Below are 57028 nucleotides of genomic sequence, written 5' to 3'. Positions count from 1 at the left end.
GCGCGCATAGAACTTCGTGGTGATCGCGCCGACCGCGCCGATGAAGGTGATGAGGCCGGACTGGAACGGGTTGAGGCCGAAGCCGACCTGCAGCATCAGCGGCATCAGGAAGGGAACGGCGCCGACCGAGATGCGAAAAATCGTGCCGCCGATCGAGGCGGCGCGAAAGGCGCTGTCCTTGAAGAGCTTGAGATCGAGGACCGGGGCCGGATGGCGTCGCGCGTGGCGGATGTAGAGCAGCGCCGAAACGAGGCCGATCAATACCGAGGCGATGCCGATGACCGGGGGCAGGGCCGGCAGGCTGATCACCGACAGGCCGAAGACGATGCCGGAGGCAGCGACGCCGCCGAGCAGGAAGCCGAGCACGTCGACCGGCGGCGGACCGAACGGCTCCATCTTCGGCAGGTAGATGCCCGACAGGATGTAGCCGGCGATGCCGACCGGCACGTTGATCAGGAAGATCCAATGCCAGGAGAAATACGTGGTGATGAAGCCGCCGAGCGGCGGCCCCGCAAGCGGACCCACAAGCGCCGGGATCGTCAGCAGCGCCATCGCAGACACCAGTTCGCTGCGCGGCGTGCCGCGCACCAGCACCAGGCGGGCGACCGGCGTCATCATCGCGCCGCCCATGCCCTGCAGGAAGCGGGAGAAGACGAAGGCGAGCAGGCTGTTCGAAATGGCGCAGAAGATCGATCCGGCAATGAAGACCAGGATCGCCGCGCGAAAGATCTTCTTGGCGCCGAAGCGGTCGGCCATCCAGCCGCTCAAGGGGATGAAGATCGCCAGCGCCACCATATAGGCGGTCAGCGCCAGCTTCAGCGTAATCGGCCCGACGCCGATGTCGCGGGCGATTGCCGGCAACGACGTGGAAATCACGGTCGAGTCCATCTGCTCCATGAAAAGAGCGACGGCGAGGATCATCGGGACGATACGGTTCATGAAACGATGCTTCGGACGGTCAGCGATAAGCAGAAGCTAATAATACCGGTCATGGCTTTTGTCGGGGCAAAACCGGTGATTGCGGATCAAAAGCCTGTGATCCCGACTGGCCTTTGCTGTCAAGACGCTAGTTCTGGCCGGGTTGCTGCCGATGGCAGCGGATCCAACAGAAAGCGAAAACGGACCATGAGGGAAATGTCGATGAAGCGCAGGACTTTGATGAGAGCGGGAACGTTTGGCGTGATCGCAGCGCCCTCGCTGATGACGGGCATTGCAGTCGCTCAGGAAAAATCGGAAAACACCGGAATGAAAGCCAGCCCTCCAACAAGAATGCTCAAGCTTGGCGCGTTCAAGATCGTTGTCGTCAACGACGGCACGCGCATCAGCGACAAGCCGCACGAGACCTACGGCACCAACCAGCCGCAAGAGGCCGTGGCCGAACTGCTGCAACAGAACTTCCTGCCGACGGATGCACTGCTCAACAGCTATTCGCCGGTCCTGGTCGATACCGGGTCTGACCTCGTGCTCTTCGATACCGGCATGGGCGAGGGCGGTCGGGACGCCGGGGCGGGCCGTCTGCTCGACGGGATCCGCGCTGCCGGCTATGCGCCCGAACAGGTCTCGGTCGTCGTGGTCACCCATATGCATGGCGACCACATCGGCGGCCTGCTGGAGACCGGAAAACCGGCCTTCGCCAATGCCCGCTATGTGATGGGCGAGGTCGAATACGCCTTCTGGAAGGATCCGGCGCGCGCCGGAACACCGGCAGAAAACGGCCACAAGGCGGTGCTGGAAAAGGTCGTGCCGCTTGCCGAGAAGACGACGTTCATCGGAGACGGCGCCGAAGTCGTTCCGGGTATCTCGGCGATGGCCGCCTTTGGCCATTCGCCGGGTCACATGGTGTTCCGGGTCGATTCCGACGGCAAGGCGATGATGCTGACGGCCGATTCCGCCAACCATTATGTGCTGTCGCTGCAGCGGCCGGATTGGGAAGTGCGCTTCGACATGGACAAGCCGAAGGCGGCAGAAACGCGCCGCCGGGTGTTCGACATGATCGCCAGCGAACGGCTGCCCTTCATCGGTTACCACATGCCGTTTCCGGCGGTCGGTTTCGTCGAGAAACAGGGCGAAGGCTACCGTTTCGTGCCCGCAAGCTATCAGCTCGATATCTGATCGATTTCACGTCTCTTCGCGCGAAATTGCTGCTCTGCAACAAATATCGGCCGAAGGCGGGACATTTCCCGGCTTTGGCTATTTTCATCCTGAGATATCCGTGTTACGAGCCCTCGCCAACTTCCAAGACACGCTTTGAAGTCGCCCGGTGGACAAATCGCAGCCCGTCCCCGGGGATTTTCGCTATTTGAAGGGAATTGGCCATGGCGCGCATCATCGAAACGGCAACTGGTCTGGAGGCTTTGACCTTCGACGACGTCCTGCTCCTGCCGGGACATTCCGAAGTCATGCCCGGTCAGACCAACATCGCGACCACCATTGCCCAGGACATCGACCTGAACCTGCCGATCCTGTCGTCGGCCATGGACACGGTGACCGAAGGTCGTCTCGCCATCGCCATGGCGCAGGCCGGCGGCATCGGTGTCATCCATCGCAACCTGACACCGGTCGAGCAGGCCGAAGAGGTCCGCCAGGTCAAGAAGTTCGAAAGCGGCATGGTCGTCAACCCGGTGACCATCGGCCCCGATGCCAAGCTCGCCGATGCGCTCGGCCTGATGAAGCAGCATGGCATTTCCGGCATTCCGGTCGTCGAAAATGGCGGTGCCGGTGGCCAGAAGCAGGGTCGCCTCGTCGGTATCCTCACCAACCGCGACGTCCGCTTCGCTTCTGATCCGAACCAGAAGATCCACGAACTCATGACCCATGAGAACCTGGTCACGGTCAAGGAAAGCGTCGACCAGCAGGAAGCCAAGCGCCTGCTGCACGCCCATCGCATCGAAAAGCTGCTTGTCGTCGATGGCGACGGCCGTTGCGTCGGTCTCATCACCGTCAAGGACATCGAGAAGGCGCAGCTGAACCCGAACGCCTCCAAGGATGCGCAGGGCCGCCTTCGCGCCGCCGCTGCCATCTCCGTCGGCGATGACGGCTTCGAGCGTGCCGAGCGACTGATCGATGCCGGCGTTGATCTCATCGTCGTCGACACCGCCCATGGTCACTCGCAGCGCGTTCTCGACGCGGTCGCCCGCGTCAAGAAGCTCTCGAACTCGGTTCGCATCATGGCTGGCAACGTCGCGACGGCCTCCGGCACCAAGGCGCTGATCGATGCCGGTGCGGATGCTGTCAAGGTCGGTATCGGCCCGGGCTCGATCTGCACCACGCGCATCGTCGCCGGTGTCGGCGTGCCGCAGCTCGCCGCGATCATGGGCGCCGTCGAAGCCGCTCAGGCGGCCGGCATTCCCGTTATCGCCGATGGCGGCATCAAGTTCTCCGGCGACCTCGCCAAGGCGATCGCTGCCGGTGCTTCGGCCGTCATGATCGGCTCGCTGCTTGCCGGCACCGATGAAAGCCCGGGCGAAGTGTTCCTCTACCAGGGCCGTTCCTTCAAGGCCTACCGCGGCATGGGCTCCGTCGGCGCCATGGCGCGCGGCTCGGCAGACCGCTACTTCCAGGCGGAAGTACGCGACACGCTGAAGCTGGTTCCGGAAGGCATCGAGGGCCAGGTCCCCTACAAGGGTCCGGTCGCAGGCGTCCTGCACCAGCTCGCCGGCGGCCTCAAGGCCTCCATGGGTTATGTCGGCGGCCCGACGATCAAGGAATACCAGGAGCGCGCCCAGTTCGTGCGCATCTCCGGTGCTGGCCTTCGCGAAAGCCACGCCCATGACGTGACGATCACCCGCGAAAGCCCGAACTATCCGGGCGCGCACTGATTGCGATTGCATTCGAAGGGAGCCGCGGCATCGTGCGGCGCCCTTCGCTTTTCCAGAGTAAGCGTGTTTGAGGGAGTAACGTAATGACGGGTTTCGAGATTTTCTGGCCGATCGTGGCGCATGTCTTCCTCGTCTTCTGCCTCTACGCTCTTCTCTCCGTCCGCCGCATGGGTCTGGTGCGTGCCGGCAAGGCGAATGCCGGTCAGTTTCGCGAGAACCGCGACGAGCCGGGCGAAAGCCTGGTGGTCAAGAACAGCATCGCCAACCAGTTCGAGCTGCCGGTTCTCTTCTACGTCTGCTGCGTACTGCTCTACATCACCGAGGCCGACAACATCGTCTCGCTCGCGCTTGCCTGGCTCTTCGTCGCCCTGCGTTATGTGCACGCCTTCGTGCATGTCACCAGCAACCGCCTGCGCTATCGCCGCCCGCTGTTCATGGGCGGCTGCGCAACGCTGTTTGCGATGTGGGTGTGGCTCGCCGTCTGGATGGCGATGAGCTGATCCGGATAGACCAACCGGCATTCTGGCGCAGATCAGTCTGCGCCTTCATCTTCCCGCCTTGATGCGTATCAATTACCCGGCACCGCTTTCGCGCGTAATCTCTCTGCCGTTGGGCAACAACGCATCGGAGGACGAGATGACCGCAACGATGAAAGCCGCCGTGGTGCGCGAATTCGGCAAGCCGCTGGTAATCGAGAATGTGCCGATCCCGGAGCCGGGTCCCGGCCAGGTGCTGATCAAATACGAGGCGACCGGCGTCTGCCACACGGACCTGCACGCCGCCAACGGCGATTGGCCGGTCAAGCCGAAGCCGCCCTTCATTCCCGGACACGAAGGCGTCGGCTACGTCGCCAAGCTCGGCAGCGGCGTCAAGCGCCTGAAGGAAGGCGACCGCGTCGGCGTGCCATGGCTGCATACCGCCTGCGGCGGCTGCACGCCGTGCCGCACCGGTTGGGAAACGCTCTGCGGCAGCCAGCAGAACACCGGCTATTCCGTCAACGGCACGTTTGCGCAATACGGCCTCGCCGATCCTGACTTCGTCGGCCGCCTGCCGGCAAAGCTCGAATTCGGACCGGCGGCCCCCATCCTTTGCGCGGGCGTTACCGTCTACAAGGGCCTGAAGGAAACCGAGGTCCGTCCGGGCGAATGGGCGCTGATCTCCGGCATCGGCGGGCTCGGGCACATGGCGGTGCAATATGCCAAGGCCATGGGCATGCATGTCGCCGCCGTCGATATCTTCCCGGATAAGCTGGAACTTGCGCGAAAGCTCGGTGCCGACCTCGTCGTCGACGCGCGCGACAAGGATGCGGTCGAGCAGGTGCGAGATGCGACCGGCGGCGTGCATGGCGCCCTGGTGACGGCCGTGGCGCCGAAAGCGATGGAGCAGGCTTTCAACATGCTGCGCTCCAAGGGAACGATGGCGCTGGTCGGCCTGCCGCCCGGGCAGATGTGCCTGCCGATCTTCGACACGGTGCTGAAGCGCATCACCATCCGCGGCTCGATCGTCGGCACGCGGCAGGACCTGGAGGAATCGCTCGAGTTTGCCGGCGAAGGCAAGGTCGCGTCGCACTTCACCTGGGACAAGATTGAGAACATCAACGACATCTTCAAGCGCATGGAGGAAGGCAAGATCGACGGCCGCATCGTACTCGACCTCAACGGCTGATCGACCTGCGTGGGGCCTTCGGCCTTTAAGGGCGAGGAAACACGCGGCAGTAACGCAAGTTTGTATGTTCCAGACCGCCCGCCGACCTATTCTGTCGCGGGCGGTTCTGTCTGCCGCCGCGGGAGATATGAACCGGAGGAGGCTGGCATGCAGGAACCGAAGATCACGCAGGCGATGATCGACGCCTATGACGAGTACACGCACCTGACCCTCGATCGCCGTCGTTTCATGGAAAAACTCACCGGCCTTGCCGGTTCCGCGGCCGCGGCGGCGGCGATCGCGCCGCTGCTGGCGGCCAATGGCGCCAAGGCGGAGATCGTGGCTGCAAACGATACCCGGGTGACCGGCGAGGACATCACCTATCCCGGCGCTGGCGGCGACATGAAGGGTTACCTCGTTCGCCCGGCAGAGGTGAGCGGCAAGCTGCCGGCGGTCATCGTCATCCATGAGAACCGCGGCCTGAACCCGCATATCCGCGATGTCGCGCGGCGGATGGCGCTCGAAGGCTTCCTGGCGCTGGCGCCCGACTTCCTGTCGCCTGCGGGCGGCACGCCGACGGACGAGGACAAGGCGCGCGAGATGATCGGCGCACTCGATGCGGCGGCAACGACCGCGAATGCGGCGGCGACCGTGGCGTTTCTGGAAGGACATGCGCAATCGACCGGCAAGGTCGGCGCCATCGGCTTCTGCTGGGGCGGCGGTCTGGTCAACCGGCTTGCGGTCGGCTCCCCGGATCTGAAGGCAGGCGTTGCTTATTACGGCGCGCAGCCCAAGGCCGAGGACGTGCCGAAGATCAAGGCGGCACTGTTGTTGCACTATGCAGGCCTCGACGAGCGCATCAACGCCGGCATCGAGGCCTACCAGAAAGCGCTCAAAGACAACGGCAAGGACGCGACGATCTATGTCTATGACGGCGTCAACCACGCCTTCAACAACGACACTTCTGCCGCGAGGTATGACAAGGCCGCAGCCGATCTCGCCTGGAGCCGGACGGTCGAGTTCCTGAAGACCAAGCTGGCCTGAGCGTCGTTAGGTCAGGCGGCTGCCGCCTGGAGAATGTGGTCGGCGCAGCCGCTGATCGCCGCTGCGAGCGCTTCCATGTCGCGCTCGCGCGGGCTGCTGCGCCGCCAGATAAGCCCGATCTCGCGCGCCGGTTCAGGGGCGGCGAAGGGCACGATGCGGATGGAATTGCGGGCTGCCTCGGTCGCGATCGCGATCTCGGGGATGAGCGTCATGCCCATGCCGTTGGCGACCATCTGCAGGAGCGTCGTCATCGAGGTCGCACCGAACGAGACGAGGCGTCGCTTGCCCGCCGTGCTGCAGACGGCGAGCGCCTGGTCTCGCAGGCAATGGCCCTCTTCGAGCAGCAGCAGCTGTTCGACATCCACCTGGTCTTCGGTCAGCGGTGACATCAGGATGTTTCGCTCGTCGTCCGCCATCGCCATGAAGAAGCGGTCGGAAAAGAGGGGCTTCGTCGAAAGCCCGTCGGTCTCGATCGGCAAGGCGGCGACGACGGCATCGAGCAGGCCCTCTCCGAGATCGGCCACCAGTCTTGATGTCACCGATTCCTTCAGTTCGATCTCGATGGCCGGGTAGACCTGGCGCAGGTGCGGCACCAGCCGCGGCACGAGATAGGGCGCAAGCGTCGGGATGACGCCGATGCGGATCCGCCCTTCGAGCGTGCCGGAACTGGTGCGCGCGCTCAGTTCCAGTTGATCCACTTCGGCGAGGATGGCGCGGGTGCGGGCCAGCACCTCTTCGCCCTTGCGCGTGAGGAAGACGCCGCTGCGGCTGCGTTCCACCAGCTTCACCCCCAGGTGGTTTTCCATTTCCATGATCTGGGCGGAGAGCGCCGGCTGGCTGACATGGACGAGTTCGGCGGCCTTCCCGAAGTGGCGAGCAGAGGCAAGCGCCTCGAAATAGCGCATCTGTCTGAGTGTAAGCATGATAGGAAAATCTTATCGATTTTTAATTTTTATGCAATTGGAGATTATCGAAGCGCTGTGGGAAAACCCTCTTGCCAGAGCGTTCGGGCCTTGATCGTCGCCGCAACCTGCGGCTGGCAGCCGCCGTGACTGCCGTCGGTCCTGTGTGACCGCCCGGACGCGAAACCCTTTGACAGGAGGACGCGATGTCTGATCGACCCATATTGACGACGAGTGCCGGAGCCCCGGTGCCGGACAACCAGAATTCGCTGACGGCCGGCCCGCGCGGCGGCGTCATGATGCAGGACTATCAGCTTATCGAGAAGTTGTCGCATCAAAACCGCGAGCGCATCCCCGAGCGCGCCGTGCATGCCAAGGGCTGGGGCGCCTATGGCACGCTGAAGATCACTGGCAACATCTCGAAATACACCAAGGCCAAGGTTCTGCAGCCGGGCGCCGAGACGCCGATGCTGGCGCGCTTCTCCACCGTTGCCGGTGAGCTTGGCGCCGCCGATGCCGAACGCGACGTGCGCGGCTTTGCGCTGAAATTCTATACGCCCGAGGGCAATTGGGACCTCGTCGGCAACAACACGCCGATCTTCTTCGTCCGCGATGCCTACAAATTCCCGGATTTCATCCACACCCAGAAGCGTCATCCGAAGACCAACCTGCGCTCGGCCACCGCCATGTGGGACTTCTGGTCGTTGTCGCCGGAAAGCCTGCACCAGGTCACGATCCTGATGTCCGACCGCGGATGTCCGGTCTCGCCGCTGCACATGAACGGCTACGGCTCGCACACCTTCTCGCTCTGGAACGATGCCGGCGAGCGCTACTGGGTCAAGTTCCACTTCAAGACCCAGCACGGCCACAAGCACTACACCAATGCCGAGGCGGCTGATGTGATCGGTCGGACGCGCGAAAGCTACCAGGAAGCGCTCTATGGCGCGATCGAGGAGGGCAATTATCCGCGCTGGACGCTTCAGGTTCAGGTCATGCCCGAGCTCGAGGCGGAAAAGACCCCCTACAATCCCTTCGATGTCACCAAGGTCTGGCCGCATGCGGACTATCCGCCGATCGAGGTCGGCGTGCTGGAGCTCAACCGCAATCCGGAGAACTATTTTGCCGAGGTCGAGAACGCCGCCTTCTCGCCGTCCAACATCGTGCCCGGCATCGGCTTCTCGCCGGACAAGATGCTGCAGGCGCGGCTGTTCTCCTATGCCGACGCCCACCGCTATCGGCTCGGCACGCATTACGAGCACATTCCGGTGAACAGGCCGAAATGCCCGGTGCATCATTATCACCGCGATGGCCACATGAACACGTTCGGTGGCATCCAGACCGGAAATTCCAACGCCTACTACGAGCCGAACTCGTTCAACGGCCCGGTCGAGCAGCCCTCTGCGATGGAGCCGCCGCCGCGCATCAGCGGCGACATGGCTCGCTTTGACCACCGCGAAGGCAACGACGACTACAGCCAGCCGCGCGCGCTGTTCAACCTGTTCGATGCCGGCCAGAAAGCGCGCCTGTTCTCCAACATCGCCGCGGCGATGCGCGGCGTGCCGGGGCTGATCGTCGAGCGCCAGCTTGCGCATTTCAAGCGGGTCCATCCAGACTATGAAGCCGGCGTGCGCGCGGCGCTTCACGCGGCTTATGGCTACGAAGCGGAGGCTGTCGGCGCGGCAGCCGAATAGACCGGTGGCGAGGTCGGCCGCGTGCCGATCTCCGGATAAGAAAAAGGCCACGCACCGGCTTGGTGCGTGGCCTTTCTTGTCTCTGCGTTCCGCTCTTACCAGCCCGGCAGCATATGGCTCTGCCGGAGACGCGGATAACGCGGGAAGCCCTTGATATCGGCCTCGAGGTCGTCGTTGGCGCTGATCGGCGTGATGTTGTCCAGGCAGGCGGTGATGTGGTTGCTGATCGCGTTCGAAAGCGAGGGCGACAGGCCCGGCCGCTTCATGATGCCGATCTGGACCGGCGCGAGCGCCGGGAAGCCGTCGGCAAGCGTCAGGACCTTCATGCCCGGCCGCAGCGCCGATTCCGGTAGGACGGAGACGGCCATGCCCGCAAGCACCGCGGCGGCGACGACCGTCGACGACCAGCTGGTGAACAGGATCTGGTACTCCCTCCCCGTTGCGTCGAGTGCGGCGCAGGCCGCCTGGCGCCACAGACAGTCGCGCCGGCCGACAGCTAGCGGGATCGGCGCGTTCTCGGGCAGCGGATGGTTGATCGAGCTCACCCAGCAGAGCGGCTCGGTTCGCACCACGTCCGACGCGCGGGCGCGCGGATTGTGGGTGACGAGCGCGATGTCGAGGTCGCCCTTGGCCATCTTTTCGGCGAGGTCCACGGAGGGCTCGCAGACGATGTACAGCTCGACATTCGGATGCGTCTTGGCAAACCGCATGATGATCTCGGGCATGTAGCGGTCGGCATAGTCGTCGGGCGTGCCGATCCGGAGCGTGCCTTCGAGGCGGTTGTCGTCGAAGGAGGCGATCGCCTCGTTGTTGAGGCGGATCATCCGGCGTGCGAAATTGAGCAGCCGGTCGCCTTCGACCGTCAGCCTGTTGCCGCGGCCGTCCTTCATGAACAGTGCCTTGCCGATGCGCTCTTCCAGGCGGCGCATCTGCATGGAAACGGCGGATTGAGTCTTGAAGACCCGGTCGGCCGCCTTGGTGAAGCTGCCCGTATCGGCGATCGCGACAAAGGTCTGGAGCTGATCGATATCAAGGGGTGCGGACATGGCCGTGATGCATCCATAAGATTGTTTGATGAATATCATTAAAAACATTCGTTGGACTGATCAATAAGGATTTGCGATCTATCGGAAGCAAATTCATCGATCCCCGGCCGGCAATTTCGCCGGCGAATCCCAAACTCTTTGGCCCGCCCCTGCGTTCGACCTCCCCGCAGGGGATGGGCTTCTTCGTGCCTGAAAGGAGAAATTGTCATGCGCACGACACAGCACGCCCTCGATCTCGACCTCGTTGCCGGAAAGCATTCCTATGCCTCCCGCGCCGTCGGCGTGACAGGCATGCTCACGTCCGTATGGCAGCAACTCCGAAACCGCTATGCGATCGGCCGTCTGAATGACCTGGATGACCGTCAGCTCCTCGACATGGGGCTGAAACGCGAAGATGTGCGCGAGGCGACCACCTCGCCCTTCTTCGACAATCCGGCCAGCTACCTGACCCGCGCGTCGCGAAACCGGGCGAGCCTCTTCTACAAAGGGGCCCGCCACGACTGAACGTACCCCAATGGCGCATCCCGCCGCTTGAGATGTGCCAGTCGAGCATGATCCGCGAAAGCCTGCCGCCGCCGCGGGTCATGCTGCGAATTTCAGAGTTTCGGCGCTGCTGACCTCAAGGGTCGCGTGCCCAAACGTTCCCCGCAGGGTAGAGCCAATAGACCCTGCCGCTTGGCCCGGTGCATGACCAAGACATGTACCGGGCCTTTTTCTTTCCGAAGCTATTAGAGACAACGCGCTGACGCCGCGCAGGCGATCGCTGTGTCCGATGGAGGCGCGGGATGTCTTTCGTCGGGGAGGGGTGGCCTCAGCCCTTTGTGCCGGGGCCGGCCTTGTAGAGGTCGAACAGCGCCTCGACGTTCTTCTGGTATTCCTTCTGCATCTCCAGCCCGGTGTCGAACATGCTGTTCATCACCTGGGAGAATTGGGCCAGCGCCGGATTGTCGGGTGCCGGCTTCTGCGCGCCGGCGGCACCCGCCTGCATCATGTCCTGAAATGCCTTGACGAAGGGGTTGTCGGCAAAGACGTCAGCTGTCTTCGGCTTCTCTTCCTTTTTCGGAGCCATGCCGAAGAAACCCTGCATTGCCTGGGTGAAGGGATTGTCGAACGGGTTCGGCTGCGGTTCCGCCTTCTTGGCGAAACCGGCCGCTTCCATCCATTGCCGCATCGCGGTTGCCATCGGATTGTTGGCAAAGGCACCGCTTGCGGCGGCAAACTGGCCGGTCGTCTGCTTGAACAGCCCGCCCATCAGCGTATCGGCCATGACAGGCAGCATCTGCTTGTAGATTTCCTGGCTGATGCCGGTGACCTGGGCCGCCTGCGCGGCGATCGCGCGCGACATTTCCTTCGAGCCGAACAGTTGTCCGAGAACGCCGTTGCCGTCGGCCATGCCCTGCGGCGTAAAGGCCTGGCTCATGTCTTCGAAGTATTTGGCGTAGTTGCCGCTGCCAAGCGCGGTCAGCAGGGCGCCGAAGTCATAGGGGTTGGCGGTGTTGCGCTTGAAGGCGGCGGAGAAGGCCGGCAGCAGTGCCGCCGTCGCCTTCGTCATCTGCTCCTGGGCGATGCCGAACTGTTGCGCCATCAACTCGATGGCCTTGCCGTTCTGTGCCTGCGCGAACATGTCGAAAAGCGGTGCCATCCCAGTTCCCCTTTATGGACGCGCGGCGCTTTAAGCGACGCATATCCTTGCACTATAACGGGAAATCGGGGCCTGGGAACCGCTTTTTGAAGGGGCGCGACAGGCGTCGCGCGCCCGTGTGGGCCTTAGTACTGGTATTCGGCGAAGACCGGATCGACGGAGCCGTTCCAGCGACCATTGTAGAGCGCCAAAAGGTCTTCCGCGAGCGTCGCCTTCTTGGCCAGCACCTCGTCGAGCGGCGCCAGGAACTGGCTTTCGTCGATACCGTCGCCGTTCAGCCGGTTGCGGCGCTTCAGGCCGCCACGCGAAATGGCGATGACCTCGCGCGCGATGTCGTAGAGGCTGCCGCTGCGGAACTTGGCGGCAAGCGCCTGCGCCGGCACGGCGTTGCGCATGGCGCTCACCTCTTCGAGCGTCCAGTCACGCGTCAGTGCCTCGGCGGCGTCGAGTGCTTCGCCGTCGTAGAGCAGGCCGACCCAGAAGGCCGGCAGCGCGCAGATCCGCCGCCACGGGCCGCCATCCGCGCCGCGCATTTCGAGGAAGCGCTTCAGGCGCACGTCGGGGAACAGCGTCGACAGATGGTTGGTCCAGTCGCCCATGTTCGGCTGCCAGTCGGCGACCTCGCCCTTGAGCGCGCCGCCCATGAACTGGCGGAAGGTGATATGGGTGCAATCGTGGTAGTGGCCGTCGCGCACGACGAAGTACATCGGCACGTCCAGCGCCCACTCAACGTAGTCGGCAAAGCCGAAATCCGGGCGGAAAGCAGACGGAAGCAGGCCGGCGCGCTGGTTGTCGGTGTCGCGCCAGATGTCGCCGCGCCAGGAGAGCAGCCCGTTCGGCTTGCCATCGGTAAAGGGCGAGCTGGCAAACAGCGCCGTCGAGAGCGGCTGCAGCTTCAGGGACACCTGCATCTTGCGGCGCATGTCCTCTTCCGAGGAGAAGTCGAGGTTCACTTGGATGGTGCAGGTGCGGTACATCATGTCGAGGCCCTTGGTGCCGACCTTGGGCATGTAGCGGCTCATGATGCCGTAGCGCGATTTCGGCATGCGCGGCGTTTCTTCGAAGGTCCACTTGGGGCTGCCGCCGATGCCGAGGAAACGGATGCCGAGCGGCTCGGCGACTTCGCGCAGGACCGCCAGATGCTGGTTCGATTCCTTGCAGGTTTGGTGCAGGTTTTCGAGCGGCGCGCCGGAAAGCTCGAACTGTCCACCCGGTTCCAGCGAGATCGCGCCGTTGCCCGATTGCTCGGCAAGGCCGATGATGTTGCCTTCGTCGATGATCGGTTCCCAGCCGCTCTTCGCCGCCATGCCGTTCAGAAGCGCCTGGATGCTGGCCTCGCCGAAATAGGGGACAGGGCTGTTATCCGCCTTAAAGAAGGCGAACTTTTCGTGCTCCGTGCCGATCCGGAACCGCTCCTCCGGTTTCGAACCTTCGGCCAGGTAGGCGGTCAGGTCAGCGACAGAGGTTACCGGCGTCTGGTCGGTGGTATCTCGGGCCATGAGCGTCTTCTTTTGTTTGGGCGGCTCCCGCAGGTTAGCGGGAGATGATGGAGGCTGCTTGAACCGTTATCAGGTGCGGTGCAAGTCAATTTCTTTCAAGATCTCATCAAAAAAACTAGGACATTTGCTTGCTCTGGAGCAAGCACCGCGGAAATGGGGTTTGTTGACCCAACTCTGCCTTGTCGCAGTGATCGCCTTCTTCTAGGGGAGCGAGCGGCGTCCGATTTGCTTGGCAGCGACCGGCTATCGCCAGTCGCCGACAGTGGCCTGGATGACCGCCATGGCGGCGACCGCTGCCGTGTCGGCCCTGAGGATGCGGGGCCCAAGCGGAATGGCGGTCACGAAATCGAGGCTGTGCAACAGTGTGCGCTCTGTTTCCGAGAAACCGCCTTCCGGGCCAATCAGAAGTGCGAGCTTCTCTTCCTTGATGCTGGAGAGGATCGGCAGCGGATTCTGGCTGTCGCTGCCTTCGTCGCAGAAGATGATGCGCCGGTCGCCCGGCCAGGTGGCGAGCAGGTCTTCGAGCCGGCGCGGCTCCGCGACATCGGGAATGCCGAGCACGCCGCATTGCTCGGCGGCTTCGATGACATTGGCGCGAACGCGCTCGATGTTGCCGAGCTTGCCCTGCACGTGCTGCGTCATGACCGGCTGCAAGGTGCCGCTGCCCATTTCGACAGCCTTCTGCACGAGATAGTCGAGCCGCCCGACCTTGAGCGGGGCAAAGAGGTAGACGAGGTCGCAAGGCTTAGGCTGCGGGCGCGTCTGCTCGACGGGGGTGAGCACCAGCCGCTTCTTGGCTGCGAAGGAAAGCTCGGCCCGCCATTCGCCATCGCGCCCGTTGAAGACCAGGATCGAGGTGCCCTCTTCGTAGCGCAGCACGTTCACCAGGTAGTTGAACTGCTCCTTGGTCGCCTCGTGCGCCGAGCCGGCGCTCAAGGAGTGTTCGACGAACAGTCGCTGCATGCGAAAATTGGCGCGCATCGAGAGGACCTTCAGGTGAAAATGCCGGAGAGGATGAAATAAAGCACGGCCGACAGGGCCGCCGATGCCGGGACGGTGATGACCCAGGCGCCGATAATGGTGAGGAAATGCGAGCGGCGCACGAGCCGCCGGCGCCGAACTTCGGCGAAGTTCGTTTCGGCCGATTCCATGAAGTCGGCCTGTCCCGTTTTCTGTCGGACATACTCCAGGCGCCGCTTGGAATTGCGGATGTACCATTCGCGGAAGAAGCCGACGCCGAAGACAGCGCCGACGGCCGTGTGGGTCGAGCTGATCGGCAGGCCGAGCGCGGATGCCAGAAGCACGGTGACGGCGGTGGCAAGCGCGACGCAGAAGGCGCGCATCGGGTTGAGCTTGGTGATCTCCTGGCCGACGACGCGGATGAGCTTCGGGCCGTAGAGCAAAAGACCGATCGAAATGCCGAGCGCGCCGATCGCCAGTTCCCATAAGGGGGCAGGCGACTTGTCCGTGGTGACGACGCCGTCGAGCGCCGAGACGATCGCTGACAACGGCCCGATGGCGTTGGAGACGTCGTTGGCGCCGTGGGCGAAGGAGAGCAGCGCGGCGGCCACGATCAATGGCAGGCGGAAGAGCCGGCGCAGCGACTGGTTGCGGTTGTCGAGCCCTTCCGATTGCCTGACGATCCACGGCTTTGCCTGCAGATAGACCGCGAAACCCGCAACGACGCCGGCGGCAAGGCCCACGGGCATGCTTATCGCTGCCACCTGAACCAGGGCGATCACCGCGAGATAGGCCGTGAAGCAGCCGGCGGTCACGCCGAGGATGACCGGCATCCATTGCCTGGCCGCGGCGATCTTGTCCTCGCGGTAGATGATGAATTCCTTGAGGAAGGCGAGGAAGGCGGCGGCGATTGCGCCGCCGAGTAGCGGTGAGACCGACCAGCTGAGCGTAATGCCGGCAAGCGACCACCATTGCACGCTGGAGAAGCCGGCGGCCGCGATGCCGGCGCCGACGATGCCGCCGATGACCGAATGCGTGGTCGAAACCGGCGCTCCGGAATAGGTGGCGATGTTGATCCACGCCGCCGAGGAGGCGAGGGCCGCCATCATGATCCAGACGATCGTCTGCGCGCCGAGCACGTCTTCGCCGTAGACGATGCCGGCCTCGATCGTCAGCGAGACCTGCCGCCCGGCAAGCAGAGCCCCGGCGATTTCGAAAATGGCGGCGATGGTGAGTGCCGTTGCCATCGACATCGCCTTGGCGCCGACGGCCGCACCGACGTTGTTGGTCACGTCGTTGGCGCCGATGTTCATGGCCATGTAGCCGGCGATGGCGGCAGCCGCGATGATGATCGGCGCGGTTGCTGAACTCGTCACGAAGCTCGCGGCAAAGGCCATGCTCAACAGCAGGAATAGCCCGGCGAGCGCGGGCGCCGCCAGGCTGCGCTTGACATGCTGCGAGGCTTCTTCGGCAAGGCTGAACTTGTCGAGGTCTTTATCGATCGTCTGTTTTGCGAGGTGCGTGCGCGGCTTGGCCACTGCCGGAAACTCCATTGTCACAACGGCCACTAAGGCCACTGCGACACGCATTCAAGTGGATTTGATGGACATCCGTGTGGCGCAGGCCGGGAACCCGTGTCGGGAGGCTTTGAATGTCCTCGGGGGACGGACGGAGAGATTAGCCGTTCACGGCCTTCGGGATCGGCGTTGACGCGCTCTCCATGCGCTCGCCGAAGGCGAGGATGAGATCTTTCAACGACGGTTCGGCAACCCGTGAGGCTGCTTCCCTGTAGTCGACCCATTCGAGCTGCCGGCGCCCTTCCTCGGGGAAGTGCTTGCAGAGGTCGTCGACTTCCAGCGCGTGGACCTGCACCTTGACCGAAATCTTCAGGCCGTGGTCCATGCGTTTCTGATAGAGATAGTACCCGGCGGTCGCCTTCTGCACATGCCCCTTGACGCCGGCCTCCTCGTAGGCTTCGCGCTCGGCCACTTCGTGGGCGCGCTTGCCCTGCATCGGCCATCCCTTGGGGATGACCCAGCGGCCCGTATCGCGGCTGGTGATCAGGAGGATTTCGAGAGCCTTGGTCTTCTTGCGGATCCGATAGCAGAGCGCGGCGTACTGCATGCGCGCCGGTCGACGCAGCATCAATTGGACATCGGATGCGAGCCTGTTCAAGAAGTTCAAGGTCGTCTGTGCTCCTCTCGGCGAATCAGTGATCTCAGTTGCTTTGCCGGCCAGTATGGCAGCGTCCTGTAGCGTGTAAATGTCGCGGTCATTCGGCAGCCGGATATGCCGCTTGCTTTCCGCAGAACTGTGGTCCGGATACGACAGGATATGGTGTTTTCGCGGCAAGTTTACAAACCGACCGACAGCCATACGTTGTCTTCCGATCACGATTGGTTGCGGGCTGGAACGGTCCGAGATCACAAGGGCGATCGGTTCCGCCCCGGGGAGGCAGCTGCGGAGGCGGAGCCGAGGGTGGCGTAGGCCGATCCATCAGTTCGCGCGGTCGCGCTGCTGCATGCGCAGCCGGGCGATGCGGTTCCATTCTCCGGTGCGTTCCGCCTCGCGGGTGGCGGCGGCGACGAAGTCGATATGGTTCTGCGAGGCGGCTTTCGCCTTCGCCGGATCCCTTGCCATGATCGCCTCGTAGATCGCTTCGTGCTGGACGAGAAGCCGGTCGCGCGCGCCCGGCGCATCGAACACCGAATTGCGATGGAAGAAGATGCCTTGCTGCAGCAGACGGTAGCAGGCGCGCAGCGTGTGCAGGAGAATGATGTTATGGGCGCTTTCGCCGATCGCCTGATGCAGTTCGATGTCGGCTTCGAGTTCGGCATCGAAATCACCGGCGGCGTGCGCCTTGCGCATGCGCTCGATGATCCGTGTCAGGATGTCCCGGTCGTAATCGGTCGCGCGGGTCGCCGCCAGTTCCGCGGTCAGACCCTCGAGCTCGCGCCGGTATTCGAGGTAGTCCTGGGTCGCCTTGTGATGGCGCGCGATGAGATCGATCAGCGGCCTGGAAAAGATCTGCCCGACGACGTCGGCGACGAAGGTGCCGCCGCCGTGGCGGCTTTCAACGAGGCCGCGCCCTTCGAGTTCCTTCAGCGCCTCGCGCAAGATCGGCCGCGAGACGTCGAAGCGCTTGGAGAGCTCCCGCTCGCCGGGCAAGCGGTCGCCGTCGCGCAATACACCCTCGAGGATCAGAAGTTCGATTTGCTGCACGACCTCGTCCGCCGTGCGGCTGTGGCTGATACGGGCGAAAAGGTCGATCTGGTCTTCGGTCACGTCTGGTCTCCAGACCACGAGGATTTCGGCCGGGTTTCGTCCGAAATCGCGGATGGTCGGTTTGCAATGCGGCAAGGGCGGTGGAAGAGCGTCGATGCTCGGCGCTCCTCCCATCAGCGCCGCAATCTAGGCAGGTCGCGGCAAGTGGTCAATTTGATTGTCCACTTGGCTGTGTCCGATGGGATGCGACTGACAAAAGTCAAACTGCGGCAATGCGTCCTTTGTTCTTTTGCTCTTTCCGTTGATAAGGAAGTCGTGATGAACGCGTGAGGGGGACAAGGCGCTTCATGGCAAAGGGTAGTTTTGCATTTCCAGTGGCGCCGATGCGCGCCGTCGCCTTGGGCGAGGTTCATTCGCGCCCTTACGCGCTGGTGACCACGCCACGGGTGATCTTTCAACTCGCCTTCCTGACGGATGGCGGCTCGATCGTCGACCATGCCGTTCTGTCGGAGCTGACGCGAGCGCGCGGTATCGCGCCGCCGGGACGTGACGCCAACCACCATGCCATGCCGTGGGGGCAGGGCACGTTGCGCTGGGAGCGGCATACGGAGTTTTCGACCTATTTCTGGGATGCGCCGGCGCCGGAGCAGTTCGGCGGCGAGGTGCCGATCCATCCCTTCGGCGACGGCTTTTCGCCGCCAGGCTCGCTGATCTCCGGAATCCGCCTGGAGATCCGGCCGGATACGCCCGAAACCCGCGAGGCGATCAAGCTCTTCGATCCGACGAGCCTCTGTTTTAGCGAGACCAAGAACGGCCAGGCGGTGATCGTGACCGACTTCCGCCAGAACGGCGACGGCCTGACGCAGATCCTGGTGATCGATTGCGGCATGACCGAAGCCGGCACCGGCGCGCTCGTCCAACGCCTGCTCGATATCGAGACCTACCGCACGCTGGCGATGATGGGCCTGCCGCTTGCGCAGGCGCTCTCGCCGGAAATCCGCCGGACCGAGGACGGATTGACGGCGATAACGCAGCGCATGAAGGAAAACGTGCGCGAAGAGGCCGACGACATGCTGGCCGAGATCACCCGGCTCGCGGCCGATCTCGAGGCCGGTGCCGCGCTCAGCCTCTATCGCTTCGGCGCCAGCCGCGCCTATTACGGCATCGTTCAGGAGCGCATCCGCACGCTCGCCGAAACACCCGTGCCGGGCTACGAGACCGTCGGCACCTTCCTTGAGCGCCGCCTCGCGCCGGCGATGCGCACCTGCCAGTCGGTCGAGGAGCGTCAGGCCAACCTGTCGCGCAAGCTCGCCCGCGCGACAGCGCTGCTTCGAAGCTGGGTCGATGTCGAGCTGGAGCGGCAGAACAGCGCGCTTTTGAACTCGATGGACCGGCGCGCCAGACTGCAGTTGCGCCTGCAGCAGACGGTCGAAGGTCTGTCGGTTGCCGCCATTTCCTATTACGTCGTCGGGCTGTTCGGCTATCTCGCCAAGGCGGTCAGCCACGAACTGCCGATCGATCCCGGTCTGCTGACCGGGCTTGCCGTGCCCTTCGCTGTCGCCGGCGTCTGGTTGATCGTGCGCCGCATCCGGCGGCACCACGAGGACAGCGAGCACAAGTAAGCAATTCCAGCAAAAGTGCGCAGCGGTTTTGCGTCCGGAATTGCGAGAGGCAGGCAATTCCAGCAAAAGTGCGCAGCGGTTTTGCGTCCGGAATTGCGAGAGGCAGGCAATTCCAGCAAAAGTGCGCAGCGGTTTTGCGTCCGGAATTGCGGAAAACAAAAAAATCCAGCCCGGTCCGGCTACTGTTCCCAGTAGGGGATCGGTCCGTAGAGTTCGGCGAGATAGTCGATGAACAGGCGCACCTTGGCCGGCAGGAACTGCCGGCTCGGGTAGACTGCCGAGAGCGTCAGCTGCTTCGAGCCTTCCCATTGCGGCAATACCTGCACCAGCTGGCCGCTGCGCAATTCCGGGCCGATATCCCAGGTCGAGCGCAGTGCAATGCCGGCGCCGGCGATGACGGCGGCGCGCACGATCTCCGAGGAGTTGGTGACGAGCGGCCCTTCCGGGTGCCAGACCAGCGCGCCCTCGGGCCCTTCGAGTTTCCAGTTGTCGTTGTTGTGCGCCGGCAGGCAGAGATGGCTGGCGAGGTCGCCGATCTCTTTCGGTGCGCCGTTGCGGGCGATGTAGTCCGGCGAGGCGCAGAGCAGGCGGCGCACGGGGGCAAGCTTGCGGGCGACCAGCGACGAATCCACCAGTTCGCCGATCCGAACCGCCATGTCGAAGCCTTCCGCGACGATGTCGGTGAATTCGTCCGTCAGCACGATATGCAGCTTCAGATCCGGGTGGTCCTTCATGAACGTCGTCAGATGCGGCGCGATGTGCATGCGGCCGAAGGAAGTGGGCGCCGATATCCGCAGCACCCCGAGCGCATGCGACGAGCGGCCCGAGGCGTAGGCTTCAGCCTCCTCGATGCCGGTCAGGATGCCGAGCACCCGGTCGTAAAACCCCTGGCCGGCTTCCGTCAGCGAAATCTGGCGTGTCGTGCGCTGCAGCAGGCGCGTTCCGAGCCGGTCTTCGAGTCTCTTGATGCGCTTGGAGATCACAGCTGGGGAAAACCCCAGCGCCCGCCCCGCTGCCGACATACTGCCGGTGGAAACGACCCGTGCAAAAATCTCAAGATCGCCTAAATTCGTCATCAATCGTTGCCATTGTTTCCAAAACGGAAAAGCTCAATAGCATTTGCGAGGCCTCTGTCCTAGTGGTAAAGAAAATGAACCAATCGATACGCGGCGGGAGGAGCTGATGGCGGAGACAATCGGTTTTCTGCAGCCGAAACTAGAGGTTATCGCCCGGCGTCGCGAGATTGTCGCCGACCTCTCGGACCTCTTGCCCGAGGGCTGTCTGATCAGCGACGAGCGCGGACTGAAGCCGTTCGAGACCGATGCCTTCATCGCCTATCGCCGCATGCCGCTGGCGGTCGCCTTGCCGGAAACCACCGAACAGGTGGCGGCTCTTCTGAAATATTGCAGCCGCTACGGCGTTCCGGTCGTGCCGCGCGGTGCCGGCACCTCGCTTTCGGGCGGCGCCATCCCGCAGGAGGATGCGGTCGTCATCGGCCTCTCGAAGATGTCGCGCATCCTCGATGTCGATCTCTTCAACCGCACGGCGACCGTTCAGGCGGGCGTCACCAACCTCAACATTTCCGAGGCGGTCTCCGCTGACGGCTTCTTCTATGCGCCCGATCCGAGCTCGCAGCTCGCCTGCACGATCGGCGGCAATATCGGCATGAACTCCGGCGGCGCCCATTGCCTGAAATATGGCGTCACCACCAACAATCTGCTCGGCGTGAAGATGGTGCTGTTCGATGGCACCGTCGTCGAACTCGGCGGCAAGGCGCTGGATGCGGCGGGCTACGATCTGCTCGGCCTCGTCTGCGGCTCGGAAGGCCAGCTCGGCATCGTCACCGAGGCGACGGTGCGGCTGATCGCCAAGCCGGAGGGAGCCCGCCCGGTGCTCTTCGGCTTCTCGTCTTCGGAAGCGGCCGGTGCCTGCGTCGCCGACGTCATCGGTTCCGGCATCATCCCGGTCGCCATCGAGTTCATGGACAAGCCGGCGATCGAGATCTGCGAAGCCTTCGCCCATGCCGGCTACCCGCTCGATGTCGAGGCGCTTTTAATCGTCGAGGTGGAAGGCTCCGAGCCGGAGATGGATGCCGTGCTCGCAAGCATCGTCGCCGTTGCGCGCCGCCACGGGGTTGCGACCATCAAGGAATGCCAGTCGGCCATGGAAGCGGCCGCGATCTGGAAGGGCCGGAAATCCGCCTTCGGCGCCACCGGCCGCATCGCCGACTATATCTGCATGGATGGCACCGTGCCGCTCAGCCAGCTGTCGCATGTGCTCGCCCGCACCGGCGAGATCGTTGCAAGCTATGGCCTGCGCGTCGCCAATGTCTTCCACGCCGGCGACGGCAACATGCATCCGCTGATCCTCTACAACATCAACGATCCGGAGGATGCGGCGCGCGCCGAAGCCGCCGGTCACGATATCCTGAAGCTTTGCGTCGATGCGGGCGGCTGCCTGACGGGCGAGCACGGCGTCGGTATCGAAAAACGGGATCTCATGCTGCACCAGTACAACCAGATTGACCTCGACCAGCAGATGGCGGCGCGCGCCGCCTTCGATCCGCAATGGATCCTGAACCCGTCCAAGGTCTTCCCGCTTAAAGGGCGTCCCGCCGCATGATCGTGCATTTCGAACCGGCCAGTGAAGAGGGGATTGCGACCGTCGTTCGCGCCATGGCGGCGGACAAGGCGTCGCTCGCGGTAATCGGCGGCAACACGCGCTCCGGTCTCGGCAATCCGGTGCGCGCCGACCGGGTGCTGTCGACCCGCCGTTTGTCCGGCATCGTCAGCTACAACCCGGCCGAAATGACGATCACCGCGCTTGCCGGAACGCCGTTGCGCGAGATCAACGAGGCGCTCGCCGAAAACCGGCAGATGCTCGCTTTCGAACCGATCGATCACCGGCCGATCTTTGCCTCCTCGGGGGAGCCGACGATCGGTGGGGTCTTTGCCGCCAATGCGTCCGGTCCCAGGCGCTATGTCGCCGGTGCGGCCCGCGACAGCCTGCTCGGCATTCGCTTCGTTAACGGCGAGGGTGAGGCGATCAAGGCCGGCGGACGGGTGATGAAGAACGTCACCGGCCTCGATCTGGTCAAGCTTCTGGCCGGCTCGCACGGCACGCTTGGCATCCTCACCGAAGTCACCTTCCGCGTCCTGCCGCTGCCGCCGGCGTCGCAGACCATCGTCGTCTCCGGGCTGAACGATGCGGAGGCCGCGGCGGTCATGGCCGAGGCGATGGCGCAGACGACAGAGGTTTCCGGCGCGGCGCATCTGCCGGAGAGCGTGCGCGGACGGTTCCTGGATGGCAGCCTTCCGGATGGTGCGGCCACCGTGCTGCGCCTCGAAGGGCTCGAGGCATCCGTTGCCATCAGGGCCGAGAAGCTGACGAAGGCGGTCGGCCGCTTCGGCGCAGTGACGCGGCTCGATTCATCGCAGACAGCAAAGCTCTGGACTGACATCCGCGACGTCAAACCCTATGCCGACGGTACCAGGAGGCCGCTCTGGCGCGTGTCCGTCGCCCCGTCGCTCGGCCATCAGCTGGTGGCTGCCCTGCGGCTGCAGACCGGCGTCGACGCCTTCTACGACTGGCAGGGCGGTCTCGTGTGGTTGCGCATGGAGGCCGATCCGGAAGCGGAACTGGTGCGCCGCTACATCAAGGTTCTCGGTGGCGGCCACGCGACCCTCGTCAGGGCCGATGATAGTTACCGCCAGGCCATTCCATCGTTTGAACCGCAGCCCTTGCCCGTGGCACAGTTGAGCGAGCGCGTGCGCGCGAAGTTCGACCCGCACCGCATCTTCAATCCCGGCCGCATGGCCGCCAATTCCTAAGCGCCTCCGCGAGGGAACAGGAGAGACAAGAATGAGCGATGATGGTCCGCAGACACCGTTCTCCCGGGAGACCGATCGCTGGCTGGAGCCGGGCAAGATCAATGTCCAGGTGATCTATGTCCTCTATCTCGTCGGGTTTGCGGTGGGCATCACTCCGGTCATCGGCGTCGTCATGGCCTATCTCAACCGCGGCAAGGGCGCGCCCTGGGTCCAGACGCACTATGTCTGGGCGATCCGGACCTTCTGGATATCGCTGCTGTTCCTGTTGATCTCGCTGTTGCTGACGGTGGTGCTTGTCGGCATCCTCGGCTTCATCGCCACCGCCGTCTGGATCGTCGTGCGCTGCGTCGTCGGCCTGCAAAGGGCCGCGCGGGAGGAGCCGATCACCAATCCCGAGGGCTGGATGGTTTAGGCCGGCATGCAACCGGGGACCGGCCAAGTCGACGGAAGCTGAAATCAGAATGTTGCAATCGACCGCGGCGCCAAGCGCCCGGTTCCGCAGGACGAAGAGTGGAGTTCGCACTTGCAGACCAATTTTACCGCCGCGCAGCTCGCCGATCCGCACGTGGCCGAATCCGAGGCCATTCTGCGCAAGTGCGTGCATTGCGGCTTCTGCACCGCGACCTGTCCGACCTATGTGACGCTCGGCGACGAGCTCGATAGCCCGCGTGGGCGCATCTATCTCATTAAGGACATGCTCGAAAACGGCCGGGCGGCCGACAAGGAAACGGTCACCCATATCGACCGCTGTCTGTCTTGCCTCGCCTGCACCACCACCTGTCCCTCGGGCGTCGACTACATGCACCTCGTCGACCATGCGCGCGTGCATATCGAAAACACCTATCGGCGCCCGTTCAAGGATCGGCTGGCGCGTTCCGTGCTCGCAGCCGTCCTGCCCTATCCCCAGCGCTTCCGGCTGTCGCTGAAAGCGGCCGGCCTCGCCCGGCCGCTCGCCGGCCTGATGAAGCGCGTCGCCTTCCTGAAGACCTTCGGGGTGATGCTCGACCTGGCGCCGGCGGCCGTGCCTGAGCCCTCGGCATCGGCGACGCCCGGCGTTCATGCGCCCAAGGACAAGCGTGTCGGCCGCGTGGCGCTTCTCTCCGGCTGCGCCCAGCCGGTGCTGAAACCGGAGATCAACGAGGCGACGATCCGGCTGCTGACGCGGTTCGGCATCGAGGTGGTCGTTTCGGCCGGCGAAGGTTGCTGCGGCGCGCTGGTGCATCACATGGGGCGGGAAAACCAGGCGCTCGACGCCGCGCGCCGCAACGTCGATGCCTGGCTCAAGGTCGCCGACGAGGGCGGGCTCGATGCCATCGTCATCACAGCTTCGGGCTGCGGAACGACGATCAAGGACTACGGTCACATGCTGCGGCTCGATCCTGCCTATGCTGAGAAGGCCGCCCGGGTCTCGGCACTGGCAAAGGACATTACCGAATACCTGGCGACCCTCGACCTGCCGGAGCAGGAGGCGCGCGGCATGACGCTCGCCTATCATTCCGCCTGCTCGATGCAGCACGGGCAGAAGATCACGCTTGCGCCGAAGCAGCTTCTGAAGCGCGCCGGGTTCGCCGTGCGCGATCCGGCCGAGGGGCATCTCTGTTGCGGTTCGGCCGGCACCTACAACATCCTGCAGCCGGAAATCTCGGCGAAGCTGAAGGCGCGCAAGGTCAAGAATATCGAGGCGACGAAGCCGGACGCGATTGCGACCGGCAACATCGGTTGCATCACGCAGATCGCCAGCGGCACGAAAATCCCCATCCTGCATACGGTCGAATTGCTCGACTGGGCCTATGGCGGCGCGAAGCCTCAAGGGCTCTGAGACAAAGAAAAAGGCCGGCACCTTTCGGGAGCCGGCCTTTTTGTTGGGTGGAGGTCTCGGCGTAATCAGCCGCCAAAGATCTGGCGGAAGATATCGACGCCGCGATCGTCGAAATAGGTGTCGCCGGCCTTGCTGCCGGGGCCGATGACGATGACCTTGGTGCCGACGTCGGCGCGGTCGTAGAGATGCTCCACGTCCTCGTTCATCATGCGGATGCAGCCGGACGACATGTTCTGGCCGATGGTCCAGGGCTGGTTGGTGCCGTGGATACGGAAGATGGTGTCGCGGCCGCCCTTGTAGAGATACATGGCGCGGGCGCCGAGCGGGTTGTCGATGCCGCCCTCCTGGGTGATCGGCAGAATGCGGCCCTTGGCGGCTTCGCGGCGGCGCATTTCCGCCGGCGGCGTCCAGGTCGGCCATTCGGCCTTGCGGCCAACCTTCACCACACCCGACCAGCCGAAGCCGTCACGGCCGACGCCGATGCCGTAGCGCGTCGCGCGGTTCGGGCCGTCGATGTAGTAGAGAAACTTGTTGTTGGTATCGACGATGATCGTGCCGGGGGCTTCATCGGTGCGGAAGCGAACCTTGGTGCGCCAGTATTGTTTTGCCGGCTTCTTCGGAGTGGCCACGAGTACAACGTCTGACGACTTGACCTTGGGGCCTGCTACGGGCGCCGGCGTGAAAGCCGAGGCGCTGGCGGCCACAAGAATAGTGCTGGTCGCAATCGCGATTGCGACCACTTTGCTGGCATGACGCTTCATTTACGATTCCCTCTAAACCCTCGTTGCAGGCAGGCTATGCAAAATGCATCGAAGTTCAAGCGCGCGATACATCCGGTAGGTCAAACGTGATCACAAAACTTGCCTGTCCTCATGCCGCTGTTGCCTGAATATCACGCATCGGCAACAGCAACACGGGTGAGGAGAGGGGAATATTCTATGCTGTGCTGCAATTAAATGACGATAACCTTCGTGCCGACTTTGACGCGCTCGTAAAGGTCGACGACGTCTTCGTTACGCATGCGGATGCAGCCGGAGGAAACAGCATAGCCGATCGTCCAGGGCGCGTTGGTGCCGTGAATGCGGTAGAGCGTCGAGCCGAGATACATGGCGCGGGCGCCGAGCGGGTTTTCCGGACCGCCATCCATGCGCGCCGGCAGGTAGTGACCCTTGGCCGCCTCGCGGGAAATCATCTCCTGCGGCGGCGTCCAGCTCGGCCATTCCGCCTTGCGGGTGACCTTGTGGGCGCCCGCCCATTCGAAGCCGGGCTTGCCGACACCGACGCCATAGCGCCGTGCCTCGCCGTTGCCGGTCACCAGATAGAGGAAGCGGTTGTTGGTATCGATGACGATTGTGCCCGGCTTCTCCTTGCTCTCATAGGCAACCGTCTGCGGCAGGTACTGCGGGTCGAACTTCGATTTCACCGGCCGCTGGGCGCGAGTGGCGTTGGCCGGCTGAAGCAGCGGATTGACGACGCGGCGCTTGACCTGAGGCTGCGCGGCCTGTCCCTGCTGATAGTATTGTTTTCGGGTGGCCTGCGGAATCTGCTGCCGGTAGATCACCTGCCGCGCCCGGGGCTGCTGCCCGCCGAGCTGCATCACCCAGGGGGCGGTAAGATCAGGGCTGACGACGACAGGCGGCCTGTTCTGATACCGGTCCTGTGCCGCGGCCGGGCCGGCCACCAGTGTCAGAAGAGAGGCGGCTATAAGAAGAGACTTTTTCAACATCGGACGGACTCGCTACCTTTCGCCGAAAATCACTGAAGGGGGCGCAGTCTGCCCGAGAGCGGAATGCTCGAACGGACGGGTTGCGCCTTGGCAATGGGGGCGATCGTGTCATTTGGAGGGCGACCGAATGGTAAACGGTACCTCGTTAAAAGGCGAAGGCGCCGATAAAGCTTTGGGTAGGGTTATCCGCGGCTTTAGGAATCTGGTTTGCAAATGGTAAAGGCATAAAAATGAGCAGGATGGAGCAAAGAGGGCGATGACGGCCAAGGGCATTGTGATCGGTGAGGACGGATTTCTGCGCTGTGCCTGGCAGGGTAATCTCGACGATTATCGTCGCTACCATGACGAGGAATGGGGGCGCCCGGTCACCGATGACCGCCGCCTGTTCGAGAAAATCTGTCTAGAAGGTTTCCAGTCCGGCCTGTCGTGGCTGACGATCCTGCGCAAGCGCGAGGCGTTCCGCGCCGCCTTTGCCGGTTTCGATTTCGACGCGGTCGCAACCTTCGGCGATGCGGAAATCGAGCGTTGCCTTGCCGATACCGGCATCGTGCGTCATCGCGGCAAGATTGTCTCGACCATCAACAATGCGCGCCGCGCCCAGGAGCTGAGGCACGAGTTCGGGTCGTTGGCCGCGTATTTCTGGTCGTTTGAGCCGCAGGCGGCCGAGCGTCCGCAGGTGGTGACCTATGAGGCGATCGTCGCCAATCCGACGACCCCGACCTCGACCCGCATCTCCAAGGATCTGAAAAAGCGCGGCTGGACCTTCGTCGGCCCGACGACGATCTACGCTTTCATGCAGGCCATGGGCCTCGTCAACGACCACATCGAAGGCTGTCATTGCCGCACGGTCGTCGAGGAGCTGCGCGGCAAGCTTGCAAGGCCCCGGGCTCGCGTCGCCTGACGCGTGCGCCCGTCGTCCGTTTGGCGACTGGTTTTTGCCGATGGCAGTGGGATTGCGGGATCAGCCGTCGTTTTTGGCGAGCCACGCCTTCATCGTCTTGATCTCGCCTTCCTGCGCCTTGATGACCTCTTCGGCGAGCTTGCGCAGCGTTTCGTCCTTGCCGTATTCGAGTTCGACCTTCGCCATGTCGATCGCGCCTTGGTGATGGGCGATCATGCCGCGCACGAAGTCGACATCCGCCTTGCCGGTATAGGTGATGTCCATGTCCTTGTGCATGCGGGCATTGGCTTCGGCGAAGGCCTTGCTCGAAGGCGAACTGTCGCCCTTCGGCGCCGCGGCTTCGGTCGCGCCATGGTGCATGTTGCCGTGTCCGGACTCCTCGGCCAGCGCGGGAAAGCCGAGGCAGGCGGAAAGCGCGAAGGCGGCGATCAGCGGTTTCAGCGACATGGTGTTTCCTTCCTTATCTGATGTCCCGCGCCAAGAGACCGGCCGTGGCCGGCATCCTGGCACTCCATCAATCTAGGGAAGGGGTGTCTGCAGTTTCAACCCGTCCGTTCAGGCGTCAAGCGCCGGGCGCTCGCGTGGAAAGGCGAAAATGCCCTGCAGTGTGTTTTCACCGGTGGACGCGTCGAGCGACGACCGACCGACGCAGAAGAGCTGTGCCGCCTTCAAGTTTGGCAAGCGCACGAGTGCCGTGAAGCAGAATGAAGACGGCGATGCGGTTGCCTGTTCGAGAATATTGAGCACGGTCGCGCGATCCCGGTCGCCATAGGCGCGCACCAGGTCGACGATGCCGCAGGAGCGGGTGGAAGCGCCGAGCAGGGCGGCGGTTCGCTGGCCGAGGTGAAAGACGCCGCTGGCCAGATCGCAGCGCCATGTCTCGACGAAATAGTCGCTTTCATCGAGGTGGTCGATCCAGGCCAAGTGCGTCCCGAGATGCCCGGGTTGGATGGCTCCCGAGCCAGGTGTCATGAACCTCAACATGATGCCCTTCCTCTCGCCGCGCGGACGTGATGGCTCGTGCCAGAGACCGCCATGCCGCAAGGCGCTTCGATGCGTTGTTTGCCATTGAAGTGTTTCCCCGATGCAGTCATTGCAGCGAGAAGTCGTTTGTGGGTACTCGGCCCTTGGCCGCGAAGATAGCCGATCACCGGTGCGGCCGGAACGTCGTCGATCGGTCGGGCGATAAACTTTTAGTGATTGCATGCCGTCTAATACGCCTTGTGGTTGAGGTCAAGTCCTCCCCGGCGCGTCGCGATGGTGCTTGTCGATCCCGATGATGCGAAGCCGACCGTTGCCTGGCTCGGGCGCAAAGCGCCGGCGTATGGTCCGGGCGAACGCTTTGCGCGGTCCAAACCCTTGCCGCACCTCGACTGATCCGATAGGGAAAGCAGCCAACACGTGACAGTCCGGAATGCTCCCATGACCGAGAAACAGAAGAAACCGCAGAAGCTCAAGGCGCGTCTTCCGCGCGGCTTCGTCGATCGCTCCGCTGCAGATATCCGCGCGACCGACGAAATGATCGGCAAGATCAGAGCAGTCTACGAGCATTATGGTTTCGATCCGGTCGAAACGCCGCTGTTCGAATACACCGATGCGCTCGGCAAGTTCCTGCCTGACAGCGACCGGCCGAACGAGGGCGTCTTCTCGCTGACGGACGACGACGACCAGTGGCTGTCGCTGCGCTACGACCTGACGGCGCCGCTCGCCCGTCACGTCGCCGAGAATTTCAACGAAATCCAGCTGCCGTTCCGCACCTACCGTGCCGGTTACGTCTTCCGCAACGAGAAGCCCGGTCCCGGCCGCTTCCGCCAGTTCATGCAGTTCGATGCCGACACCGTCGGTGCTGCCGGCGTCCAGGCGGATGCCGAAATGTGCATGATGATGGCCGACACCATGGAAGCCCTCGGTATCGCACGCGGCGACTACGTGATCCGCGTCAACAACCGCAAGGTACTCGACGGCGTCATGGAAGCGATCGGTCTTGGCGGCGACGACAAGGTCAATGCCCGCCTGACGGTGCTGCGCGCCATCGACAAGCTCGACAAGTTCGGCCCCGAAGGCGTGCGTTTGTTGCTCGGCGAAGGCCGCAGGGACGAAAGCGGCGACTTCACCAAGGGTGCCGGGCTTAACGGCGAGCAGATCGACAAGGTCCTGTTCTTCGTCGGTATCCAGAATTATGCCGAAAGCGCAGACGAACTGGCAGCGCTCGTTTCAGGCACTGCCAGGGGTGGCGAGGGCGTCCAGGAACTCAACACGATCCGCAGCCTGGTCGTTAGTGCCGGCTACGAGGCCGACCGTATCAAGATAGACCCCTCGGTCGTGCGTGGTCTCGAATATTACACCGGCCCGGTCTTCGAGGCCGAGCTGCAGTTTGCCGTCACCAATGAGAAGGGTGAGAAGGTCGTCTTTGGCTCGGTCGGCGGTGGCGGTCGTTACGACGGCCTCGTGTCGCGCTTCATGGGCCAGCCCGTACCGGCAACCGGCTTCTCGATCGGTGTTTCCCGCCTGATGACCGCGCTGAAGAACCTCGGCAAGCTCGGTGCCTCGGACGTGCTCGCGCCTGTTGTCGTCTGTGTGATGGACCGCGATATCGAGGCGATGGGCCACTATCAGCGCTTCGTGCAGCAGCTGCGCCATGCCGGCATCCGCGCCGAAATGTACCAGGGCAACAAGAAGAACTTTGGCGACCAGCTGAAATATGCCGACCGCCGTGGCTCGCCGCTTGCCATCATCCAGGGCGGCGACGAGCGCGCCGCCGGTGTCGTGCAGATCAAGGATCTGATCGAGGGCAAGCGCCTGTCCGGTGAGATCGAGGACAATGCGGCCTGGCGCGAGGCGCGCGTGGCTCAGGTTTCCGTACAGACGGCCGAACTGGTCGAGAAGGTGCGCGAGATGCTGGCGGCGCAGGCCGAGGATCGGGCAAGGGGCTGACGGTCATGGCCCTTATCAATCTGCCTGCTTTTGCCGATGCGCTGCTTGCCGACTTCGAAAGCCTCGGCACGCTGCGTGTCGACACCCCGGTGATCCAGCCGGCCGAGCCTTTCCTCGCCATGGCCGGCGAGGATCTGCGCCGCCGTATCTTCATGACCGAGAGCGAGACCGGCGAGAGCCTGTGCCTGCGGCCGGAATTCACCATCCCCGTCTGTCTCCGCCATATCGAGGCGGTCACCGGAACGCCGAAGCGCTATGCCTATCTCGGCGAGGTCTTCCGCCAGCGCCGCGAAGGCGGCAACGAATTCTACCAGGCCGGCATCGAGGATCTGGGCGATACCGACACGGCGGCAGCCGATGCGCGCGCCGTCTCTGACGCGATGCGCATCGTCGCCAACCGGGTGCCGGGGCAGTCTCTCAGCGTCACGCTTGGCGACCAGGCCGTGTTTGAAGCCGTCGTCGGCGCCTGTGGCCTGCCGGCCGGATGGCAGAAGCGGTTGATCCACGCCTTCGGCGACCAGAAGCACCTGCAGAAGCTTCTGACCGAGCTTGCCCATCCGCGGACCGTCGGCGTCTTCGGCCCCGAAGTCGTGCGGCTGTCGATGGACGGCCTGCTCGAGGACGAGGAGCGTCTCGTCGCGCATGTTGCCGCAACGATGGAAGCGACCGGCTATTCGACCAATGCCAGCCGCTCGCCTGAGGACATCGCGCGCCGGCTGAAGGAAAAGATGGAGCTGGCGAACACGCGACTCGACCGCAAGACGCTGGACCATGTCGCTGCGTTCCTGGCGCTCGACGTGCCGCTTGCCGATGCGCCGGCTGCACTCTTCGCTTTCGCGCAGAAATCCGGCCTGAAGATCGATGATGCGCTCACCCGCTTCGATGCCCGTGTGTCCGCACTTTCCAAGACCGGTGCCGACATCGGCGCCATTCGCTATCGCGCGGCCTTCGGTCGCCCGCTCGACTATTACACTGGCCTTGTTTTCGAGGTCGAGCTTGCCGGCACGCATGCCGTTCTTGCCGGCGGTGGCCGCTTCGACCGGCTGCTGACCCTACTTGGCGCCCGCGAGCACATCCCGGCCGTTGGCTTCTCGCTCTGGCTCGACCGCATCGAAAAGGCGATTGCCTCTGAAGGAGGCGCTCAATGACCATCACCATCGCGCTGCCGTCCAAGGGGCGGATGAAGGATGACGCCTCGGCGATCTTCGAACGCGCCGGCCTGAAGATCGTTGCCGTCGGTAACGACCGCTCCTATCGCGGCCGCGTCGAAGGCGCCGACGACGTTGAGATCGCGTTCCTTTCGGCGTCGGAAATCTCGCGCGAACTCGGCAACGGCTCGATCGATTTCGGCGTCACCGGCGAAGACCTGGTGCGCGAGGGGCTTGCCAATGCCGACGCCCGCGTCGAATTCTGCGCCCGCCTCGGCTTCGGCCATGCCGATGTCGTCGTCGCTGTTCCGGAGATCTGGTACGACGTCGACACCATGGCCGATCTCGGTGACGTGGCCGCCGATTTCCGTGCCCGCCACGGCCGGCGTCTGGCGATCGCCACCAAGTACTGGCGGCTAACGCAAAACCATTTCTCCGGCAGCCACGGCATCCAGCTCTACCGCATCGTCGAGAGCCTTGGCGCCACCGAAGGCGCGCCGGCCTCCGGTTCGGCCGACATCATCGTCGACATCACCTCGACCGGTTCGACGCTGAAGGCAAACCACCTGAAGATCCTGACGGACGGCGTGATCCTGCGTTCAGAGGCTTGCCTCGTTCGGGCGCGCAAGGCCGCCCACGACGGTGATCCGGTCGTGGCACGAATTATCGCGGCCGTTCGTAGCGTGCTTTGACGCTGCAAGCGGGGCAGGGCGGGATCTCACGATCCCGCCGGTTACAAAAATAAAGTAGGGCCCTCAAAAGGCGCGCCCTCCACTCCTATGTAAGTCCTGCGCGCGGCGTTCCTGCCGTTTCCCGCTGTTCCGTTCCAGGAGACCTTCATGGCCGATCTGTCCGCCTTTCCGATCACCAAGCGCTGGCCGGCGAAAAACCCTGACATCATCCAGCTCTATTCGCTGCCGACGCCGAACGGCGTGAAGGTTTCGATCGCGCTCGAAGAGTTGGGCCTGCCCTACGAGCCGCACCGCATCACCTTCGATACCAACGACCAGAAGTCGCCCGAGTTCGTCTCGCTCAACCCCAACGGACGCATCCCGGCGATCATCGATCCCAACGGCCCGGATGGAAAGCCGATCGGGCTGTTCGAGTCCGGCGCGATCCTCATCTATCTCGCGGAAAAGACCGGCAAGCTGCTGCCTGCCGACGCGGCCGGCCGTTACGAAACGATCGCCTGGGTGATGTTCCAGATGGGCGGCGTCGGCCCGATGTTCGGCCAGTTCGGTCACTTCTTCAAGTTCGCCGCCGACAAGGTCGCCAACAATTCCTACCCCGTCGAGCGCTACCGTGACGAAGCCAAGCGGCTGCTCGGCGTGCTCGAAACCCGCCTTGAAGGGCGGCAATGGCTGATGGGCGACGACTACACGATCGCCGACATCGCCACCTATCCCTGGGTCGAAGGCGCGCGCAGATTCTATGGCGGCGCCGAGGTTCTGGATTACAAGAGCTTCCCGAAGGTGATGGCCTGGGTGGAGCGCGGCCTGTCGCGCCCGGCGGCTCAAAAGGGCATGGATGTGCCGCGCAAGGAATAGCAAACGGCGTGGTCTGTGCCAGAGTTGACGAAGCTCGGGCGGAAGGCTAGGCCTTGTTGTACAGTTGAATAAAGGCAGGTGGGAAGCGTGTCCGGAAGGCTTGTTGTTGTCGGTGGCGGTCAGGCCGCCTTTGCTCTGGTTGCGAAGCTCCGTGCACTGAAGGACGAGCGGCCGATTACCATCGTCGCCTCCGAAGCAAGCCTGCCTTACCAGCGCCCGCCGCTCTCCAAAAAGTATCTCCTGCGCGAGATGAGCCTCGACCGGCTGCTCTACCGGCCGGAATCCTGGTACGGCGAGCACGCTGTCGACGTGCGCCTCGAAACGACCGTGACAGGCCTGGACCGGGCCGGCAAGCGCGTGTCGCTCAGCGACGGCACGTCGCTCGACTATGAGGTGCTGGCCTTTGCCACCGGCGCCACGCCGCGCCGGCTGCCTGCCTCTGTCGGTGGCGATCTCGAGGGTGTCTTCGTCGTTCGTGACTTCAGGGACGCCGATCGCCTCGCCGAGGAGATGAAGCCCGGCCGTCGCGCGCTTGTCATCGGCGGCGGTTACATCGGTCTTGAAGCGGCAGCCGTCGCGCGCACCTGCGGGCTCGACGTCACGGTCATCGAAATGGCCGACCGCATCCTGCAGCGTGTTGCCTCATCGGCGACGTCGGGGCTCGTGCGCGACATTCATCGGGGTCGCGGCGTCGATATTCGCGAGGGTACCGGTCTCAACCGCCTCGTCGGCGACAATGGCCGTGTCACCGCAGCGGAACTCTCCGACGGCTCCGCGTTGCCGGTCGACGTCGTCATCGTCGGCATCGGCGTGACCGCCAATGATCGCCTGGCGCATGATGCCGGGCTCGAAACCGCAAACGGCATCGTCGTCGACGCACACGGCCGCACCTTAGATCCGGCGATCTTCGCGATGGGCGATTGCGCCGTTCTGCCCTTCGAGGACCTGCGCATCCGGCTGGAGTCGGTACAGAATGCCGTGGATCAGGCCGAAGCGGTCGCCGCGATCCTTGCCGGCAGCGACGCCCCTTACGAGCCCAAGCCCTGGTTCTGGTCCGACCAGTATGACGTCAAGCTGCAGATCGCCGGCTTCGGGCTCGGCCACGACGAAACGATCGTCAGGCCCGGCCAGCGCGAAGGCAGCGTGTCGGTCTGGTATTTCCGGCAGGGGCGCCTGGTGGCCGTCGATGCGATCAACGACGCCAAGGCCTATGTGACGGGCAAGAAGATGCTGGAGACCGGCGTCAACCCCGACCGGGCCGTCATCGCCGATCCGCAATCCGACCTCAAGGCGCTGCTGTCGCAAGCATAGGCGGCGAAACCACGCCAGGCAGCGCCTTTTGCAAAGTGCAACTTCAAGGCGGCTTGGTTTCAATTTTCATTAACGACGCCGCTATTGTTTTGCCGCGCAACCGGGCGGCAAAGCGACGATTTATCATTTCCTTAAATCACCTACCGGCAACACAGGTCGATTAACTGGAGGCGAGAGGTCTCGTTTCCCCGTGGTTGTTGATTTAGGCGATTGGCGATGTTCAAGGTTCTTACATGCCTGGTGGTAGAGCATAATCCCAGACTGGTCGTTTTGGCCGCACTTGTCTGCTTCCTCGCGAGCTACGGAGCAGTCACGCTGTTGCAGCGTGCTCGCGGCTCCTCGGGCAAGGCAAAAGCGATCTGGGCGACGGCGGCTGGCATCGCCAGCGGCTTCGGTATCTGGGCGACCCACTTCATCGCCATGCTGGCTTACGATCCTGGCGTCGTCCTCGGCTACCAGATGGATCTCACCGGCCTGTCGCTGGCCGTCGCGATTATCCTGACCACGACGGCGCTGTTGATCGTCACCCATGTTCAGGACCGGCTCGGCTGGATTGCCGGCGGCTTCGTTCTCGGCGGCGGCGTCGCCTGCATGCATTTCCTCGGCATGGCGGCGCTCGACGTGCCGGGCAGCATCCGCTGGGATGCGACGCTGGTCGTCACCTCCGTGGTCGTCGGCTCGCTGTTCGATATCGCCGCCCTGCGTACGATCGCCAGCATCGGCAACCGGTTGAAGGCGAAAGTCCTTGCCACCCTGCTGATGACGCTCGGGATCGTCGCGCTGCATTTCACCGCCATGGGCGCGGTCACGATCGAGGCCGACCTGCTGACGCCGACCCATGCGGGCATGATCCAGCCGCACCTGCTTGCCTTCGTCATCGCCGGCACCGCCTTCTTCCTGCTGTCGATGGTGCTGATCGCCGCCGGCTTCGCCCATCACGCCGAGCTTTCCGCCGCCGCTGCCGAACGGGAATTCGCCCGCTTCGTGCGCAGCGTGAAGGACTACGCCATCTATATGCTCGATACCGACGGCCGCGTTGCCAGCTGGAACGCCGGCGCCGAGGCTAACAAGGGCTATAAGGGCGAGGAAATCGTCGGCAAGAATTTTTCCTGCTTCTACTCGCAGGAGGATCAGCGCGATGGCGTGCCGCAGCGCGCGCTCGAGGTCGCATTGGCCGATGGCCGCTTCGAGAACGAAGGCTGGCGCTATCGCAAGGATGGATCCCGCTTCTGGGCCCATGTGGTGCTCGACCCTTTCATGGACGATGAGGGCAAGCACGCCGGCTTCATCAAGATCGTCAAAGACATCACCAAGGCGAAGCTTGACGCCGATCGCATCGCTGAGGTCAGCAACAATCTCGATGTCGCGCTCGAAAACATGTCGCAGGGCATCTGCCTGTTCGACAGCAACGACCGGCTGTTGCTATCGAACCGTCGTTGCCGCGAGATCTTCGGCTTTTCCGAGACGCTCGCCGGCAAGGGGCTGACCTTCCGCGAGATCCTCGACATCGTCTTTGCCCGCATCTACTCCGATCCGGAAATGGCGCGGACCAAGGCCGACGAGCTCTACCAGAAGCACCGCATCGAAATGGTCGGCAACGGCGGCGGCGATATCGTCGAGAAGCTGGTCAACGGCCGTTCGATCCTGACCAAGCATCGCACGCTGCCCGATGGCGGCTGGGTGAGCACCTATGAGGATATCACCGAGCGGCTGGACACCGAGGAGCAGATCACCTTCCTTGCCCGGCACGACAGCCTCACGGGCCTGCCGAACCGGCTGCAGTTCAGCAGCTACCTCGAAGAGGAGCTGGACGCAGCCGCCTGGTTCAACCGCAAGGTCGCCGTTATCGGCATCGACCTCAACAAGTTCAAGGAAGTCAACGACCTGCATGGTCACGCCGCCGGCGACTTCGTGCTGGTGACGATCGCCCAGCGCGTCAAGGGCCTTCTGCAGGAGGGCGAGTTCGTGGCGCGCCTGGGTGGCGACGAGTTCGCGGCGGTCAAGCGCTTCGAGGAACTCTCCGAGCTCAACGACTTCTTGCGCCGCATCGAAAAGAGCCTGCACGAGGAAATGCGCTTTGGCGATTTCGAGCTCAAGTCGGGCGGCAGCATGGGTGTCGCGATCTATCCGCAGGACGCGGAGACGGCCGACACGCTGATCAACAATGCCGACCTCGCCATGTACCGGGCGAAGGCTGCCCTCAACCAGACCGTCTGCTTCTACGAGGTGTCGATGGACGAGGCCGCCCGCCAGCGGCGCGCGCTTGCTAACGATCTCTGGGACGCGGTGGAGAAGAAGCAGCTTGCCTTGCACTACCAGGTGCAGAAGTCTGTGATGACCGGAGCCGTCATCGGCTACGAGGTGCTCCTGCGCTGGAGCCATCCGGAACGCGGCATGGTGCCTCCGAGCGAGTTCATCCCGCTTGCCGAGGAGTGCGGCGCGATCCTGCCGATCGGCGAATGGGTGCTGCGCGAAGCCTGCCGCGAGGCGGCGGGCTGGGAGAGCAGCCACAAGATTGCGGTCAACCTCTCGCCGGTCCAGCTTGCCAATGGCGACATCGTCAGCCTGGTGCAGGACGTGCTTGCCGAGACGGGTCTCGACCCGAACCGGCTGGAGCTCGAAATTACGGAATCGACGATCATCGACGACAAGGAGCGGGCGCTGCTGACGCTGCGCCAGATCAAGGAACTCGGCGTCACTATCGCGATCGACGACTTCGGCACCGGCTACTCGTCGCTCGAGACGCTGCGCTCCTTCCCCTTCGACAAGATCAAGCTCGACCGGAGCTTCATGTGGGAAGTGGAGGGCAGCCCGCAGGCCAAGGCGATCGTGCGCGCCATTCTTGCACTCGGCCAGAGCCTGTCCGTGCCGATTCTTGCCGAAGGCGTCGAGACGCAGAAGCAGCTCGATATCCTGCAGGCCGAGGGCTGCGATGAGGCGCAGGGCTATCTGCTCGGCCGCCCGGCGCCGATGGCGGTGCTCTTCACGGGCAAGGACGACGCGGCGGCCGCCTGAGCCGTACGTCCGCGTCTCTGCCGCACGCTTTCACCGCAGTCGCCCACCGGGGCGGTTGCGACGGCCATGCATGTGATCAGGGATTATCTACACCCGTGCGCGGGCGAGGGCGGGCCTACTGGCGCAGCAGCGCGCGGCCCGCGACTTCCACGAGAAAGCGTGGGAAGAAAAAGATGCCGGTGATCATGCCGGAATAGCGCTGTTCGAGGCCGGAAGATTCACCGATGCAGAACAGCGGCTGCTTCTGGCCGGATTCCTCCAGCGCGATCGTCGTCGAAAAGCAAAAGGACGAGCAGCTCGTTGCCGCTTGCTCGAACAGTTCGAGCACGTGGTTGCGATCGGCCGGATCGTAGCAGCGAACGAAGTTCAGAAGGCCGCACTCCCCGTCTCGCAGGCCATGGATGGCGGCCGCCTTCTCGCCGAGGCGGAACAGGCCCGTCGACAGATCGCCGGACCATCCCTCGGAAACGCAAAACTGCTCCATGAATTCATGATGCGGAAGGCCGGGATGCGGCTGTCCCGGAACGCCGAGGGGAGCGGAATTTGCTCTGGTGATCTTAAACACGGTCTACCCCAGCAGAGTTCCCGGAGCCGCCTTCGGCGCCTCAGGGAAACACGTCCCAATGTGCAAACAGCGCCCGACATGACCAATACGAGAGCGCACGCCACATGGTGTGGGTGTTTTCTCAAGTAGAAAGGTCGATAGATGGTAGTGGATCTCGCCGGCGAACTTATGTCGAAGGAGAGTGTCGGCTTAATTTGCGATTAAATACTTTTATTCTTTAGGTATAGTCTCGAAGAATTTCCGGATGGGCAGCGAATACGAAAAAGCCCCGGCGATTGCCCGCCTGCCTCACGTGTGCCGCCCAGTCTCCCCTCAATCTTCGCTCACTTGGGGCGCTGTTATAGTTCGTTTTTTTTCGACTTCAACGGTTTTTTGAAGCCTGACTACAACCGATGGGTTTTTTCCTGCCGACTGTTCGGCAGATGCTTTACCGGCGATGAATGGCATTGATAAAAAACAAGAAAGGCGACCCGAAGGCCGCCTTTCCGATCCGGATGGATCAGTGCTGCGATAAGGCTGTCGCCGTTATCACATCATGTCCATGCCGCCCGTTCAGCGCGCTTGACGCGCTGAACCACTTTAAGTGCATGGGCGAAGCTTTATGGACGATGCTGCGATAAGGCTGTCGCCGTTATCACATCATGTCCATGCCGCCCGTTCAGCGCGCTTGACGCGCTGAACCACTTTAAGTGCATGGGCGAAGCTTTATGGACGATGCTGCGATAAGGCTGTCGCCGTTATCACATCATGTCCATGCCGCCCATGCCGCCCATGCCGCCAGGCATGCCAGCCGGGGCGTCCTTCTTCGGCAGTTCGGCAATCATGGCTTCCGTCGTGACGAGGAGGCCAGCAACCGAAGCTGCGTCCTGAAGGGCGGTGCGAACGACCTTGACCGGGTCGATGATGCCCATGGCAATCATGTCGCCGTATTCGCCGGTCTGGGCGTTGTAGCCGAAGTTGTCCTGGTCCTTGTCGAGGATCTTGCCGACAACGATCGAAGCTTCGTCACCAGCGTTCTCTGCGATCTGGCGGGCCGGAGCCTGCAGAGCGCGACGAACGATGTTGATGCCGGCTTCCTGGTCGTCGTTGACACCCTTGACGGTGATCTTGACGGAAGAACGCAGCAGGGCAACGCCGCCGCCCGGTACGATGCCTTCCTGAACAGCAGCGCGCGTCGCGTTGAGAGCGTCGTCGATGCGGTCCTTCTTTTCCTTGACTTCAACTTCCGTCGAGCCGCCAACGCGGATCACGGCAACGCCGCCAGCGAGCTTGGCAAGACGTTCCTGCAGCTTTTCGCGGTCGTAGTCAGAAGTGGTTTCTTCGATCTGAGCCTTGATCTGGGCAACGCGGCCTTCGATGTCGCTCTTCTGGCCGGAACCGTCGACGATCGTCGTGTTTTCCTTGGAGATCGAAACCTTCTTCGCACGGCCGAGCATGTCGAGCGTGACGTTTTCGAGCTTGATGCCGAGGTCTTCCGAGATCACGGTACCACCGGTCAGGATGGCGATGTCTTCGAGCATGGCCTTGCGGCGATCGCCGAAGCCCGGAGCCTTGACAGCAGCGATCTTGAGGCCGCCACGCAGCTTGTTAACGACGAGCGTAGCAAGAGCTTCGCCTTCGACGTCTTCAGCGATGATGAGCAGCGGCTTGCCGGTCTGAACGACAGCTTCGAGAACCGGGAGCATGGCCTGCAGGTTCGAGAGCTTCTTCTCGTGGAGGAGAACGAAGACGTCGTCGAGGTCAGCGACCATCTTTTCCGGGTTGGTGACGAAGTAGGGCGACAGGTAGCCGCGGTCGAACTGCATGCCTTCGACGACTTCGAGTTCGGTTTCGGCGGTCTTGGCTTCTTCAACCGTGATGACGCCTTCGTTGCCGACCTTCTGCATTGCTTCAGCAATGTCGAGGCCGATCTGACGCTCGCCGTTAGCCGAGATCGTGCCGACCTGTGCAACTTCTTCCGAAGTGTTGATCTTCTTGGCCTTGGCCTGGAGATCCTTGACGACTTCGCCGACAGCGAGGTCGATACCGCGCTTCAGGTCCATCGGGTTCATGCCGGCAGCAACAGCCTTGGCGCCTTCGCGAACGATCGCCTGGGCCAGAACGGTTGCAGTCGTGGTGCCGTCGCCGGCGATGTCGTTGGTCTTCGAAGCAACTTCGCGGACCATCTGGGCGCCCATGTTTTCGAACTTGTCTTCGAGTTCGATTTCCTTGGCGACCGATACGCCGTCCTTGGTGATGCGCGGAGCGCCGAAGGACTTGTCGATGATGACGTTACGACCCTTCGGGCCGAGCGTGACCTTTACGGCGTCAGCGAGGATGTCGACGCCACGCAGCATCTTTTCGCGCGCGGTGCGGCCGAACTTGATTTCTTTTGCAGCCATTAGAGAACTCCCGGGCTCATTGCCCATTGGTTGTCATGAAAAGGGTGGACGACGGCTGGATCAGCCGATGATGCCCATGATGTCGGCTTCCTTCATGATCAGAAGGTCTTCGCCGTTGATCTTGACTTCGGTGCCCGACCACTTGCCGAACAGAACGCGGTCGCCAGCCTTGACGTCGAGAGCGACAACCTTGCCGCTTTCGTCACGGGCGCCCGAACCGACGGCGACGATTTCGCCTTCCTGCGGCTTTTCCTTGGCGGTGTCCGGAATGATGATCCCGCCCTTGGTCTTCTCTTCAGACTCGACGCGGCGAACGACAACGCGGTCGTGCAGCGGGCGGAAGTTGGTGCTTGCCATTAGTCTAATCCCTCGATCAAATGACACTACGGATCGCAGATGGACCCGATGGATGGGTGTTAGCACTCTTGTTTATCGAGTGCTAGCGATGCCGAGATAAGCTTGGGTATGGGGTGAGTCAAGGATCGGCGCCTAGATTTTTTGCTGGCGGCGGTTGCCTTGGGTGGGCGCAGCAGGCGAGAGCGTAGGCAGCCTAGCCTCATTCTTGGCGAAATCTAGGCGATCGCGTCGATGAATGGCATCGGCCGGATTTTGATGGTTGATAACCACGACAAGGTGCTTCTGCGTGGGCGGGCGGCGTCTGCAATGCATTTTTTCCTGGCTCTCGACACGGCCGGAATCCTTGGGAAGGGGCGCCTTTTTCGGGAGACGAGACTTGTAATCTCCTGCCTTCCTTGCCATGCAAGCCGGAAACCGTGTTTGCAGGAAGCCAGAATGGCCGCAAGGATCAACAGTTTTCGCGAAATCGCCAAGCGCTACGATGTCGTTCTGTGCGACGTCTGGGGCGTTCTTCACAACGGCGTGCAGGCTTTCGCCTCCGCCTGTGAAGCATTGGCCGAGGCGCGTGCCGCCGGGCTGACCGTCGTACTCATCACCAATTCGCCGCGCCCGAGCCCGATGGTGAAGGTGCAGATCCGCAGCCTCGGCGTGCCCGACGAAGCCTATGACCGGATCGTCACCTCGGGCGACGTGACCCGGGCTCTGATCGCTGCCGCCGACAAGAAGATCTTCTTCATCGGAGCCGAGCGCGACCTGCCGCTGCTCGAGGGCCTGGGGACGCAGATCGTTTCCTCGGAAGATGCCGAGACGGTCGTCTGCGCCGGCTTCTATGACGACGAGACCGAAACGCCCGAGCATTACCGCGCGACCCTGACGGGCCTTGCCAAGCGCAAGATCCCGTTCATCTGTGCCAATCCCGACCTCGTCGTCGAGCGCGGCCACCGGCTGATCCCTTGCGCCGGCGCGATTGCCAAGCTCTACGAGGAACTCGGCGGCGAGGCGCGCATTGCCGGTAAGCCCTACATCGCGATTTACCGCGCCGCCCTCGGCGAGGCGAAGGCCGCGCGCGGACCGATTGACCTCACCCGCGTCATCGCTGTCGGTGACGGCATGCCGACGGACGTCAAGGGTGCGCAGGATGCGGGCCTGGATCTGCTCTATATCAGCGCCGGTATCCACGCCCAGGAATACATGAACGAAAGCCGGACCGACGAGGCGAAGCTTGCCGCCTTCCTCAAGAAGGAGGGCGCCTCGCCTAAATATTGGATGCCACGGCTCGCCTGACGGGAAGATGGAGATGACGGTTTTTCATCGCAACGAGACCCGTGATCCGCTTCCGGAGCACTTGCGCGGCGGTGTCGTCGCCATCGGCAATTTCGACGGCGTGCACCGTGGTCACCAGTCGGTTCTCAATCGGGCGCTGGAAGAGGCGAAGTCGCGCGGCGTGCCGGCGCTCGTGCTCACTTTCGAACCGCATCCGCGAACCGTCTTCCGCCCGGACACGCCTGTCTTCCGGCTGACGCCGGCGCCGTTGAAGGCGCGCATCCTCGAAGGCATGGGCTTCGGCGCCGTCATCGAATATCCCTTCGATCGCACCTTCTCGCAGCTTTCCGCGTCGGACTTCATCCATCGCATCCTGCTCGAATGGCTCCATGCCTCGCATGTGGTGACCGGTTTCGACTTTCATTTCGGCAAGGGTCGCGAGGGTGGCCCTGCGTTTCTGATGGCGGCGGGCGGCGATAACGGATTTGGCGTGACGCTGGTCGACGCCTTCCGTGATGAAAATGCGTCCGTCATCTCGTCGAGCTACGTCCGCGCGTTGCTCGGCGAGGGCGATGTCGCGCAGGCCGCCGGCATGCTCGGCTACCGTTATCTCGTCGAAGCCGAGGTGATTGGCGGCAAGAAGCTCGGCCGCGAACTCGGTTTTCCCACCGCCAATATGCGGCTCGCGCCCGAGGTGGAGCTTCGGCCCGGCATTTATGCCGTGCGTTTCCGTCGCGCCGACGGCTCGCTCTACGACGGCGTCGCGAGCTTCGGCCGCCGGCCGACAGTCGACAGCGACGGCGAGCCGCTGCTCGAAACCTTCGTCTTCGATTTCTCCGGCGATCTCTATGGCGAGGTCTGCGCCGTCACCTTCTTCGGTCACCTGCGCGACGAACTGAAATTCGATGGCCTCGATGCGCTCGTTGCGCAGATCCGTCAGGACGAGGCCGAAGCCCGCGCGCTGCTTTCCGGCGTCACGCCGCTCGGCGACATCGACCGCAGGCTCAACTTCGCCCGATAAAAGATTTCGGTCTTCGCGCGGCGGCGGACCTTTTCAAAAGGCGAAAAACGCCTTAAACAACCGGCCACCATGACCCGGCACCGTCGATTGATCATCGATCAGCGAATTATTGGCCCGGCCTTCCGCGTGCTGTGATCAGCCGGAAGGTCCGGGATTTCGGCGTTTCCGACGCCCCAGTCATCTCTCGATACCGAGCCCATTTCGTATGCGCGGCCGTTCGCGCGAAGAAGCGATTGCAAAAACCATGACCGACACCGCTGAAAAGATCGACTATTCCTCGTCCCTTTATCTGCCGCAGACGGAGTTCCCGATGCGCGCAGGCCTGCCGCAGAAGGAGCCGGAAACGGTGGCCCGCTGGCAGAAGATGGGCCTTTACAAGAAGCTACGCGCGTCGGCTGCCGGCCGCGACAAGTTCGTGCTGCACGACGGTCCTCCCTACGCCAACGGCAACATCCACATCGGCCACGCGCTGAACAAGATCCTCAAGGACGTCATCAACCGCTCGTTCCAGATGCGCGGCTTCGACGCCAACTACGTGCCCGGTTGGGACTGCCACGGTCTGCCGATCGAGTGGAAGATCGAGGAGAAGTATCGCGAGAAGGGCCAGAACAAGGACGAGGTTCCTGTCAACGAGTTCCGCCAGGAATGCCGTGACTTCGCCGCCGGCTGGATCCAGGTCCAGGCCGAGGAGTTCAAGCGTCTCGGCATCGAGGGCGACTTCGACAATCCCTACACGACGATGAACTTCCACGCCGAAGCGCGCATCGCCGGCGAACTGATGAAGATCGCCAAGCTCGGCCAGCTCTATCGCGGCTCGAAGCCGGTCATGTGGTCGGTCGTCGAGCGCACGGCACTGGCCGAAGCCGAAGTCGAATACGCCGATATCGAAAGCGACATGATCTGGGTGAAGTTCCCGGTCACCGAAGGTCCCGACAGCCTTGCCGGCACCTTCGTCGTGATCTGGACGACCACGCCCTGGACCATCCCCGGCAACCGCGCCATCGCCTATTCCTCGCGTTATGCCTACGGTCTCTATGAGGTGGCGACCGCCGAGAACGACTTCGGTCCGCAGCCGGGCGAGAAGCTGATCTTTGCCAAGCGCCTGGCAGACGAGTCCGCCGCCAAGGCCAAGCTCACCTTCAACTTCGTTCGCGACCTTGAGGCCGACGAACTGTCGTCCGTGACCTGCGCCCATCCGCTGCACGGTCTGGGCGGTGGCTACGCCTTCAAGGTGCCGTTGCTCGACGGCGACCACGTCACCGACGATGCCGGCACCGGCTTCGTGCACACGGCCCCGAGCCACGGTCGCGAGGACTTTGACGCCTGGATGGACAATGCCCGCGCGCTCGAAGCCCGCGGCATCTCCTCGGCGATCCCGTTCACGGTCGACGACGCCGGCTACTTCACCGCTGACGCCCACGGCTTCGGCCCGGACGCCGAAGGTGGCGCCGGCCGCGTCATCGACGACAAGGGCAAGAAGGGCGACGCCAACGATCGCGTCATCAAGGCGCTGATCGCCCGCCACGCGCTCTTTGCCCGCGGCCGCCTGAAGCACTCCTATCCGCATTCCTGGCGCTCGAAGAAGCCGGTGATCTTCCGCAACACGCCGCAATGGTTCGTCTACATGGACAAGGCCTTCGGCGACGGCACGACGCTGCGTTCGCGCGCACTGTCTGCGATCGACGACACCCGCTTCGTTCCGGGTGCCGGCCAGAACCGTCTGCGCGCGATGATCGAAGGCCGTCCGGACTGGGTGCTCTCGCGCCAGCGCGCCTGGGGCGTGCCGATCGCGATCTTTGCCGACGACCAGGGCGAGATCCTGATCGACGAGGCCGTCAACGCCCGCATCCTCGATGCGTTCGAACTGGAAGGCGCCGATGCCTGGTTCGCCGAAGGCGCCAAGGATCGCTTCCTTGGCAACGACCACGATCATGCCAAGTGGCACCAGGTCATGGACATCCTCGACGTGTGGTTCGACAGCGGTTCGACCCACACCTTCACGCTCGAAGACCGTCCTGATCTGAAGTGGCCGGCCGACGTCTATCTCGAAGGTTCGGACCAGCATCGCGGCTGGTTCCATTCTTCGCTGCTCGAGGCCTGCGCCACGCGCGGCCGCGCACCCTACAACGCCGTTGTCACCCATGGCTTCACCATGGATGAGAAGGGCGAGAAGATGTCGAAGTCCAAGGGCAACACGGTCACCCCGCAAGAGGTGATGAAGGATGCGGGCGCCGACATCCTGCGCCTCTGGGTGATGACGACGGACTATTGGGAAGATCAGCGCCTCGGCAAGACGATCATCCAGACCAACATCGACGCCTATCGCAAGCTGCGCAACACGATCCGCTGGATGCTCGGCACGCTCGCCCACGACAAGGGCGAAGAGATTGCCTATGCCGAGATGCCGGAACTCGAAAAGCTGATGCTGCATCGCCTGGCCGAGCTCGACCAGGTCGTGCGCGAAGGCTACGACGCCTTCGACTTCAAGAAGATCGCCCGCGCGCTGATCGATTTCTCGAATGTCGAGCTCTCGGCCTTCTATTTCGACGTTCGCAAGGATGCGCTCTACTGCGACGCGCCGTCGAGCCTGCGCCGGCGCTCGGCTCTCGCCGTCATCCGCAAGCTCTTCGATTGCCTCGTGCTGTGGCTGGCGCCGATGGTGCCCTTCACCACGGAAGAGGCCTGGCTGTCGCGCAAGCCCGATGCGGTCTCGGTGCATCTCGAACAGTTCCCGGCGATCCCCGCGGAATGGAAGAACGATGCGCTCGAAGCCAAGTGGGAAAAGATCCGCGCGGTCCGCACCGTCGTCACCGGCGCGCTCGAGATCGAGCGCAAGGACAAGCGCATCGGCTCGTCGCTGGAGGCGGCACCGGTCGTCCACGTCGCCGATCCGGAGCTGTTGAAGGCGCTGGAAGGCCAGGACTTCGCCGAGATCTGCATCACCTCGGGGATCACCGTCGAAGCCACCGAAGGTCCGGCCGACGCGTTCCGCCTCGCCGAAGTGGCCAAGGTCAGCGTCGTGCCGAAACTTGCCGAAGGTCAGAAATGCGCCCGCTCCTGGCGGATCACGACCGACGTCGGTTCCGACGCACTCTACCCGGACGTTTCCGCCCGGGATGCCGCTGCCTTGCGCGAGCTTGGTTTCAAGGCTTAACGCATTGTTACCGGATGAATTGCACTCCTTGCGTTCATCCGGTAAAACCTGCCCGAAATTTGGCGGATTTCTCCGCCATGGGCGCTTGAGTGGCCGCGCTGACCGGTGGCCGGCTGGAAGGAATCTCATGGAAATGACGCGAGAGTTGCGAGTGCTTGCCAGCGTGGCCGCCATTTTGACGAGCGGCCTGGTGCTTACGGGCTGCATCGGTGGCCCGACCTATGGCACGGACAAGACCGCTGGCGAACAGCTCATGGACGACCTCGGGAGCGTCGCAAGCTTCGGGCCGCCGAAGCGGGATCCGGTCAAGTACCAGCCGCGTCCGGGCCTCGTCCTGCCGCCGTCGGCCCAGCAGGCCTCGCTCGTCGAGCCGCAGAAGTCGCTCGCCAGCCGCGAGGCAAACCCGGAATGGGTCGAGTCTCCGGAAGAGGTGCGCAAGCGCCTGCGTGAAGAGGCCGACGCCAACAAGAACAACCCGAACTATGTCTCGCCGCTTGCCAAGGCAAGCGCCAACGGTCGCCGGCTCTCCGCAAAGGAGCAGCAGGAGGCTTATCGCGAAGGGCGCAAGATCGAGATGGGCGCCTATTCCGACAAGCGCCGCTTCCTGAGCGATCCGCCGCTCGACTACCGTCGCCTGCCTGAGGGCACCGAGACCGATCTCGGCGAGCCGGAGAAGGACAAGGAGCGCCGCCGCAAGAAGGAGGCGCAGATCAAGAATTCCGGCTCCAAGTGGTATTGGCCCTTCTAAACCCGTTTTCGCCGTTCCCTTGAAACGGCGAAATGCATCTCTCCCCTTGATCCATGCAGTTTCGGCTAAACGCGCGTTTGTTGCTGGAGCTGCTTGAGAAGCGCCTGAGCCATGACCATCAGCATTCGTGAAGCCCGCCCGGAAGACGCCGAAACCATTCTGCGTTTCATCACCGAACTTGCCATCTACGAGAAGGAGCCCGACGCTGTCGAGGCGACGGTCGAGATGCTGCAGGCTTCGCTCTTCGGTCCCGGCGCGATCACCCGCGCGGTGATCTGCGAGAAGGATGGCAAGCCGGCGGGCTTTGCCATGTGGTTCTACAACTATTCCACCTGGCAGGCGCGCAAGGGACTTTACCTCGAAGATCTTTACGTCACCCCGGATTGCCGCGGTTCCGGCGCCGGCAAGATGCTCCTGAAGCATCTGGCAAAGATCGCCGTCGAGGAAGGCTGCGGCCGCTTCGAATGGAGCGTGCTCGACTGGAACGAACCGGCGATCCGCGTCTACGAATCGGTTGGCGCAGAGCCGATGTCCGAATGGACGCGCTACCGCCTGTCTGGCGCGGCACTCGATAGCTTCGCCGCCGACTGAAGCGATTTCAGGAAATCACGCCGTCGCAAGTCGCGAAGAGATCTCTCACCGCTTGCCGGCAAAGAAATCCCTGAGGATATCGGCGGCTTCCCGCTCGGCGAGGCCCGAATAGACATCGGGCGCATGGTGGCAGGTGGGCGAGCCGAAGAAACGCACGCCGCTGTCGACCGCGCCGCCCTTCGGATCGTCGGCGCCGTAATAGAGGCGGCGGATGCGCGCAAACGAAATCGCCGCCGCGCACATGGTGCAGGGTTCGAGCGTGACGTAGAGATCGGCGCCCGTCAGCCTTTCGTCCTTGAGGACGGCGGCAGCCTCGCGGATGGCGACGATCTCCGCATGGGCGGTCACGTCGTTGAGTTCGCGGGTGCGATTGCCGGCGCGCGAGATGATCCGGCCGTCGAAAACCACCACGGCGCCGATCGGCACTTCGCCGCGTTCGGCAGCCTTGCGGGCCTCTTCAAGGGCCGCATCCATGAAGCGTGTCGTCTCAGCCATCGCTCAAACAATAATTTCTCTTAACCCACGGGCCGCGACCTGATAGGACAGCCGCAAAAGGCAGGCAACACAAATGACATCCAAAGACAAGCCCACGCGGCCTGGCGGCAAGTCCGCTGGCCGGGACAAGAAACCGCATTTCGCCGACAAGAAGGGCGCTGCGCCGAAAAAGGCTGCAGGAGCCAAGGCTTCCGGCCCGAAATCTTTCGGTGCCAAGGGCCCCGGCAGGAGCTTCGACGCAAAGACGTCTGATCCCAAGGCCGGTGCCTCGCGTCCAGCCCGGGAACGTCCGGCTGCGGCTGCAGCGGCGGCCGACGAACCGCAGCGTATCTCGAAGATCCTGGCGCGTGCCGGCGTTGCCTCGCGTCGCGACGTCGAGCGCATGATCATGGAAGGTCGCATCAGGCTCAACGGCGTCATTCTCGACACGCCCGTGGTCAACGCGACGCTTGCCGATGCGATCGAGGTCGATGGCCAGCCGATCCGCGGTATCGAGCGCACGCGCCTCTGGCTCTATCACAAGCCTGCCGGTCTGGTGACCACCAATGCCGACCCGGAGGGTCGTCCGACCGTATTCGAAAACCTGCCGGACGAGTTGCCGCGGGTTCTGTCGATCGGCCGCCTCGACATCAACACCGAGGGCCTGCTGCTTCTGACCAATGACGGCGGCCTTGCCCGCGTGCTTGAACTGCCGTCGACCGGCTGGCTGCGCCGCTACCGCGTGCGCGCCCATGGCGAGATCGATCAGGAAGCGCTCGACAAGCTGAAGGACGGCATCGCCGTCGACGGCGTGCTCTATGGCGCCATCGAAGCGACGCTCGACCGCGTCCAGGGCTCGAACGTCTGGATCACGATGGGGCTTCGCGAAGGCAAAAATCGCGAAATCAAGAACGTGCTCGGCGCGCTCGGCCTAGACGTCAACCGCCTCATCCGCATCTCGTACGGCCCGTTCCAGCTCGGCGAACTGCCTGAAGGGCATGTCCAGGAAATCCGCGGACGCACCCTGCGCGACCAGTTGGGACCGCGCCTGATCGAGGACGCCAAGGCGAACTTCGACGCGCCGCTCTACAACGACCAGGCGGCAACCGTTGCCGGCGATGCGGCGGACGACGATGGCGGCGATACGCGCCGGCCGGAACGCTCCAACCGTTGGGAAAAGCCTGAGGACAAGCGCGAACGTGCTCTGTCGCGGCTCGATACTCGCCGCGACGATCGTCGCGATGGCCCCCGCGGCAAGGGCGGCCCGCGCGAAGACCGCGACGCCAAGTTCGAGGACCGGCCGAAGCGTGCGCCGGCGCAGCGCGCCCGCACGGCCAATGTCTGGATGGCGCCGGGCGCCCGCCCGCTCGCCGAGAAGAAGCCGAAGTCCGTTGACGGCGACGCCACCGAGAAGTCCGCCCGTCGCGAGCGTCCGGAGAGCGCACCGAAGTCCAAGCGCTACGGCCGCAACAAGGATGGCCTGGCGACCAAGACGACTGGCAAGTTCGACCCGGACCGCAAGGGCGCTTCCAAAGATTTCGGCCGTGGCGCCGACAAGCCTGCCCGCCCCTTCGTCAAGAGCCGTGACGAGGACGGCGAGTGGATCAGTGCCGCCGAGCCGGTTCGTCGCCGCGACGAAGGCCGGGATGGCGGCTTCGATCGTCGCAAGTCCTTTGACGGCGGCGACCGCAAGTCGCGCGATCACGGAGATCGTCCGCCGCGCCGCGAGGGTGGAGACCGCCCACGTGGTGACCGTCCGGCCCGTGCCGAGGGTGGCGAACGCCGTTTCGACAAGCCGCGCGCGCCGCGCGCCGAAGGTGACCGCCCGCCGCGCCGCGAAGGTGGCGACCGCCCGCGTGGTGACCGTCCGGCCCGTGCCGAGGGGGGCGAACGCCGTTTCGACAAGCCGCGCACGCCGCGCGCCGACGGTGACCGTCCGCCGCGTCGCGAAGGTGGCGACCGTCCATTTGGCGACCGCCCGGCCCGCAGCGAAGGCGGTGATCGCCGCTTCGACAAGCCGCGGGCTCCGCGCGCAGACGGTGACCGCGCGCCGCGTCGCGAAGGCGGTGACCGTCCGTTCGGCGACAAGCCCCGCGGCAAGTCGTTCGGCGGCAAGCCCTCGGGTGGAAAATCCTTCGGCGAACGCTCCGGTGGCCCGCGTGGCGGCAAGCCAGGCGGTGGAAAACCCGGCGGACGTCCGGGTGGCGCTGGTCGCCCCGGTGGCGCTGGACGCCCGGCCGGTGGCGGCAAGCCGCGTGGCAGAGGAAACTAAGCGGCCGTGCGGATCGTCGGTGGAGAGTTTCGGGGTCGCAGCCTGGCGACCCCCAAGTCCAACGATATCCGGCCGACCACGGACCGGACTCGCGAAAGCCTGTTCAACATCCTGAGCCATTCCTATCCGGAAGCGCTCGACGGCACCCGTGTGCTCGACCTCTTTGCCGGCACCGGCGCGGTCGGCATCGAGGCGCTGTCGCGCGGGTGCCGGCAGGCGCTGTTCGTCGAACAAAGCGTCGAGGGCAGGGGCCTGCTGCAGACCAATATCGAGACGCTCGCGCTACAGGGGCGGGCGAAGGTCTTCCGGCGCGATGCGACCAGTCTCGGTGGTGTCGGTACGATGGAGCCGTTTCATCTCGTCTTCGCCGATCCGCCCTACGCCAAGGGTCTGGGCGAAAAGGCCTTGGAGTCGGCTGCCATCGGCAACTGGCTGGTGCCCGGCGCCCTGGTGATCCTCGAGGAGCGGGCGGATGTCCAGCCGGCGCCGGTCGCCGTCTTCGAAAACCTCGATGTCAGGGTGTTCGGCGACACCCGCATGCATTTCTATCGGTTTCGCGGAGCCTGATGCCGTAATTTCGGTTGAGTTACCGGGATAGGCTCAGCCGGACGACGCTACATTCTCAACCGCCCAGCGCGGAGGCATGCCGATGAAGCAGGATCTTTCGATGGCGCATGGATCGGCGGAAGCCCCGGCGCGGCCCACCGTCGCGCTGGCGCTTGGCGGTGGCGGCGCCCGCGGTCTTGCGCATATCCATGTCATCGAGGCGCTGGATGAACTCGGCATTCGGCCGGTCGCGATCGCGGGCTCGTCGATCGGCGCGATCATGGGCGCGGGCATGGCGGCGGGTTTGCGCGGCGAAGAGATCCGGGCCCATACGCTTTCCACCGTCGGCCACCGGCGCGAAGTGGTCAACCGCCTGTGGCAATTGCGGCCATCGAGTCTTTCCGAAGCCATGGCGAGCGGCTTCCGTTTCGGCCAGTTCAATGTCGAGCGGGTGCTCAAGGCCTTCCTGCCCGAGGCCATCCCGCAAAAATTCTCCGACCTCGAAATCCCGCTGAAAGTAGTCGCCACCGACTATTACGGTCAGACGGAGAAGATCTGCGAGAAGGGCGACCTCCGCAAGGCCTTGGCTGCGTCTGCGGCGCTGCCGGCGATCTTCACGCCGGTCCGGATCGACGGGCGGGTCATGATCGACGGCGGCATCTACAATCCCATTCCGTTTGATCACCTGCGCGGCCTTGCCGATATCGTCATTGCGGTCGATGTCGTCGGCGGGCCGGATGGCGACGGCAAGGCGATCCCCAGCCGGATCGACAGCCTGTTCGGCGCGAGCCAGCTGATGATGCAGTCGATCATCGCCATGAAGCTGAAGGAGGGGGCGCCGGACATCCTGTTGCGTCCCGATGTCGGCCGCTACCGCGTGATGGATTTCCTGCGCGCCCTAGACGTGCTGAACGCAACGGCTGCGATCAAGGACGAACTCAAGCGCGCACTCGAAGAGCGGATGACAGCGCCAAGGCTCACCTGAACCTTGGTGTTTGAAGCTTGGGGCCTGAACAACCTTGGCAATGACGGCGCGTGCCGTCGCAGCGTGAGCGGTTAGGCGCTTTCGCGCTCGTCCGCGGGAAGGCCCGGGAGGATCCGTTCGCCGGTCTCTTGCGAATGGTCGACCTCGCGCTTCGGCTTGACCAGCGGCTCCGGACGCACAGGCCGCGAGTGCAGCATGTCGCGGCCGGCGGTGATGCCCTCGGCCTCCTGCAGCACCAGCCGAGCCTCGTCGCGCTTGCGGATGTCGTCCATGATCGCGATCGCCTCGTCGTCGCCGACCCCAAGTGCCTCCAGCGTCTTGCGGCCGAAGAGCAGGCCGGACTCGAAGGTCTCGCGCAGCTCGTAGTCGACGCCCTTGGCCCGCAGTTCCAGCGTGTGCAGGCGATCGTAGGAGCGGGCATAGATGCGGGCATTCGGATATTCGGATTGCACGAGATCGATGATGTGGTCGGTCGTTTCCTTCTTCTGGGTGCAGACGGCCACGATCTTGGCCCGTTCGATGCCGGCGGCACGCAGCACGTCGAGGCGGTTGCCGTCGCCGAAATAGATCCGGAAGCCGAAGGTCGCGGCCTGGCGCACGCGCGCGGCGGAATGATCGATGATCGTCACATCGCGACCGCCGGCAAGCAGGATCTGGGCGGCGATCTGGCCGAAGCGGGAGAAGCCGATCATCAGCACATCGGCATTGGCGCCATCGAAGTCTTCTTCGATCTCTTCGTCCATCTCGTCCTGCTCGCGCATCAATTTCGGCGCGAGCATGGCGGCAAGGGGCGTCAGCGCCATCGACAGGGTCACGATCGCGACCAGCAGCGAGGCGTTGCCGTCCGAGAAGACGCCGGCGCTTGCCGCCGCCGTGAACAGCACGAAGCCGAACTCGCCGCCCTGCGGCAAGAGCAGGCTGATGCGCACGGCGTCATTGTGATGTGATCCGGTGAAGCGGCAGAGCCAATAGAGAACCAGGCTCTTCAGTGCCATCAGCAGCGGCACGGCGATGATGATCAGCTGGTACCGCTCGACGATGACGCCGAGCTCTAGCGACAGGCCGACCGCCATGAAAAACAGCGCCTGCAGGATACCGCGAAACGGCTCGATATCCGCCTCGAGTTCATGGCGGTAGGAGGACTCGGCTAGTAACACGCCTGCAAGGAAGGCACCCATAGCCATCGACAATCCGGCGAGCTGCATCATGGTCGCCGCTCCCATGACCACAAGCAGTGCGGCGGCGATCATGACATCGCGTGCGCCGGTGCGAGCGATGAGCTGGAACAGCGGATTCACCAGGTAGCGCCCGGCAGCGAAGAGCACGACGATCGCAGTGGTGGCGATGGCGAAATCCTCGAGCGGTGGCGTGGTGTCCTCGGGCGCCTGTGCCGCCAGCAGCGGGATCAGCGCCAGAAGCGGCACGATCGCGAGGTCCTGCAGCAGCAAGATCGAGAAGGCGCGCTGTCCATAGCGCGTGTTGCGGTCGTTGCCCTCGTCGAGGATCTGCATGGCGAAGGCCGTCGACGAGAGCGACAGTCCGAAGCCGGCGATGATGCTGCCGCCATGATCGAGCAGGCCGAGGGCGTAGATGGCGTAGGAAAGCAGGATGCCCGTCAAAAGCACCTGCGCCGTGCCAAGGCCGAAGATGTCGCGCCGCATCTGCCAGAGCCGCGAAGGCTTCAGTTCGAGCCCGATGATGAAGAGCAGGAAGACGACGCCGAGTTCAGAGACGTGCAGGATCTGCTCGCCTTCGGTGATGCTCTGTGCCACAGGTCCGATCAGCACGCCGGCCGAGAGATAGCCGAGGATCGTGCCGAGCCCGAGCCGCTTGAAAAGCGGAGCGGCGATGACCGCGCCACCGAGCAGCATCAGGGCCTGGGAATAGATGATCGGTGTCGTTGCCATGCCTCAGGCTTTCACTGTTGCTGAACCCGGCCCCAAGCGGAGCTTTCGAGAGCGCTTCATTTGCGGTGTTTGAGCGGGAATCGGGTCGATGCCCTTGATGCCTGCTTCGCCGCACAATAAATGGGGCAGGAATGAAAGGCCACACCATGTCAGACACGATCGATTCTGCCGACCTCGAAAAACGCGCATCCGAACTCGTGGACCTCGCCCGCAAGGCCGGCGCCGATGCGGCGGACGCGGTGGTGGTGCGCGGACGCTCCCGCTCCGTCTCCGTCCGCCTCGGCAAGGTCGAAGCGACGGAAGCCTCCGAAAGCGACGACTTCTCGCTCCGCGTCTTTGTCGGACGGCGTGTCGCCAGCGTTTCGGCCAATCCGGGTTTTGACCTGAAGCTGCTCGCCGAGCGCGCGGTGGCCATGGCCAAGGCTTCGCCGGAAGATCCCTTTGCCTCGCTGGCGGACGCCGACCGGCTGGCGAAGTCCTATCCGGACCTCGACCTCTTCGACGCCACGGCGGTTTCGACCGAAACCCTGACCGAAGCGGCGCTTGCGGCCGAAGAGGCGGCACTTGCGGTTTCGGGCGTTACCAATTCCAGCGGTGGCGGCGCCTCGGCCGGCATGGGCGGGCTCGTACTCGTCACCTCGCATGGCTTTTCCGGCTCCTACATGGCCACCCGCTTCGGCCGCTCCGTCAGCGCGATTGCTGGCGAGGGCACCAAGATGGAGCGCGACTACGACTATGACAGCCGCCTGTTCTTTGCCGACCTGCGCGACGCCGACGAGATCGGCCGTCTAGCCGGTGAGCGTGCGGTCGCCCGCATCAACCCGCGCCAGGTGCCGACCGCCAAGAATGTCACCGTCGTCTTCGATCCGCGCATGGCCCGCGGCTTCGTCGGCCATCTGGCCGGCGCCATCAATGGCGCGGCTGTTGCCCGCAAGACGAGTTTCCTGCGCGACATGATGGGCAAGCAGATCCTGAAATCGGGTCTTTCGGTGACGGACGACCCGTTGATCGTGCGCGGCTCCTCGTCGCGTCCGTTCGACGGCGAAGGGGTCAGCGGCGAAAAGCTGGCGATGGTCGAGGATGGCGTGCTGAACCACTGGTTCCTGTCCACTTCGGCGGCGCTCGAGCTCGGGCTTCAGACCAACGGACGCGGCGTGCGCGGCGGGCCCACCGTCAATCCGTCCTCGACCAATCTGGCGCTCGAGCCGGGATCGATCTCACGGGACGACCTCATCCGCAGCGTCGGCACCGGCTTCTACGTCACCGAGCTGATCGGCCAGGGCGTCAACATGGTGACCGGCGAATATAGCCGCGGCGCCTCCGGCTTCTGGATCGAGAACGGGGAGCTGACCTTTGCCGTCTCGGAAGTCACGATCGCCTCCAATCTCAAGGACATGTTCATGGCGCTGACGCCGGCAGACGACATCGACCGCAAGTTCGGCGTCGCGGCACCGACGCTCGCCATCGAAGGCATGACGCTCGCCGGCCTTTGACAAGGCCGCAGGAAAAGCAGGCGCGGGGAGACCGCGCCGATCCCGCCTTCCGGACAAGGGAGAGGCGGGCTGACGGGGTTTTGAATGTCTGACACTGCACCATCGGGCGCGGACTGGAAGCCGGATCTCGACGTGATCCGCGCCGCGGCGGTCGTCGCCGGCGAAACCGCGCTCGGCTACTTCCGCAAGGCGCCCGACGTCCGCTGGAAGAACGAAGGCCGCTCGCCGGTCAGCGAGGCGGATCTCGCCGCAAACGATGTGCTGAAGACGCGCCTGCTTGCGGCCCGGCCCGATTACGGTTGGCTCTCGGAAGAGACGGACGACGATCTCAGCCGGCTGTCGCGCGAAACCGTCTTCGTCGTCGATCCGATCGATGGCACACGCGCCTTCATCGCCGGCAAGGAGCTCTGGTGCGTCAGCGTCGCCGTCGTGCATCGTGGCCAGCCCGTTGCCGGCGTGCTCTATGCTCCGGCGCTCGATGAACTCTTCGAGGCGGTCGCAGGCGGCCGCGCGCTGAAGAACGGTGCGCAAATCTCGGTGCGCGGGGCAAAGCCCGCGGAAACGCTGTATCTGGCGGCCGCCGAAGACACGATCGACAAGCTTCCGGCGCCCTATCGCAGCGCCGTTACCCGTATTCCGCATGTGCCGTCGCTTGCCTATCGGCTGGCCATGGTTGCCGACGGGCGGATCGACGGAACGCTGGTGAAGAAGAACGCCCACGACTGGGATCTGGCCGCGGCCGACCTCATTCTAGCGAGCGCCGGCGGTGCGCTGGTCGATCTCGACGGGCAGGCGCTCTCCTACAATCGATCCACTGTCGTTCACGGGGTTCTCTGCGCGGCGGCAAAGCCGCTCTTGCCAGGCCTGGTCGCCGCATCGCGGTCCATGGAGCCCCATTGACCTTTGAGGCCGAATGCCTCAAATCAACGGCCACACCCAACAAGAATAAATGGAAGTCCGATGGCTCACGACACCGAGAAAAAACAACGTCTGCATCTCGTCTTCGGCGGCGAACTCACCACGCTGACTGACGTGCATTTCCGCGACCTGGACAAGCTCGATATCGTCGGCATCTACCCGGACTACGACAGCGCCCTGACTGCCTGGAAATCCAAGGCGCAGATGACCGTCGACAACGCGCACATGCGTTACTTCATCGTCCACATGCACCGTCTGCTCGACCCGGAAAACGGCTGATGCCGATGAGGTCGGGATGCGCGGTATTTACCCGCATGCCAGTCGCCCTTAAGTCTCTCCGGGCCGGAACGGCCGGGGAAGGTGACCTGTCATGAGCAGCTTTCGCGCGCGCCTGGCGCTCTCCAGCTACCGCTGGATCGGCTCGGCCATCTATCCCCTCGTCTGGTCCTACCTTGCCGTTCGCGCCGCGAAGGGCAAGGAGGATCCGGCGCGTCGCCGCGAGCGCTACGGCCATGCCAGCGAGCCGCGGCCGCAAGGCCCCCTGGTATGGTTCCACGCGGCAAGCGTCGGCGAGACCAACGCCGTCATCCCGATGATCAAGGAAATCAGGCGGCGCGGCATCCACGTCGTCTTGACGACAGGGACGATGACCTCGGCGCGCGTCGTGGCCGAACGCCTGGGGTCGACGGTCATCCACCAGTATGTCCCGCTCGATTTCAAGCCGGCCGTCAGCCGTTTCCTGAACTATTGGGAGCCGGATCTGGCGATCATCGCTGAATCCGAAATCTGGCCGATGACCATCCTGGAACTCGGCCGTCGCCATATCCCGCAGGTTCTGGTGAACGGGCGCATGTCCGACCGGACCTTTGCGCGCTGGAAGCGCCGGCCGGCGCTTGCCGACGCGCTGTTCGAGAACCTCGCGCTCGTCATTGCCCAGTCGGATGTCGATGCCGAGCGCTTCCGCACGCTCGGCGCGCTGCCGGTGATGGTGTCGGGCAACCTCAAGGTCGATACCGACGCGCCGCCGCA

The 57028-nt window shown here is 63.7% G+C and carries 50 protein-coding genes (2 of these 50 cut by a window edge); 31 read left to right on the top strand and 19 right to left on the bottom strand.

Annotation, left to right across the window (positions count from 1 at the left end; genetic code table 11):
• Positions 1-939, bottom strand: the 5' portion of a protein-coding gene (locus JVX98_RS18520) for a DHA2 family efflux MFS transporter permease subunit (protein WP_192447738.1). It extends 471 nt beyond the left edge of the window; the window shows 939 of its 1410 coding nt (coding positions 1-939); its start codon is at positions 937-939; its stop codon lies off the left edge, out of view.
• A 201-nt stretch (positions 940-1140) separates the two neighbouring features.
• Here JVX98_RS18520 and JVX98_RS18515 point away from each other — a divergent pair, with 201 nt between their 5' ends.
• The 5 genes from JVX98_RS18515 (at position 1141) to JVX98_RS18495 (ending at position 6506) form a co-directional block, all read left to right on the top strand.
• Positions 1141-2112 (top strand): MBL fold metallo-hydrolase, encoded by a 972-nt coding sequence (locus JVX98_RS18515; RefSeq protein WP_192447736.1) that lies wholly within the window; start codon positions 1141-1143, stop codon positions 2110-2112.
• Between the two features lie 203 nt (positions 2113-2315).
• Positions 2316-3818 (top strand): IMP dehydrogenase, encoded by a 1503-nt coding sequence (gene guaB / locus JVX98_RS18510; protein ID WP_192447734.1) that lies wholly within the window; start codon positions 2316-2318, stop codon positions 3816-3818.
• Positions 3819-3901: 83 nt separating this feature from the next.
• Positions 3902-4318 carry an MAPEG family protein gene (locus JVX98_RS18505; protein ID WP_043618295.1) on the top strand — a complete coding sequence of 139 codons (417 nt, stop codon included), beginning with the start codon at positions 3902-3904 and terminating at the stop codon, positions 4316-4318.
• Positions 4319-4454: 136 nt separating this feature from the next.
• The gene (adhP, locus tag JVX98_RS18500; RefSeq protein WP_192447731.1) at positions 4455-5483 is read left to right on the top strand and encodes an alcohol dehydrogenase AdhP; all 1029 of its coding nucleotides are present in this window, start codon (positions 4455-4457) and stop codon (positions 5481-5483) included.
• A gap of 147 nt (positions 5484-5630) precedes the next feature.
• Positions 5631-6506, top strand: a complete 876-nt coding sequence (locus JVX98_RS18495) for a dienelactone hydrolase family protein (protein WP_192447729.1) — start codon at positions 5631-5633, stop codon at positions 6504-6506.
• A gap of 11 nt (positions 6507-6517) precedes the next feature.
• Here JVX98_RS18495 and JVX98_RS18490 read toward each other — a convergent pair whose 3' ends face one another.
• Positions 6518-7429 (bottom strand): hydrogen peroxide-inducible genes activator, encoded by a 912-nt coding sequence (locus JVX98_RS18490; RefSeq protein WP_205237049.1) that lies wholly within the window; start codon positions 7427-7429, stop codon positions 6518-6520.
• Positions 7430-7614: 185 nt separating this feature from the next.
• Here JVX98_RS18490 and katA point away from each other — a divergent pair, with 185 nt between their 5' ends.
• Entirely contained in the window at positions 7615-9099 is a 1485-nt protein-coding gene (gene katA / locus JVX98_RS18485; protein WP_205237048.1) for a catalase KatA, read from the top strand.
• A 95-nt stretch (positions 9100-9194) separates the two neighbouring features.
• On the opposite strand, the gene JVX98_RS18480 is transcribed toward katA, so the two are convergent.
• Entirely contained in the window at positions 9195-10145 is a 951-nt protein-coding gene (locus JVX98_RS18480) for a LysR substrate-binding domain-containing protein (RefSeq protein ID WP_043618309.1), read from the bottom strand.
• 207 nt (positions 10146-10352) lie between these two features.
• Between JVX98_RS18480 and JVX98_RS18475 the strand changes: the two genes are divergently transcribed.
• Positions 10353-10649, top strand: coding sequence for a DUF1127 domain-containing protein (locus JVX98_RS18475; protein ID WP_192447723.1), 297 nt, complete (start codon positions 10353-10355; stop codon positions 10647-10649).
• Positions 10650-10956: 307 nt separating this feature from the next.
• Here the strand turns inward: JVX98_RS18475 and JVX98_RS18470 are convergent, their stop codons facing one another.
• The 6 genes from JVX98_RS18470 to JVX98_RS18445 form a co-directional block, all read right to left on the bottom strand.
• A complete protein-coding gene (locus JVX98_RS18470) occupies positions 10957-11787 on the bottom strand; it encodes a DUF937 domain-containing protein (RefSeq protein WP_205237047.1) in 831 nt (276 codons plus the stop codon).
• A 125-nt stretch (positions 11788-11912) separates the two neighbouring features.
• On the bottom strand, positions 11913-13286 hold the full coding sequence (locus JVX98_RS18465; protein ID WP_205237046.1) for a glutamate--cysteine ligase: 1374 nt from the start codon (positions 13284-13286) through the stop codon (positions 11913-11915).
• Between the two features lie 243 nt (positions 13287-13529).
• A complete protein-coding gene (locus JVX98_RS18460; protein WP_192447717.1) occupies positions 13530-14267 on the bottom strand; it encodes a 16S rRNA (uracil(1498)-N(3))-methyltransferase in 738 nt (245 codons plus the stop codon).
• Between the two features lie 11 nt (positions 14268-14278).
• Positions 14279-15784: an inorganic phosphate transporter gene (locus tag JVX98_RS18455; protein WP_192447715.1), complete on the bottom strand. Its 1506-nt coding sequence runs from the start codon at positions 15782-15784 to the stop codon at positions 14279-14281.
• A gap of 139 nt (positions 15785-15923) precedes the next feature.
• Positions 15924-16430 (bottom strand): NUDIX hydrolase, encoded by a 507-nt coding sequence (locus tag JVX98_RS18450; RefSeq protein ID WP_205237045.1) that lies wholly within the window; start codon positions 16428-16430, stop codon positions 15924-15926.
• 312 nt (positions 16431-16742) lie between these two features.
• Positions 16743-17531, bottom strand: a complete 789-nt coding sequence (locus JVX98_RS18445; RefSeq protein WP_205237044.1) for a FadR/GntR family transcriptional regulator — start codon at positions 17529-17531, stop codon at positions 16743-16745.
• Between the two features lie 287 nt (positions 17532-17818).
• Between JVX98_RS18445 and JVX98_RS18440 the strand changes: the two genes are divergently transcribed.
• Positions 17819-19093, top strand: a complete 1275-nt coding sequence (locus JVX98_RS18440) for a DUF3422 family protein (RefSeq protein WP_192447709.1) — start codon at positions 17819-17821, stop codon at positions 19091-19093.
• A 179-nt stretch (positions 19094-19272) separates the two neighbouring features.
• Here the strand turns inward: JVX98_RS18440 and JVX98_RS18435 are convergent, their stop codons facing one another.
• Positions 19273-20169 (bottom strand): LysR family transcriptional regulator, encoded by an 897-nt coding sequence (locus tag JVX98_RS18435; RefSeq protein ID WP_043618328.1) that lies wholly within the window; start codon positions 20167-20169, stop codon positions 19273-19275.
• A gap of 106 nt (positions 20170-20275) precedes the next feature.
• Between JVX98_RS18435 and JVX98_RS18430 the strand changes: the two genes are divergently transcribed.
• From JVX98_RS18430 to glcF, 4 genes are all read left to right on the top strand, one after another.
• A complete protein-coding gene (locus tag JVX98_RS18430) occupies positions 20276-21715 on the top strand; it encodes an FAD-linked oxidase C-terminal domain-containing protein (RefSeq protein WP_205237043.1) in 1440 nt (479 codons plus the stop codon).
• Complete coding sequence (gene glcE / locus JVX98_RS18425; protein ID WP_205237042.1) at positions 21712-22923, top strand: glycolate oxidase subunit GlcE; 1212 nt, start codon at positions 21712-21714, stop codon at positions 22921-22923. The genes JVX98_RS18430 and glcE overlap by 4 nt, the downstream gene beginning before the upstream one ends.
• Before the next feature lie 31 nt (positions 22924-22954).
• Positions 22955-23335: a hypothetical protein gene (locus JVX98_RS18420; RefSeq protein WP_205237041.1), complete on the top strand. Its 381-nt coding sequence runs from the start codon at positions 22955-22957 to the stop codon at positions 23333-23335.
• A gap of 111 nt (positions 23336-23446) precedes the next feature.
• The gene (gene glcF, locus JVX98_RS18415) at positions 23447-24742 is read left to right on the top strand and encodes a glycolate oxidase subunit GlcF (protein ID WP_205237040.1); all 1296 of its coding nucleotides are present in this window, start codon (positions 23447-23449) and stop codon (positions 24740-24742) included.
• Positions 24743-24807: 65 nt separating this feature from the next.
• On the opposite strand, the gene JVX98_RS18410 is transcribed toward glcF, so the two are convergent.
• Positions 24808-25503, bottom strand: a complete 696-nt coding sequence (locus tag JVX98_RS18410; protein ID WP_192447699.1) for a L,D-transpeptidase — start codon at positions 25501-25503, stop codon at positions 24808-24810.
• 191 nt (positions 25504-25694) lie between these two features.
• On the bottom strand, positions 25695-26468 hold the full coding sequence (locus JVX98_RS18405) for a L,D-transpeptidase (RefSeq protein WP_043618346.1): 774 nt from the start codon (positions 26466-26468) through the stop codon (positions 25695-25697).
• A gap of 256 nt (positions 26469-26724) precedes the next feature.
• On the opposite strand from JVX98_RS18405, the gene JVX98_RS18400 reads away from it, so the two are divergent.
• Positions 26725-27369 (top strand): DNA-3-methyladenine glycosylase I, encoded by a 645-nt coding sequence (locus tag JVX98_RS18400; RefSeq protein WP_205237039.1) that lies wholly within the window; start codon positions 26725-26727, stop codon positions 27367-27369.
• A 60-nt stretch (positions 27370-27429) separates the two neighbouring features.
• Here the strand turns inward: JVX98_RS18400 and JVX98_RS18395 are convergent, their stop codons facing one another.
• Together JVX98_RS18395 and JVX98_RS18390 are read right to left on the bottom strand one after the other, a co-directional pair.
• Positions 27430-27816: a DUF305 domain-containing protein gene (locus tag JVX98_RS18395; RefSeq protein ID WP_205237038.1), complete on the bottom strand. Its 387-nt coding sequence runs from the start codon at positions 27814-27816 to the stop codon at positions 27430-27432.
• Positions 27817-27924: 108 nt separating this feature from the next.
• On the bottom strand, positions 27925-28353 hold the full coding sequence (locus JVX98_RS18390; protein ID WP_205237037.1) for a hypothetical protein: 429 nt from the start codon (positions 28351-28353) through the stop codon (positions 27925-27927).
• Between the two features lie 438 nt (positions 28354-28791).
• Between JVX98_RS18390 and hisS the strand changes: the two genes are divergently transcribed.
• From hisS to JVX98_RS18360, 6 genes are all read left to right on the top strand, one after another.
• A complete protein-coding gene (hisS, locus tag JVX98_RS18385; protein ID WP_205237036.1) occupies positions 28792-30303 on the top strand; it encodes a histidine--tRNA ligase in 1512 nt (503 codons plus the stop codon).
• 5 nt (positions 30304-30308) lie between these two features.
• On the top strand, positions 30309-31451 hold the full coding sequence (locus JVX98_RS18380) for an ATP phosphoribosyltransferase regulatory subunit (protein WP_205237035.1): 1143 nt from the start codon (positions 30309-30311) through the stop codon (positions 31449-31451).
• A complete protein-coding gene (gene hisG / locus JVX98_RS18375; protein ID WP_192447686.1) occupies positions 31448-32143 on the top strand; it encodes an ATP phosphoribosyltransferase in 696 nt (231 codons plus the stop codon). Before JVX98_RS18380 ends, hisG begins: the two co-directional genes overlap by 4 nt.
• 147 nt (positions 32144-32290) lie before the next feature.
• Positions 32291-32998: a glutathione binding-like protein gene (locus JVX98_RS18370; protein ID WP_205237034.1), complete on the top strand. Its 708-nt coding sequence runs from the start codon at positions 32291-32293 to the stop codon at positions 32996-32998.
• A gap of 87 nt (positions 32999-33085) precedes the next feature.
• Complete coding sequence (locus JVX98_RS18365; protein ID WP_205237033.1) at positions 33086-34309, top strand: NAD(P)/FAD-dependent oxidoreductase; 1224 nt, start codon at positions 33086-33088, stop codon at positions 34307-34309.
• A gap of 216 nt (positions 34310-34525) precedes the next feature.
• Positions 34526-37324, top strand: a complete 2799-nt coding sequence (locus JVX98_RS18360; protein ID WP_205237032.1) for an EAL domain-containing protein — start codon at positions 34526-34528, stop codon at positions 37322-37324.
• Between the two features lie 115 nt (positions 37325-37439).
• Here the strand turns inward: JVX98_RS18360 and JVX98_RS18355 are convergent, their stop codons facing one another.
• The 3 genes from JVX98_RS18355 to groES all read right to left on the bottom strand — a co-directional run bounded on the left by JVX98_RS18355 (position 37440) and on the right by groES (position 40627).
• Positions 37440-37889 carry a hypothetical protein gene (locus JVX98_RS18355; RefSeq protein WP_043618371.1) on the bottom strand — a complete coding sequence of 150 codons (450 nt, stop codon included), beginning with the start codon at positions 37887-37889 and terminating at the stop codon, positions 37440-37442.
• 740 nt (positions 37890-38629) lie between these two features.
• Positions 38630-40270: a chaperonin GroEL gene (gene groL, locus JVX98_RS18350; protein ID WP_192447678.1), complete on the bottom strand. Its 1641-nt coding sequence runs from the start codon at positions 40268-40270 to the stop codon at positions 38630-38632.
• A gap of 60 nt (positions 40271-40330) precedes the next feature.
• On the bottom strand, positions 40331-40627 hold the full coding sequence (gene groES / locus JVX98_RS18345; RefSeq protein WP_004675403.1) for a co-chaperone GroES: 297 nt from the start codon (positions 40625-40627) through the stop codon (positions 40331-40333).
• Between the two features lie 435 nt (positions 40628-41062).
• Here groES and JVX98_RS18340 point away from each other — a divergent pair, with 435 nt between their 5' ends.
• The 5 genes from JVX98_RS18340 (at position 41063) to JVX98_RS18320 (ending at position 47404) form a co-directional block, all read left to right on the top strand.
• Positions 41063-41911 carry a TIGR01459 family HAD-type hydrolase gene (locus JVX98_RS18340; protein WP_192447677.1) on the top strand — a complete coding sequence of 283 codons (849 nt, stop codon included), beginning with the start codon at positions 41063-41065 and terminating at the stop codon, positions 41909-41911.
• Positions 41912-41924: 13 nt separating this feature from the next.
• Positions 41925-42911 carry a bifunctional riboflavin kinase/FAD synthetase gene (locus JVX98_RS18335; RefSeq protein WP_205239397.1) on the top strand — a complete coding sequence of 329 codons (987 nt, stop codon included), beginning with the start codon at positions 41925-41927 and terminating at the stop codon, positions 42909-42911.
• 244 nt (positions 42912-43155) lie between these two features.
• Positions 43156-46065: an isoleucine--tRNA ligase gene (gene ileS / locus JVX98_RS18330; protein ID WP_192447673.1), complete on the top strand. Its 2910-nt coding sequence runs from the start codon at positions 43156-43158 to the stop codon at positions 46063-46065.
• A 127-nt stretch (positions 46066-46192) separates the two neighbouring features.
• Complete coding sequence (locus tag JVX98_RS18325; RefSeq protein WP_043618384.1) at positions 46193-46813, top strand: hypothetical protein; 621 nt, start codon at positions 46193-46195, stop codon at positions 46811-46813.
• Positions 46814-46924: 111 nt separating this feature from the next.
• Complete coding sequence (locus JVX98_RS18320) at positions 46925-47404, top strand: GNAT family N-acetyltransferase (protein WP_192447671.1); 480 nt, start codon at positions 46925-46927, stop codon at positions 47402-47404.
• 45 nt (positions 47405-47449) lie between these two features.
• Here the strand turns inward: JVX98_RS18320 and JVX98_RS18315 are convergent, their stop codons facing one another.
• On the bottom strand, positions 47450-47899 hold the full coding sequence (locus JVX98_RS18315; RefSeq protein WP_192447669.1) for a nucleoside deaminase: 450 nt from the start codon (positions 47897-47899) through the stop codon (positions 47450-47452).
• Positions 47900-47972: 73 nt separating this feature from the next.
• On the opposite strand from JVX98_RS18315, the gene JVX98_RS18310 reads away from it, so the two are divergent.
• The 3 genes from JVX98_RS18310 to JVX98_RS18300 all read left to right on the top strand — a co-directional run bounded on the left by JVX98_RS18310 (position 47973) and on the right by JVX98_RS18300 (position 51681).
• Positions 47973-50150: a pseudouridine synthase gene (locus JVX98_RS18310; RefSeq protein ID WP_192447667.1), complete on the top strand. Its 2178-nt coding sequence runs from the start codon at positions 47973-47975 to the stop codon at positions 50148-50150.
• 6 nt (positions 50151-50156) lie between these two features.
• Positions 50157-50717 carry a 16S rRNA (guanine(966)-N(2))-methyltransferase RsmD gene (gene rsmD, locus JVX98_RS18305; protein ID WP_192447666.1) on the top strand — a complete coding sequence of 187 codons (561 nt, stop codon included), beginning with the start codon at positions 50157-50159 and terminating at the stop codon, positions 50715-50717.
• Positions 50718-50799: 82 nt separating this feature from the next.
• A complete protein-coding gene (locus tag JVX98_RS18300; protein WP_192447664.1) occupies positions 50800-51681 on the top strand; it encodes a patatin-like phospholipase family protein in 882 nt (293 codons plus the stop codon).
• A 71-nt stretch (positions 51682-51752) separates the two neighbouring features.
• On the opposite strand, the gene JVX98_RS18295 is transcribed toward JVX98_RS18300, so the two are convergent.
• Positions 51753-53588 (bottom strand): monovalent cation:proton antiporter-2 (CPA2) family protein, encoded by a 1836-nt coding sequence (locus JVX98_RS18295; protein WP_192447663.1) that lies wholly within the window; start codon positions 53586-53588, stop codon positions 51753-51755.
• Between the two features lie 146 nt (positions 53589-53734).
• Between JVX98_RS18295 and JVX98_RS18290 the strand changes: the two genes are divergently transcribed.
• The 4 genes from JVX98_RS18290 to waaA form a co-directional block, all read left to right on the top strand.
• A complete protein-coding gene (locus tag JVX98_RS18290; RefSeq protein WP_043620992.1) occupies positions 53735-55081 on the top strand; it encodes a TldD/PmbA family protein in 1347 nt (448 codons plus the stop codon).
• Positions 55082-55165: 84 nt separating this feature from the next.
• Positions 55166-55981, top strand: a complete 816-nt coding sequence (locus tag JVX98_RS18285) for a 3'(2'),5'-bisphosphate nucleotidase CysQ (protein ID WP_205239396.1) — start codon at positions 55166-55168, stop codon at positions 55979-55981.
• A gap of 60 nt (positions 55982-56041) precedes the next feature.
• Positions 56042-56278 carry a DUF4170 domain-containing protein gene (locus JVX98_RS18280; RefSeq protein ID WP_043620984.1) on the top strand — a complete coding sequence of 79 codons (237 nt, stop codon included), beginning with the start codon at positions 56042-56044 and terminating at the stop codon, positions 56276-56278.
• Between the two features lie 91 nt (positions 56279-56369).
• Positions 56370-57028, top strand: the 5' portion of a protein-coding gene (waaA, locus tag JVX98_RS18275) for a lipid IV(A) 3-deoxy-D-manno-octulosonic acid transferase (protein WP_043620982.1). It continues 655 nt past the right edge of the window; only the first 659 of its 1314 coding nucleotides appear in the window; the start codon lies at positions 56370-56372; its stop codon lies off the right edge, out of view.

Origin of the sequence: Ensifer sp. PDNC004 (assembly GCF_016919405.1) — a bacterium.
In the GTDB taxonomy this organism is placed as follows: Bacteria; Pseudomonadota; Alphaproteobacteria; order Rhizobiales; family Rhizobiaceae; genus Ensifer.
The sequence above is the reverse complement of the archived record's forward strand: the minus strand, read 5'-3'. Positions and strand labels throughout refer to the sequence as shown.

Bases quoted from the DNA above. Each gene is read 5' to 3' on its own strand.
- JVX98_RS18400 (WP_205237039.1), top strand. From the start codon at position 26,725: ATGACGGCCAAGGGCATTGTGATCGGTGAGGACGGATTTCTGCGCTGT.
- JVX98_RS18300 (WP_192447664.1), top strand. From the start codon at position 50,800: ATGAAGCAGGATCTTTCGATGGCGCATGGATCGGCGGAAGCCCCGGCG.
- JVX98_RS18440 (WP_192447709.1), top strand. From the start codon at position 17,819: ATGGCAAAGGGTAGTTTTGCATTTCCAGTGGCGCCGATGCGCGCCGTC.
- guaB (WP_192447734.1), top strand. From the start codon at position 2,316: ATGGCGCGCATCATCGAAACGGCAACTGGTCTGGAGGCTTTGACCTTC.
- JVX98_RS18390 (WP_205237037.1), bottom strand. From the start codon at position 28,353: ATGTTGAGGTTCATGACACCTGGCTCGGGAGCCATCCAACCCGGGCAT.
- ileS (WP_192447673.1), top strand. From the start codon at position 43,156: ATGACCGACACCGCTGAAAAGATCGACTATTCCTCGTCCCTTTATCTG.
- JVX98_RS18340 (WP_192447677.1), top strand. From the start codon at position 41,063: ATGGCCGCAAGGATCAACAGTTTTCGCGAAATCGCCAAGCGCTACGAT.
- JVX98_RS18395 (WP_205237038.1), bottom strand. From the start codon at position 27,816: ATGTCGCTGAAACCGCTGATCGCCGCCTTCGCGCTTTCCGCCTGCCTC.
- JVX98_RS18420 (WP_205237041.1), top strand. From the start codon at position 22,955: ATGAGCGATGATGGTCCGCAGACACCGTTCTCCCGGGAGACCGATCGC.
- JVX98_RS18460 (WP_192447717.1), bottom strand. From the start codon at position 14,267: ATGCGCGCCAATTTTCGCATGCAGCGACTGTTCGTCGAACACTCCTTG.
- JVX98_RS18360 (WP_205237032.1), top strand. From the start codon at position 34,526: ATGTTCAAGGTTCTTACATGCCTGGTGGTAGAGCATAATCCCAGACTG.
- JVX98_RS18380 (WP_205237035.1), top strand. From the start codon at position 30,309: ATGGCCCTTATCAATCTGCCTGCTTTTGCCGATGCGCTGCTTGCCGAC.
- JVX98_RS18405 (WP_043618346.1), bottom strand. From the start codon at position 26,468: ATGTTGAAAAAGTCTCTTCTTATAGCCGCCTCTCTTCTGACACTGGTG.
- JVX98_RS18295 (WP_192447663.1), bottom strand. From the start codon at position 53,588: ATGGCAACGACACCGATCATCTATTCCCAGGCCCTGATGCTGCTCGGT.
- JVX98_RS18430 (WP_205237043.1), top strand. From the start codon at position 20,276: ATGGCGGAGACAATCGGTTTTCTGCAGCCGAAACTAGAGGTTATCGCC.
- hisS (WP_205237036.1), top strand. From the start codon at position 28,792: ATGACCGAGAAACAGAAGAAACCGCAGAAGCTCAAGGCGCGTCTTCCG.
- JVX98_RS18435 (WP_043618328.1), bottom strand. From the start codon at position 20,169: ATGACGAATTTAGGCGATCTTGAGATTTTTGCACGGGTCGTTTCCACC.
- JVX98_RS18470 (WP_205237047.1), bottom strand. From the start codon at position 11,787: ATGGCACCGCTTTTCGACATGTTCGCGCAGGCACAGAACGGCAAGGCC.
- hisG (WP_192447686.1), top strand. From the start codon at position 31,448: ATGACCATCACCATCGCGCTGCCGTCCAAGGGGCGGATGAAGGATGAC.
- JVX98_RS18465 (WP_205237046.1), bottom strand. From the start codon at position 13,286: ATGGCCCGAGATACCACCGACCAGACGCCGGTAACCTCTGTCGCTGAC.
- JVX98_RS18280 (WP_043620984.1), top strand. From the start codon at position 56,042: ATGGCTCACGACACCGAGAAAAAACAACGTCTGCATCTCGTCTTCGGC.
- JVX98_RS18505 (WP_043618295.1), top strand. From the start codon at position 3,902: ATGACGGGTTTCGAGATTTTCTGGCCGATCGTGGCGCATGTCTTCCTC.
- JVX98_RS18475 (WP_192447723.1), top strand. From the start codon at position 10,353: ATGCGCACGACACAGCACGCCCTCGATCTCGACCTCGTTGCCGGAAAG.
- JVX98_RS18495 (WP_192447729.1), top strand. From the start codon at position 5,631: ATGCAGGAACCGAAGATCACGCAGGCGATGATCGACGCCTATGACGAG.
- adhP (WP_192447731.1), top strand. From the start codon at position 4,455: ATGACCGCAACGATGAAAGCCGCCGTGGTGCGCGAATTCGGCAAGCCG.
- JVX98_RS18335 (WP_205239397.1), top strand. From the start codon at position 41,925: ATGACGGTTTTTCATCGCAACGAGACCCGTGATCCGCTTCCGGAGCAC.
- JVX98_RS18515 (WP_192447736.1), top strand. From the start codon at position 1,141: ATGAAGCGCAGGACTTTGATGAGAGCGGGAACGTTTGGCGTGATCGCA.
- JVX98_RS18480 (WP_043618309.1), bottom strand. From the start codon at position 10,145: ATGTCCGCACCCCTTGATATCGATCAGCTCCAGACCTTTGTCGCGATC.
- JVX98_RS18315 (WP_192447669.1), bottom strand. From the start codon at position 47,899: ATGGCTGAGACGACACGCTTCATGGATGCGGCCCTTGAAGAGGCCCGC.
- JVX98_RS18325 (WP_043618384.1), top strand. From the start codon at position 46,193: ATGGAAATGACGCGAGAGTTGCGAGTGCTTGCCAGCGTGGCCGCCATT.
- groES (WP_004675403.1), bottom strand. From the start codon at position 40,627: ATGGCAAGCACCAACTTCCGCCCGCTGCACGACCGCGTTGTCGTTCGC.
- JVX98_RS18285 (WP_205239396.1), top strand. From the start codon at position 55,166: ATGTCTGACACTGCACCATCGGGCGCGGACTGGAAGCCGGATCTCGAC.
- groL (WP_192447678.1), bottom strand. From the start codon at position 40,270: ATGGCTGCAAAAGAAATCAAGTTCGGCCGCACCGCGCGCGAAAAGATG.
- JVX98_RS18490 (WP_205237049.1), bottom strand. From the start codon at position 7,429: ATGCTTACACTCAGACAGATGCGCTATTTCGAGGCGCTTGCCTCTGCT.
- JVX98_RS18370 (WP_205237034.1), top strand. From the start codon at position 32,291: ATGGCCGATCTGTCCGCCTTTCCGATCACCAAGCGCTGGCCGGCGAAA.
- JVX98_RS18320 (WP_192447671.1), top strand. From the start codon at position 46,925: ATGACCATCAGCATTCGTGAAGCCCGCCCGGAAGACGCCGAAACCATT.
- glcE (WP_205237042.1), top strand. From the start codon at position 21,712: ATGATCGTGCATTTCGAACCGGCCAGTGAAGAGGGGATTGCGACCGTC.
- JVX98_RS18310 (WP_192447667.1), top strand. From the start codon at position 47,973: ATGACATCCAAAGACAAGCCCACGCGGCCTGGCGGCAAGTCCGCTGGC.
- JVX98_RS18410 (WP_192447699.1), bottom strand. From the start codon at position 25,503: ATGAAGCGTCATGCCAGCAAAGTGGTCGCAATCGCGATTGCGACCAGC.
- katA (WP_205237048.1), top strand. From the start codon at position 7,615: ATGTCTGATCGACCCATATTGACGACGAGTGCCGGAGCCCCGGTGCCG.
- JVX98_RS18290 (WP_043620992.1), top strand. From the start codon at position 53,735: ATGTCAGACACGATCGATTCTGCCGACCTCGAAAAACGCGCATCCGAA.